Source organism: Lunatimonas lonarensis (assembly GCF_000390185.1).
GTDB classification, from domain to species: Bacteria; Bacteroidota; Bacteroidia; order Cytophagales; family Cyclobacteriaceae; genus Lunatimonas; species Lunatimonas lonarensis.
The window spans coordinates 1-57,671 of record NZ_AQHR01000040.1 but is presented as its reverse complement, the minus strand read 5'-3'; the positions used below and the strand labels follow the sequence as shown (position 1 = coordinate 57,671).

General features: G+C 47.1%; 42 protein-coding genes and 2 tRNA genes. 17 read left to right on the top strand and 27 right to left on the bottom strand.

Translation table 11 applies throughout. From position 1 onward, the window contains the following. Nucleotides 1-134: 134 nt before the first annotated feature. Complete coding sequence (locus ADIS_RS05200; RefSeq protein ID WP_162141556.1) at nucleotides 135-917, bottom strand: hypothetical protein; 783 nt, start codon at nucleotides 915-917, stop codon at nucleotides 135-137. Between the two features lie 42 nt (nucleotides 918-959). Then, nucleotides 960-2,342, bottom strand: a complete 1,383-nt coding sequence (locus ADIS_RS05195; RefSeq protein ID WP_010853310.1) for a TIGR00341 family protein — start codon at nucleotides 2,340-2,342, stop codon at nucleotides 960-962. 245 nt (nucleotides 2,343-2,587) lie between these two features. Between ADIS_RS05195 and ADIS_RS05190 the strand changes: the two genes are divergently transcribed. Together ADIS_RS05190 and pckA are read left to right on the top strand one after the other, a co-directional pair. Further along, the gene (locus ADIS_RS05190; RefSeq protein ID WP_010853309.1) at nucleotides 2,588-3,850 is read left to right on the top strand and encodes an NAD(P)/FAD-dependent oxidoreductase; all 1,263 of its coding nucleotides are present in this window, start codon (nucleotides 2,588-2,590) and stop codon (nucleotides 3,848-3,850) included. A 157-nt stretch (nucleotides 3,851-4,007) separates the two neighbouring features. Further along, nucleotides 4,008-5,591 carry a phosphoenolpyruvate carboxykinase (ATP) gene (gene pckA, locus ADIS_RS05185; protein ID WP_010853308.1) on the top strand — a complete coding sequence of 528 codons (1,584 nt, stop codon included), beginning with the start codon at nucleotides 4,008-4,010 and terminating at the stop codon, nucleotides 5,589-5,591. Nucleotides 5,592-5,631: 40 nt separating this feature from the next. Here pckA and ADIS_RS05180 read toward each other — a convergent pair whose 3' ends face one another. The 4 genes from ADIS_RS05180 to ADIS_RS05165 form a co-directional block, all read right to left on the bottom strand. Then, complete coding sequence (locus tag ADIS_RS05180) at nucleotides 5,632-6,036, bottom strand: hypothetical protein (RefSeq protein WP_155907133.1); 405 nt, start codon at nucleotides 6,034-6,036, stop codon at nucleotides 5,632-5,634. Nucleotides 6,037-6,207: 171 nt separating this feature from the next. Beyond that, nucleotides 6,208-7,203: an aldo/keto reductase gene (locus tag ADIS_RS05175; RefSeq protein ID WP_010853307.1), complete on the bottom strand. Its 996-nt coding sequence runs from the start codon at nucleotides 7,201-7,203 to the stop codon at nucleotides 6,208-6,210. Nucleotides 7,204-7,287: 84 nt separating this feature from the next. After that, nucleotides 7,288-8,490 (bottom strand): GAF domain-containing sensor histidine kinase, encoded by a 1,203-nt coding sequence (locus ADIS_RS05170; RefSeq protein ID WP_035804767.1) that lies wholly within the window; start codon nucleotides 8,488-8,490, stop codon nucleotides 7,288-7,290. A gap of 162 nt (nucleotides 8,491-8,652) precedes the next feature. Next, nucleotides 8,653-9,735, bottom strand: a complete 1,083-nt coding sequence (locus ADIS_RS05165) for a PAS domain-containing sensor histidine kinase (protein WP_238325387.1) — start codon at nucleotides 9,733-9,735, stop codon at nucleotides 8,653-8,655. 187 nt (nucleotides 9,736-9,922) lie between these two features. On the opposite strand from ADIS_RS05165, the gene ADIS_RS05160 reads away from it, so the two are divergent. Then, the gene (locus tag ADIS_RS05160; RefSeq protein ID WP_081634864.1) at nucleotides 9,923-12,223 is read left to right on the top strand and encodes a hypothetical protein; all 2,301 of its coding nucleotides are present in this window, start codon (nucleotides 9,923-9,925) and stop codon (nucleotides 12,221-12,223) included. A 129-nt stretch (nucleotides 12,224-12,352) separates the two neighbouring features. On the opposite strand, the gene ADIS_RS05155 is transcribed toward ADIS_RS05160, so the two are convergent. Further along, entirely contained in the window at nucleotides 12,353-13,657 is a 1,305-nt protein-coding gene (locus ADIS_RS05155) for an aminotransferase class V-fold PLP-dependent enzyme (protein ID WP_010853301.1), read from the bottom strand. A gap of 249 nt (nucleotides 13,658-13,906) precedes the next feature. Further along, nucleotides 13,907-15,421: a sulfatase-like hydrolase/transferase gene (locus ADIS_RS05150; protein ID WP_238325382.1), complete on the bottom strand. Its 1,515-nt coding sequence runs from the start codon at nucleotides 15,419-15,421 to the stop codon at nucleotides 13,907-13,909. Nucleotides 15,422-15,630: 209 nt separating this feature from the next. Here ADIS_RS05150 and ADIS_RS05145 point away from each other — a divergent pair, with 209 nt between their 5' ends. Beyond that, nucleotides 15,631-17,340, top strand: coding sequence for a sulfatase family protein (locus tag ADIS_RS05145; protein WP_035804798.1), 1,710 nt, complete (start codon nucleotides 15,631-15,633; stop codon nucleotides 17,338-17,340). A gap of 27 nt (nucleotides 17,341-17,367) precedes the next feature. Here ADIS_RS05145 and ADIS_RS05140 read toward each other — a convergent pair whose 3' ends face one another. From ADIS_RS05140 to ADIS_RS05120, 5 genes are all read right to left on the bottom strand, one after another. Continuing rightward, nucleotides 17,368-18,237 (bottom strand): SMP-30/gluconolactonase/LRE family protein, encoded by an 870-nt coding sequence (locus tag ADIS_RS05140; RefSeq protein ID WP_010853298.1) that lies wholly within the window; start codon nucleotides 18,235-18,237, stop codon nucleotides 17,368-17,370. A 182-nt stretch (nucleotides 18,238-18,419) separates the two neighbouring features. Further along, nucleotides 18,420-19,304 carry a sugar phosphate isomerase/epimerase family protein gene (locus ADIS_RS05135; protein WP_010853297.1) on the bottom strand — a complete coding sequence of 295 codons (885 nt, stop codon included), beginning with the start codon at nucleotides 19,302-19,304 and terminating at the stop codon, nucleotides 18,420-18,422. Nucleotides 19,305-19,346: 42 nt separating this feature from the next. Continuing rightward, on the bottom strand, nucleotides 19,347-20,138 hold the full coding sequence (locus ADIS_RS05130; protein ID WP_010853296.1) for an SDR family NAD(P)-dependent oxidoreductase: 792 nt from the start codon (nucleotides 20,136-20,138) through the stop codon (nucleotides 19,347-19,349). A 2-nt stretch (nucleotides 20,139-20,140) separates the two neighbouring features. Further along, on the bottom strand, nucleotides 20,141-21,178 hold the full coding sequence (locus ADIS_RS05125; protein WP_010853295.1) for a zinc-binding dehydrogenase: 1,038 nt from the start codon (nucleotides 21,176-21,178) through the stop codon (nucleotides 20,141-20,143). A 26-nt stretch (nucleotides 21,179-21,204) separates the two neighbouring features. Further along, nucleotides 21,205-21,909, bottom strand: coding sequence for an orotidine 5'-phosphate decarboxylase / HUMPS family protein (locus ADIS_RS05120; protein WP_010853294.1), 705 nt, complete (start codon nucleotides 21,907-21,909; stop codon nucleotides 21,205-21,207). A gap of 360 nt (nucleotides 21,910-22,269) precedes the next feature. Between ADIS_RS05120 and ADIS_RS05115 the strand changes: the two genes are divergently transcribed. The 4 genes from ADIS_RS05115 to ADIS_RS05100 all read left to right on the top strand — a co-directional run bounded on the left by ADIS_RS05115 (nucleotide 22,270) and on the right by ADIS_RS05100 (nucleotide 29,370). Then, nucleotides 22,270-22,902 carry an RNA polymerase sigma factor gene (locus ADIS_RS05115; protein ID WP_010853293.1) on the top strand — a complete coding sequence of 211 codons (633 nt, stop codon included), beginning with the start codon at nucleotides 22,270-22,272 and terminating at the stop codon, nucleotides 22,900-22,902. 90 nt (nucleotides 22,903-22,992) lie between these two features. After that, nucleotides 22,993-24,027 carry a FecR family protein gene (locus ADIS_RS05110; protein WP_035804764.1) on the top strand — a complete coding sequence of 345 codons (1,035 nt, stop codon included), beginning with the start codon at nucleotides 22,993-22,995 and terminating at the stop codon, nucleotides 24,025-24,027. 159 nt (nucleotides 24,028-24,186) lie between these two features. After that, on the top strand, nucleotides 24,187-27,540 hold the full coding sequence (locus ADIS_RS05105) for a SusC/RagA family TonB-linked outer membrane protein (RefSeq protein WP_238325381.1): 3,354 nt from the start codon (nucleotides 24,187-24,189) through the stop codon (nucleotides 27,538-27,540). Between the two features lie 186 nt (nucleotides 27,541-27,726). Beyond that, nucleotides 27,727-29,370, top strand: coding sequence for a RagB/SusD family nutrient uptake outer membrane protein (locus tag ADIS_RS05100; protein ID WP_010853290.1), 1,644 nt, complete (start codon nucleotides 27,727-27,729; stop codon nucleotides 29,368-29,370). Between the two features lie 75 nt (nucleotides 29,371-29,445). Here the strand turns inward: ADIS_RS05100 and moeB are convergent, their stop codons facing one another. From moeB to ADIS_RS05065, 8 genes are all read right to left on the bottom strand, one after another. Next, a complete protein-coding gene (gene moeB, locus ADIS_RS05095; protein ID WP_010853289.1) occupies nucleotides 29,446-30,861 on the bottom strand; it encodes a molybdopterin-synthase adenylyltransferase MoeB in 1,416 nt (471 codons plus the stop codon). Between the two features lie 186 nt (nucleotides 30,862-31,047). Beyond that, nucleotides 31,048-32,436, bottom strand: coding sequence for a polysaccharide biosynthesis protein (locus tag ADIS_RS05090; protein WP_162141555.1), 1,389 nt, complete (start codon nucleotides 32,434-32,436; stop codon nucleotides 31,048-31,050). A 197-nt stretch (nucleotides 32,437-32,633) separates the two neighbouring features. Further along, nucleotides 32,634-33,584: a hypothetical protein gene (locus tag ADIS_RS05085; protein ID WP_010853287.1), complete on the bottom strand. Its 951-nt coding sequence runs from the start codon at nucleotides 33,582-33,584 to the stop codon at nucleotides 32,634-32,636. A 4-nt stretch (nucleotides 33,585-33,588) separates the two neighbouring features. After that, nucleotides 33,589-34,971, bottom strand: coding sequence for an MBOAT family O-acyltransferase (locus tag ADIS_RS05080; protein WP_010853286.1), 1,383 nt, complete (start codon nucleotides 34,969-34,971; stop codon nucleotides 33,589-33,591). Nucleotides 34,972-35,203: 232 nt separating this feature from the next. Next, a complete protein-coding gene (locus tag ADIS_RS23125) occupies nucleotides 35,204-35,413 on the bottom strand; it encodes a hypothetical protein (protein ID WP_162141554.1) in 210 nt (69 codons plus the stop codon). 16 nt (nucleotides 35,414-35,429) lie between these two features. Then, nucleotides 35,430-38,852 (bottom strand): HEAT repeat domain-containing protein, encoded by a 3,423-nt coding sequence (locus ADIS_RS05075; protein ID WP_010853285.1) that lies wholly within the window; start codon nucleotides 38,850-38,852, stop codon nucleotides 35,430-35,432. A gap of 140 nt (nucleotides 38,853-38,992) precedes the next feature. Further along, entirely contained in the window at nucleotides 38,993-42,418 is a 3,426-nt protein-coding gene (locus ADIS_RS05070; protein WP_010853284.1) for a HEAT repeat domain-containing protein, read from the bottom strand. Between the two features lie 279 nt (nucleotides 42,419-42,697). Beyond that, nucleotides 42,698-44,056 (bottom strand): AGE family epimerase/isomerase, encoded by a 1,359-nt coding sequence (locus ADIS_RS05065; protein WP_010853281.1) that lies wholly within the window; start codon nucleotides 44,054-44,056, stop codon nucleotides 42,698-42,700. A gap of 582 nt (nucleotides 44,057-44,638) precedes the next feature. On the opposite strand from ADIS_RS05065, the gene ADIS_RS05050 reads away from it, so the two are divergent. Genes ADIS_RS05050 through ADIS_RS05040 form a run of 3 tightly spaced genes read left to right on the top strand, consistent with a single transcriptional unit; the run spans nucleotide 44,639 to nucleotide 47,443 of the window. Beyond that, a complete protein-coding gene (locus ADIS_RS05050; RefSeq protein WP_010853278.1) occupies nucleotides 44,639-45,751 on the top strand; it encodes a Re/Si-specific NAD(P)(+) transhydrogenase subunit alpha in 1,113 nt (370 codons plus the stop codon). A gap of 4 nt (nucleotides 45,752-45,755) precedes the next feature. Further along, nucleotides 45,756-46,073 (top strand): NAD(P) transhydrogenase subunit alpha, encoded by a 318-nt coding sequence (locus ADIS_RS05045; protein ID WP_010853277.1) that lies wholly within the window; start codon nucleotides 45,756-45,758, stop codon nucleotides 46,071-46,073. A gap of 5 nt (nucleotides 46,074-46,078) precedes the next feature. Further along, nucleotides 46,079-47,443, top strand: coding sequence for an NAD(P)(+) transhydrogenase (Re/Si-specific) subunit beta (locus tag ADIS_RS05040; RefSeq protein WP_010853276.1), 1,365 nt, complete (start codon nucleotides 46,079-46,081; stop codon nucleotides 47,441-47,443). A gap of 885 nt (nucleotides 47,444-48,328) precedes the next feature. Here the strand turns inward: ADIS_RS05040 and ADIS_RS05035 are convergent. The 4 genes from ADIS_RS05035 to ADIS_RS05020 all read right to left on the bottom strand — a co-directional run bounded on the left by ADIS_RS05035 (nucleotide 48,329) and on the right by ADIS_RS05020 (nucleotide 51,452). Next, nucleotides 48,329-48,667, bottom strand: coding sequence for an L-rhamnose mutarotase (locus tag ADIS_RS05035; protein ID WP_010853272.1), 339 nt, complete (start codon nucleotides 48,665-48,667; stop codon nucleotides 48,329-48,331). Nucleotides 48,668-48,742: 75 nt separating this feature from the next. Continuing rightward, nucleotides 48,743-49,573 carry an amidohydrolase family protein gene (locus ADIS_RS05030; RefSeq protein WP_238325380.1) on the bottom strand — a complete coding sequence of 277 codons (831 nt, stop codon included), beginning with the start codon at nucleotides 49,571-49,573 and terminating at the stop codon, nucleotides 48,743-48,745. Between the two features lie 19 nt (nucleotides 49,574-49,592). Further along, nucleotides 49,593-50,684: a 3-oxoacyl-ACP synthase III family protein gene (locus ADIS_RS05025; protein WP_035804760.1), complete on the bottom strand. Its 1,092-nt coding sequence runs from the start codon at nucleotides 50,682-50,684 to the stop codon at nucleotides 49,593-49,595. Nucleotides 50,685-50,816: 132 nt separating this feature from the next. Further along, on the bottom strand, nucleotides 50,817-51,452 hold the full coding sequence (locus tag ADIS_RS05020) for a peroxiredoxin (RefSeq protein WP_010853269.1): 636 nt from the start codon (nucleotides 51,450-51,452) through the stop codon (nucleotides 50,817-50,819). A 268-nt stretch (nucleotides 51,453-51,720) separates the two neighbouring features. On the opposite strand from ADIS_RS05020, the gene ADIS_RS05015 reads away from it, so the two are divergent. Next, nucleotides 51,721-51,792, top strand: a tRNA-Glu gene (locus tag ADIS_RS05015). Nucleotides 51,793-51,829: 37 nt separating this feature from the next. Continuing rightward, nucleotides 51,830-51,901 (top strand) — tRNA-Glu (locus ADIS_RS05010). 130 nt (nucleotides 51,902-52,031) lie between these two features. On the opposite strand, the gene ADIS_RS05005 is transcribed toward ADIS_RS05010, so the two are convergent. Continuing rightward, the gene (locus ADIS_RS05005; RefSeq protein WP_010853267.1) at nucleotides 52,032-53,342 is read right to left on the bottom strand and encodes a PQQ-dependent sugar dehydrogenase; all 1,311 of its coding nucleotides are present in this window, start codon (nucleotides 53,340-53,342) and stop codon (nucleotides 52,032-52,034) included. A gap of 223 nt (nucleotides 53,343-53,565) precedes the next feature. Between ADIS_RS05005 and ADIS_RS04995 the strand changes: the two genes are divergently transcribed. Continuing rightward, the gene (locus ADIS_RS04995; protein ID WP_010853265.1) at nucleotides 53,566-54,417 is read left to right on the top strand and encodes a CPBP family intramembrane glutamic endopeptidase; all 852 of its coding nucleotides are present in this window, start codon (nucleotides 53,566-53,568) and stop codon (nucleotides 54,415-54,417) included. A 239-nt stretch (nucleotides 54,418-54,656) separates the two neighbouring features. Then, nucleotides 54,657-55,175, top strand: coding sequence for a hypothetical protein (locus ADIS_RS04990; RefSeq protein ID WP_010853264.1), 519 nt, complete (start codon nucleotides 54,657-54,659; stop codon nucleotides 55,173-55,175). 320 nt (nucleotides 55,176-55,495) lie between these two features. Here ADIS_RS04990 and ADIS_RS04985 read toward each other — a convergent pair whose 3' ends face one another. Next, on the bottom strand, nucleotides 55,496-55,723 hold the full coding sequence (locus ADIS_RS04985) for a hypothetical protein (RefSeq protein ID WP_035804758.1): 228 nt from the start codon (nucleotides 55,721-55,723) through the stop codon (nucleotides 55,496-55,498). Nucleotides 55,724-55,882: 159 nt separating this feature from the next. Here ADIS_RS04985 and ADIS_RS04980 point away from each other — a divergent pair, with 159 nt between their 5' ends. Continuing rightward, nucleotides 55,883-56,380 (top strand): hypothetical protein, encoded by a 498-nt coding sequence (locus ADIS_RS04980; protein ID WP_010853262.1) that lies wholly within the window; start codon nucleotides 55,883-55,885, stop codon nucleotides 56,378-56,380. A 318-nt stretch (nucleotides 56,381-56,698) separates the two neighbouring features. Then, nucleotides 56,699-57,631 (top strand): DUF4011 domain-containing protein, encoded by a 933-nt coding sequence (locus tag ADIS_RS04975; RefSeq protein WP_010853260.1) that lies wholly within the window; start codon nucleotides 56,699-56,701, stop codon nucleotides 57,629-57,631. Nucleotides 57,632-57,671 lie beyond the last annotated feature (40 nt).

The window sequence follows — 57,671 nt, the reverse complement described above, 5'->3', positions numbered from 1 at the left end:
TATATTCTTATGGGATGCAAAATTAGTCAAAATAATCGATTAAGGGCCTGGCTTCCCGATATTAATTTTGGTAGGAATAATCCTGTCCAGCATTCAAAATCTTGAATGGGAATTGAAACCAAACTTCTTTCCCATCAATTCCGGTGGTAGATCCCCGCATTCTTTTGGCGGTCGCTCGGCAACAGTGCCCGTACATGTTCTTTGTACTTAAAATTCAACGGATGAAAAATATTGCCGAATAAGGTCCATGGAATCGGATAGCCTGGACTCCTTTTGGAAACAGAGAAATACGCCTTTTTGATTGCGCGAAGAATGGCATTTGATCCCTCCGCTTTTTTTTCCCTCGGATGTCGAGCAGGATTGGCTTTGAGAGTATCCAGGTTTTGATCCAGAAATAGGTGCATGCGCTCCATCATTTCCCGCGAAAAAGGTGTGTTTGGCCTACCTATCCAGGCAATAACCGAAACCAGGTCATGCCAGCAGTCCGGCATCCAGCGTCCACTATCATCGTAGAGGGTTGCCGCCCCTCCTCTAACCTCCGGTCTGCCCAAAAAATACACTAACTCATCCTCAAAATGATCCCAAAGCGGAAAATAGGAAACTTCAGTTGCCTTCACATCATGCCACGCACCCCCATAGTGATGCCAAAGGTAGGTACGGACGTAGTCTGACTGATGGACTGCACTTAGCCAGCGAAAGGCTGGATGAATCGGAAACTCAGGCTTCTCCAATCGAAAGAAGCTCTTTCGTGTGACCAAAAAAACCGGTACCCCTACATTTTTTACAAGATACGATAGACTGAGGCTTCTAACGGCACCCATGTCTCCCTCGGACCAAAAACACCACATCAGACGGGGCACGCCAAAGGGTGCATCCACTGATTGGACTCTTTCCAAGTCTGTTACTGAATCCAGCAAGTCCATTTTGGGTTTTTCTACGTTGATTTTTTTTTGAACCACCTACTCCATAACCAAAGCCACCGAGTCGGCTTTCGTCCTAACCTTTAGCCATTCCTTTAGTTTATTCTGTTCCGGTAAACCGGGCTTTACCGAAAATGTGGCGTAAGCAAAAAGGATCGTATCCACTTGATTCTGTTGCAGGTTCGCTATTATGGCTCGATTAATCGCAAAAGCGTTAAGGTGTTGGTGGTTTACTTTAGCCTCTTGGGCCAAATCCATGGTCATATTTGAGGTCTCGGTGTATTTTTCAATCTCACGTTCCAAAAACCGAATCTGTTGATCTTTATTCTGTAACAGTATTTCATTCCGCTCATAGAGGTCTTTTAGGATATCTGATCGCAGCAAATTCATATCTGCTCCGGAATCTCCACTCTGCTTGATCTGAATATGGGTATTCTTTAGGTTGGACGATTCGGTTCTTCTGCGAAGGGAGGCGATCATTTGCTCATCAATTCGCTCGCCTACCAAGGCTACCTCTATCACACTGCTATCGGGATTGTAAAAAAAAGACGAACTGATTACCTGAGTTCTGGGGAAATCAAATTCGGAGGAAACAAAAGAAGTGGCGGCCTTTTCCCAAATAGTCCTCCTTACAATATTGTAGGCCAGATAAATACTGGGTACGATGGTTAGGATGGTAAAAATGGTGATGTAGTTACGAACCGTTTTCTCCCGCTTTTCGTCCATAAACTCCTTTTTGGGAAAACCCATAAAACGGACGATCAAGTAAGTAGAGAGGCTGATGAATACTGAATTGATGAAAAAAAGATAAAATGCGCCCAAAAAGTAATAGAGGTTGCCGGTAGCGATTCCGTATCCAGCGGTACAAAGCGGCGGCATCAGCGCAGTTGCGATCGCAACCCCTGGAATGGCGTTGCTTTTTTCCTTTCTGGATCCGGCTACTATTCCTGCCAACCCGCCAAAAAGAGCAATGAGGACGTCCCATATAGTGGGTTCTGTCCTTGCCAGCAGTTCCGACTGTGCATCGGACAGCGGGGTAAATGAAAAATAGATCGTAGACGTAATGATACTTATGACAACGGCAATACCCAGGTTTTTAAATGATTTTTGAAGTAGCTCAAAATCGTTGATACCTGCGGCCATTCCTATCCCCATAATGGGGCCCATGAGGGGTGAAATCAACATGGCCCCTATGATGACCGCAGTGGAATTGACATTGAGGCCAACAGAGGCCACAAAAATCGCAAAGATCAGGATCCAAAGATTTGCTCCCTTAAACTCCACGCTCTTTCGAATGTAGTCTATGGTTTCCAGCTCGTCTTCTTTTCCCTCATGAAGATCGAACCTCTCCTTGATGAAAAACAATAAATCACTGATTTTTTGTGAAATCGATTTGATCTTCCTAGTATCCTCCTGTTTCATGCATCTTCACCTTGGGGTTGGAAAATCGAAATTAAGTAAATCTGCGGGTTAATACCTATTTCAAACCTAAAAACCAATCGGAAAGCTTTTACGCATCTATGTGACAAAAATTACAGGCTTTTCAATAGAAAGAAAATAGATTTGACTTGAAAAAAACTCAACAATGCCATGAAATCGAGCCTGCCTACCGGACCAAGTAGGCACGACGCGAGCGACAGTGGCCGCTAACAAACAATTATAGACAGATGAAACATTATCAAATAGTCGTCATAGGAGGAGGAACTGCGGGAATTATGGTCGCAGCGCAATTAAAGCGCTCCGAAAAAAACCTCTCCATTGGACTGATCGAGCCCTCCGAAAAACATTACTACCAGCCCGCATGGACTCTTGTCGGCGCAGGCACCTTTGACATGGAAAAAACCATCCGTCCGGAGGCTGACTACATTCCAAAAGGAGTGGATTGGATCCAAGACTACGCAGAGCAGATAGATCCTGACCGTCAAATAGTAGGCACTAGAAAATCGGGGGATTACTCGTACGACTACCTTGTGGTAGCCCCTGGATTGGTCATGGATTTAGATGGGCTACCAGGACTTCGGGAAAGCCTCGGAAAAGACGGGGTTTGCTCTAACTACACCGACCCTGAGTACACATTTGAAGTTTTGAAAAACTTTAAAGGCGGGAACGCGGTATTTACCCAACCGTCTACACCCATCAAATGTGGCGGTGCGCCGCAAAAAATTATGTACCTAGCGGAGGACTATTTTAGAAAGAACGGAATCCGGGACAAAACCAACGTCGTATTTGCCACCCCCGGTACCGTCATTTTTGGCGTTAAGGATTTCGCAAACACCCTGAATAAAATCATTCAGGAGCGTGATATCATTTTCAAACCATTTTACAGTCCTGTAAAAATCGATCCTATCAAAAAGGTCGTTCATTTTAAATACAACAAGTCCGGAATCAACAGTTGCGTGGGAACCGAGGACAAGCGGATTCTCGAGGAAGTCATCGGAGAAACCGAGATTATCATGCCCTATGACATGCTGCACCTGGCACCTCCCCAAAAAGCCCCCGACTTCATTTCGAATTCAAAAATTGTGCACCAAAGTGGCCCATCGAAGGGTTGGGTCAACGTAGACATATCCACTCTTCAGCACAACGAATACCCAACTATCTTCTCCTTGGGAGACGTGGCTGCACTTCCCACAGCAAAAACCGGTGCCGCTATTCGAAAACAAGCCCCAGTAGTCGTAGAAAACCTGCTCAAACTCATCAAAACCAATAGTCTATCCTCCAAAAAATACGAAGGTTACTCATCCTGTCCCCTCGTAACCGGCTACGGAAAAATGGTGTTGGCGGAGTTCAAGTACGACAATGTCAGAGACAGCGATCCCATTCTTTCCAAACTTATGGATACGAGCAAAGAACAGTATTCCATGTGGCTTCTGAAAAAATATGGACTCCCCTACCTGTACTGGAATCAAATGCTTCGAGGCAAAATGTAAAAATAAGCAACTCCATGCATCCATGTATATCCCTCTACGAATCTGGTCGAAGAGGGATTTTTTTTCAATTTAAGCGCATTTTACCGAATCCAACTAGTCATTGTCGCACAAATTTGATATTTTCATGCACAAAATAACCGAAAATTAAAAAAGACAAATGATGGGTTTTGAGCTAAAACAATATGGAATCGAAGTAGACAACATTCTTAGAAATGGCGAAAGGTCAGTGCTTTACGAATCCGCCATACGACTGGAAAAGGGCTCTGCCATATCCAATACAGGGGCGTTGATTTGCTATTCTGGCAAAAGGACCGGTCGAAGCCCAAAGGACAAACGCATTGTCCGCCACAAAAACTCCGAAATGAACATTGACTGGGGAGCAGTAAATTTCGAGATGGACGAGCATACCTTCATGGTAAACAGAGAGCGGGCTATTGATTATTTCAATACCAGAAACATCCTGTATGTGGTGGATGCATTTGCCGGGTGGGATCCGAATTTCCGGCTCAAAATACGGATAATCTGCACCCGGGCATACCATGCCCTGTTTATGGAAAACATGCTTATCATGCCTACGGCCGAGGAATTGGCCTCTTTTGGGGAACCAGATTACGTAGTCTTTAACGGTGGCAGCTTTCCTGCCAATTCCTTTACGACCACCATGACATCCAAAACAAGCATTGGATTGAGTTTGGAACGAAAGGAAATGGTCATTCTCGGCACCGAATATGCCGGAGAAATGAAAAAGGGCATTTTTTCCATCATGAATTACTTGATGCCTTTGGAAAAAGTATTGCCCATGCATTGCTCTGCCAATGTGGGAAAAGACGGCGATGTTACTGTCCTATTTGGACTTTCAGGAACCGGAAAAACAACGCTCAGTGCGGATCCAAAACGAAAATTGATAGGTGATGACGAACATTGTTGGACCGCAGATGGTATCTTTAACATAGAAGGGGGCTGTTATGCCAAGGCAATTGATCTCACCGAGGAACACGAACCCGATATATTCAATGCCATTCGGTACGGAACGGTATTGGAAAACGTGGTGTACGATCCAACCACCCGCGTAGTCGACTATGGTGATACTTCCATCACTCAAAACACCCGCGCATCTTATCCCATCGATTTCATCGCCAACACCCAAATACCTTGCGTGGCAGGACATCCCAAACACATCATCTTCCTGACCTGCGATGCATTCGGGGTACTTCCGCCGGTAAGTAAGCTTAGCCCCGAACAAGCCAGCTACCATTTTATTTCCGGGTACACTGCCAAAGTAGCGGGCACAGAAATGGGGGTTCAGGAACCCTCAGCAACCTTTAGTGCCTGTTTTGGTGCTGCTTTTATGATGTGGCACCCCAATAAATACGCCTCGCTGCTTGCTGAAAAAATGAAACAGCATCAAACACAGGCTTGGCTGGTAAATACAGGATGGATAGGCGGAGACTATGGAACCGGTTCTCGTATAAAACTGAAATACACAAGAGCCATTCTAGATGCGATCCACCATGGAAGCTTCAATGGAGTCAAAACCCATCAGGAAGAAAATTTTGGTCTATCCATCCCGATTTCATGTCCAGGCGTACCGGTGGAGATCCTAATTCCCGAAAATACATGGGCAGACAAGACACGGTTTTACCAAATCAAAAATAAACTGGTAAACCTATTCGTGGCTAATTTTGCCCAATTTGAAACAAAGGTTAGTCCCGAAATAAAAAATGCGGGTCCCGTATTGTAAACGAGAGAAGACTGGGCTGACCAACCTGTGGGCAGGCAGCTCAGTCTTTTAACTTTCTGTAGATAAACCAACAGCCTTCAATGCACTGCGGCTCTATAGGTGTCAATTTTAGCGTTCCCGCCTGAAAGTCCACTTGGTAAATAAGTGATTGTGTCATTACATCTGAACCGTCACAAAAGAGATCCATACTGAGTACATTTTCCTCCAAATGGAAAAATCCGCTACCACATGCTTCTAGTGGGTGTTTCACAAAGGTCTTATTGGGAAGAAACGTTATTTCCTGCCCGTTCTGAACGCTTGTCTCCACGGGTGCCCCACCTATGCTTGACGCCTGGCGAACCAGTCTCCAAGTCCCCTCTAATCCATCAGGATCCGATTGAAAGGGTGTGTCTTCAACCTGGCAACTAATACAAAGAAATAAAATTAAGACTATACATCTGTTCATAAGTCCGCTCATTTGGTAAAAAGGCACGCCATCCCCTGGATTTTAGCCAATGGAAAGCGAGTACGCTTTCATTCAAGGTACCTTACTGAAATGAAGCAACGACCTGAATTTATCCCAAGACGAAAAAAGGAATGCGAATGCTACAGGTATATGAGGACTTATTCAGAAAACTTATATTACACGGGAATCTGTCTGCCAAAGATCGGCATTGGAACCTAACTTCTCTTTAAGTTCTTCCGTCAGGCCGCTTAGTTCCTCGAAAAGCCCTCGGTTATTTGACACTTCGTAGGCCAAGGTGTTACGACGAGCCTGCTCAGCGTTCCTTCCACCGACTATTACGCCACCTACACCCGGTTGCCTCAAAAGCCAGGCTAAACTCAGTGACCCCATGTCCATCCCATTATCGGTAGAAAGTCGCCTAATAGCGGCTATGGTCTCAAAAGTAAGGCCCTCACAACCTTCCTCCTGATGCCGAGATTGGGGCCTTTTACTGGAAAAATGACGTGTTCTGGCTCTATCATCCGGAACCTGCTCCCAATCAGAAAACTTGCCTGTGAGCAATCCCTGCATAATGGGTGAGTAACAAAGCACCGGAATATCACTCTCTATGCATTTGGGAAGAATTTCGTATTCAATTGCCCGAAAAAGCAGGTTGTAGGCCATTTGGTTGCTACTGATGGCACCCGCAGATTCAGCGCAGGTAGTAAGGCTTTTAACCCCAAAATTGGATACGCCATAGGCTCTGATTTTTCCCTGATCCTTTAGCACCTGTAAGGCACCTAGTGTTTCATCCAACGGAATGGCCGGATTCGGCCAGTGCAACTGATACAAATCAATGTAGTCGGTCTGAAGATTTTTCAATCCCCGTTCGCAGGCCTGGATCAAATCTGCGTATGCAAAATCCTGCGGGCCCACCTTAGAGGCAATAACTATCCGGTGCCGCTCTCCCTTCAACGCTTTGGCCAACAGGTTTTCGGACTGCCCGCCTCCGTACGCCTCAGCGGTGTCAAAAGTACTGATCCCGCTGTCATAGGCCGCCTTTAAGGCCTCAATGGAATCACGTTCATCCTGCGGCCCCCAATTGAACCCGCCTACTATGGCCCAGCAGCCGAAGATAATTCTCGAAATTTCAAAATCAGAATGGGGTAATCTAAGGGTTGTTTCCATGAATTAGTGTAAAAATAGACTATCAATATACATAATTTGATTTCACTTACTTAGCAAACAGAAAGACCGAGCACCACCGAGTCCCTACAGCGGAACCCAAACGTTAAATTCAGAATATTCGTTTTCTTTGGAGTCAATCTTCATCGACCCTCCTTGTTCTGTCACCAGTTTCCTCACAACCGGTAGTCCAAACCCATATCCGGTTTCACCTGCTGTACCCTTTGTTGAGTCGCTTTGTCCACCTAGAATCTCCGTGATTTTTTCCGGCGTCATTCCCACTCCCTGATCTTTAACTGAAATCCGTATACCTTTTGAAGGGCTATCTGATTCCAACGACAAGGAAACGTGTACTTTCTTGCCCTCGGGTGTGAATTTAATGGCATTTGAGATCAAATTTCCGGCTATCTGCAAGAATTGCCGCTTTGCAAAAGGCCTGTCGCAATTATCCTCATTGGTGGATACTGTCAAAATTACGCCTTTTTGACTCGCCTGAACCCCATAAAGACTCTTAAGTTTCTCTCCAAAGATCGGAAGCGTGTATTCATCACTTGACAATTCCCTGTAAGCTTTACTGGGGCGTATGGATTCCAGCAGAATCTCATCGGTCAATTCCAATAAGGCCTGGCTACTGGAAAAAATAAAGCCTATAACCTCACTTGCCTCTCCCAAACTCGCCTTGTCTCCCTTATCATGTATCAATTGGGACAATCCCAAAATACCGCCCAAAGGGCCTCTTATATCATGCGCGATCTTTCTGGTCGCTTCTTTTGCCTGGCTAACGCTATCCTCAAGCTGCCGAATATTTTTAACCATGCCGAGCCTATTGACGACCTCGTTTGCAATCAATTTCAGCATTTCAGTTTTTTCTTCGTCTATAAGCTTCGGCTTGCTATCCAATACACATAGCGCACCAATATTAAACCCCTCCGGCGTACGTAAGGGGATTCCCCAGTAATACTTGAATGGACTTTCCTCCGTAGCAAAGGCTTGACCCGCAAATCGGTCATCTTCCAGAATATTTTGGACTTCCAGAGGATCTTCATCCAAAATCGTGTATTGGCAAATGGATTGATCTCTCGGTACCTGCCCGGGATCAATACCGGTAGCTGCCACACTCCACTGTGTATAGGTGTCGATGATATTGATCAGCGAAAACTTGGCTCCCGATATCTTGGCAGCCAGCGCTGTCAAATCCCTGAATTGTTCCTCGAGTTCCAAATAATCCAATCCGTACGCACTGAGGTCTAGGAGTCTATCCAGTTCGTTTGAAGGGAGGGGTGCCTGCATGATATGGTTGCGGGTTTTTAGCAGATTTGAACCCAAAAATACGACTTTATTCCCTCATTACCCAAACTATTAAAATGCTAAAAAAATGTTTATTTTATTATAAAAAAAGTAAAAATACCCAGCTGAGGAAAGGGCTCAGGTACTGCCAATAAGGTAACAGGATCAGAATGTCAGCAAAAAAGCCGAACCCTCCCCTTTTTTGCTGGTCAGTTGTATGTCGCCACCTAACGCTCTAATCTGACTGCTTACAAGGTACAAACCGATTCCGTTGCTATCAGGTAGATCTGTGAATTTTTTCCGAAACCCGAAAATGGCCCGATCTACCGCATCCATGTCAAAGCCTATTCCGTTGTCTCTTATCACCATTTGCTGACCTTTCCCGTCCCACATGGTCTCAATCTCGATCTTCAAACCAACTCCTTCTCTTCGATATTTGATAGCGTTGGTAATTAAATTCAGTAAAATACTATACATAAAGACGCGACTAAACCTTACCGTTTCCCAGGCTGAGAAATCGGTAGAAATACGGGCTTCAGATGAAACAATCAAGGTATCAATAGAAAAAACGACCTCCTTGAAAATCTCGGGAACGAACACAGATTCCATTGCCACAGCCGATACCTCTTCATTATCAACGCCGGTCAAATACCGATCAAAAATGACCTTTAACCTGCATAGGCTTACTCGAATCAAATCCAAAAATTCCTGGCTTTCGCTGCTTTGAGGATTCATTGGATCCAGCAAATCAATCAGGGCAAAAAGATTGTTTACCGGTGAACGCAGGTCATGGGAAACCGTATAGTTACTTTGCCTCATTTTTTCAATAGATCCACTCATTTGTCGAATAAGGGCGTTCCTATCTGCTTCCAGCTGCTTTTTGACGGTAATGTCCTTGGCAATCGCGTATATCAGACGTCTTTCCGGAACAGGAAAAGATGTCCATGAAAGCCAAATCACCTTGCCCTGCTTGGAAAGATACCTATTCTCATAGTTGAGCAACGAATTACCCTTCAAGATATAATTTCGGCGATTTAGGGTCTCCTGACTATCGTCCAAAAAAACAAAGGAATCTATTGGACTGGAAAGTAACTCAAGTTCAGAATACCCTAATAATCTCTGCCAAGAAGGATTGACTCGCTTAAAATAACCGTCATAACCGGCTATGCACAACAAATCAGGCGACTGTTGAAAAAAATAGATCAAGATTAAAATCCACCAGCTTGTCCTTCCGCTGCTCCATCTCACGAGTAAATAACCAGAAACAGCCTGAAATATATCCAAAAATTGGTGTATAACGGTAGTTTTTCACAAAAAAGTTACAAAAAAACTACCACCCACGAACCAAAACCTTTTTTTTGTATCGGTAGGGGTTTTGGTTACAATGGTAGTTTTCTTCCAAAGCACCGTATACTTAAGAAAATAAAATACATCCATGATAAAATTGAGAAGACCCTTACCGCTTTTATTGATCTTACATTTGGTCATTAGCAGTCTACAGGCCCAGGAAGTAAAGCTATGGAAACCGGTCAAAGATGAAGTTTTCCTGCAGGAGAGATCCCAGATTATACTCTCAAAGCTTCCAGTAAGCCAAATAGCGCTGCATGGGGAAAAAATCATCGCGCTGATTGATCACGAAATCTATGAGGTAAAAGGCAGCCACTTCGAAAAACAGCCAAATACACCTAACGGGATATCCCGATTGAATACGATAAAAAACCAACTATTCGCTTACGGATCAGGTGGACTCTTCATCGCTGCTGAAGATAGGTGGAAAAAAATAGAAAACGGTGAAATCACCTCCATTTGCTCCCATCTGGGAGATGTATATGCGTCATCTTCTGAAGATATTTTCAGATTGGAAGGCGATAGGCTGGTCAATATCATGCCAGCAGGGGGATACTTGTCGAGTGATATCACGATGGTCATGGAAGATGGCACCCAACTTCTGGCAGATCCGGTTAAACTCGGCCCTATCAGCTCCATTGAGAGTTACGCTGGCACGCTGCATATTCTACGAGAGGGCCAACTGGTACAGCTTGCCGGAAACGTCGTAAACGAACATCTGGTTGATTGGGGAAACCTACCCTCAAAAAATACCCGTGAAATGCTATCGGTAGGTAGTCGGCTATTTATCAGTACAGACAGAGGCCTTGGCGTATTACGTGGTGCATCCATGGGTGTAATTAAAGGTTCCGACGGCCTTCCGATTGAAAATACCAGACAACTTACAAGAGGCTTTGACAGAGATGTATGGATAGGCACCGATCGTGGGGCCATCCGAATGCTGGATGATGGCTGGCACTATTTCGGAGCCGACCATTGGCTGCCAGATAACCATGTAAATAGCATAGCCGTGGGCACAAATGCTGTATACATCGCCACCGACAAGGGGATCGGCGTGATTTCCTATGAGCCCTTTACGCTGCTAAAAAAGGCAGACCACTACGAGCAGTGGCTTGAAAAATGGGAACATAAGCGGCTGGGTTTTATCCACACCCTGTATGATTATCAAGGGGAATGGGTGCGGGAAATCAGCGACAACGATGGATCACACACCGCGTCCTACCTAACGGCCATGAGCTATAAATACGCCGTTACGGGAGATCAAGCCGCCCGGAAAGAAGCGGCAGAAGCTTTTCAGGCCATGCTTTGGCTGGAGCGGGTTACCCCTATCGACGGATTGATCGCCCGATCCATTTGGTCTAGGCAGGGAGACACCGGCAGAATGGGCCAACGGGGATCTGGTGGCCTTCCCGCAAAGTGGAATGCCACACCGGACAGCCTTTGGTACTGGAAAGGAGATGCCTCGAGTGATGAAGTGATAGCTCATTTTTATTCGGTCTCCCTTTTTCACGATTTGGCAGCAAATGAGTTGGAAAAAGAACTCGCCAAAGAACACATGCGAAGGATTACCGGATACATTATGGACAATAACTGGGTGCTGATCGATATGGATGGACAGCCTACCAGGTGGGGACGCTGGAACCCGGAATACCTTTTGAGGCCCTATGGGTGGGAGGACCGCGGCGTTAATGGCCTGGAGGCACTCGCTTTCTCCTATGCAACCTATGCATTAACAGGTGAAGAGAGGTTCAAGAAGGGCTACCACCAACTGATAGACTGGGGCTACGCGCAGAATACCATACGACAGAAGAAAACCTTTCCGCCTTCAGAAATCGCTCCATGGGACGACAATCTGGCATTTGAAGCCTATAATACCCTTTTGCGCTATGAAAAGGATCCCGCCCGTAGATCGGTATTCCTCCGAAGCTTGGAAAGAACCTTTGAAATCAAGCGCATGGAACAAATCCCCTGGTTTAACTTCAGCTATGCAGCTTTTACCGGCAATGACGCAGAACTCGAAGTAGCAGTTCAGCACCTTCGGGAATGGACATTGGACTGCATAGAGCACAACTACCAGAATTCCCACCGGGACGACCTGTTCGTTTCACCGGGTTATACCTCCTATGAAGGGGGATTAAAGGCCATCTCGCCGCGAGAAAAAAGTGTAAGCCGCGGTGCCCGACGGGCGATTGTTTTGGACGGAGGGGTAAACGGAAAACGGATCATGGAGCCGGTAGGATTCCTTCGAGACTACTGGATGGGTCGATACTATGGATTTATAGAAGAACCTGAGACGGCGGACAAAAGCCTGCGATCTGTAGACGCCTCCTGGATGACCAATAAAGGTGCAAAACCTTACACAGGACCGGGACGTCCTTCGTTTAAGTAGCACCACCAAAATAAGCCCCATCGAAAACATGATTCGATGGGGTATTTTTATTGGGTACAGGCTCCTCTAGGACGAAGCAGAACCCAACAAAAAGCTGGATTAGGGATTGGATTTACTCAATCCCGGCGCCTAAACCCTATGGGAAATCTTTTCCAACGCATACACTAACCGATCCAAATCTGCTAAGCTGGTATATACATGGGGCGAAACCCGAACACAATCGATGTTGTGGTAAACCATTGAGGTGGTATGAATCTTGAATTCGTTTAAAAGTGTGTTTCCCAACTCAGGGGTTGACATACCGGCGAGAGATACTCCGGCAATTGCACAGCTGAATTCACTTTTTAAAGAGGTATGAAGTTTGATACCGGGAATTTCCAACGCCTTTTGGGCCCAATAATTCTTCAGAAACCGGACACGCTCCTCCTTTCGTTTCGTTCCGATGGCATTATGAAAATTGATCGCCTCGCCTATGCCTTGCTCTATGGGGAAGGAACGGGTTCCAATAGTTTCAAACTTACGAATATTTCCGCTTTTGGGCTCGCTGTTGCATAAAAGAGGCCATATTTTGGCAATTTTATCCCGCTTGATCCACATCATCCCACTCCCGATGGGTGCGGAAAGATACTTGTGAAGACTGGTACCAAAATAGTCTGCCTCCAGATCCGGAATTTTATAGTCCAACAACCCAAATGAATGTGCACCATCTACAACGACCTCGATTCCCCGTTCATGGGCCATTTGGCAAATCTTTCGTACGGGCATAATCTGCCCAACCCAATTGATCACATGGGTAACATGTATGATTTTGGTCTTCGGGGTAATCGCACGGCGATAGGCATCCACAATACTTTCCTCATCCTCGATCGGAAAATCAAAACTTAATTGCTTATATACTATCCCTTCTCTCTCAGCCCGCTGGGACCAAGCCTGCATCATATTCGGGTAATCCTGGAAACTGCCGATCACCTCATCGCCCCGTCGAAGATCAAGCCCAAAAATCACCGTATTTAACGCCTCAGTGGCATTTCTGTTGATGGCAATCTCCTCCGGGTCGCAACCACCCAGCAACGCCAGCTTATCCCTCAGTGGTTCTCGGCCCTGATCCAAAATACGCCACATGTAATAGGAAGGGGCTTGGTTGGACAGCTGATTGTAGCGCTCTACCGCCTGCAAAACAACCAACGGCGACGGTGATACGCCGCCATTGTTCAAATTCATAACAGGAGAAGAACTTGCGGAGTAGGCCCTCTGTATAGGGCTCCAAAAATCCTCATTGTCTGCAAGTGCCGTTGCCGAAGAAGGAGCAAACCTTTTCTGAATTATACGAAAGTCCTCTGCATGCAATTCACTAAACAAGCTGGCAGAAGAAAAGGCACCGGTAAGAGCCAATGCTTTTTTGACAAACGAACGTCTATTTTTAGTTTTAATCATCGTCCAATAATGGAATATACAGTTGAACTACTCCTTGTGAGCTATAAAATAATGGACTTTGGGTTCATGTCGGAATAAATGTACAGCAAAGGCCCCTAGTACACAAACCCGAGTTGTGATAACCACACGGGTTTCCAGCACCTGTAAAAAGAAGGGATAAACGGATAATTGGGATGTTGAACGATACTCTTCCAAGCAACCCCTCCTACTACAAACCAACCTTTATAATACCTTCTATTTAACGCGATGTCAAAAATACCTTTTCAGGACGTACTCGGGCTGCCATCGGTCGGGCTTCCTCACCAAGGTATCGGGGTCATAGGCTTTAGGCTTTATCAGGCTAGCGGTCCATGCCTGATCGTCGCCATAGGCTTCCTGCCATTCCCCCAGCAAACCTCGAAGCCTTTCCACCGTAGCGCGGTGGGCCGGTTTCTCTGCAAGGTTGTTTAGCTCATAGGGGTCACTTTCCAGATTAAATAGCTGAGTGTAGTCACGTTCCGGATAGCGGATAAGCTTCCACTGCCCATCCCTTACCGCCCGAATCGTGTGTCGGTAGGCTGAAAACAATGAAGATCTCACCATAGGCTTGGCGCCTTGGATCACCGGAACGAGGCTTTCCCCATCCAAACTCCCTGAGGTAGGTACACCTGAAAGCTCTGCCAAGGTTGGGAATAGGTCGTGGATATAGGCCAGCGCATCAAAGGTCTCTTTGGCCGGCACCCCAGGTCCTGCAATTATAAGGGGGATTTTCGTTGAGTGTTCGTATAGGTTCTGCTTTCCCAACAGTCCATGGCTTCCAACAGCAAGCCCATTATCGGCTGTGTACACGATAATCGTATTCTCATACTGACCGGAAGCCTTTAACTGCTCGATGATCCTTCCTATCTGTTGATCCAAATGGGTGACCAGCGCATAGTAATCTGATAAGATCATCTGGATTACCTCAGGACGTCGGGGCCATCCCGTCAGGTTTTCGTCCCTAACCATAAGGTCATCAAACTCGAATGGATGAAAGGGCATGTAATTTCCTGGCAATGGTAATGACCCGTCCGGGTAATGCCCAATAAAAGGTCCTTCGGGCGAATAGGGATCATGGGGTACGGTAAACGAAACATAGCAAAAAAAGGGCTTGCCGTTACCCTTTGATGTGTGATCCTTTATAAACCCAATCGCTGTCTCTGCGAAAACCTCTGTCGAATACGACTTAACCGTGGGTTCACCCAACTTTCCATCCTCATCATAATCCCGGAGATTAATGCCAAAATGATCCGCCATTCCACCCAAAAAAACATTCTTTCCGTGGTGGAATCCGGATTCGAAAGCTTCCCGCTCGTTGTGCCATTTACCCGTTCCATAGGTCTCATATCCCGCCTCGGCGAAGGCCATCGGCATAGTGTGCACATCCTTCAGGCGGTCATATACCCTGAACAGGTTCATCCCGCTCATGAGCATGGCTCTACTCGCCATACAAACCGCTCCATGGTTCCCTCCCATCACATAGGCGTTTGTAAACCGACTTCCCTCCCTTGCCAACTGGTCAATATGTGGGGTCAAAATGTACGGATTGCCTGCAATCCCAAGCGCGTCGGCGCGTTGGTCATCGGCAAACAAAAACAGTACATTGGGCTTTTTGGGCTGTTGGACCGGTGAAAAACCCAAAAATTGAATCCATATCAAGAAAAAAAGATAGAAAGATGTGAACATAGGATGGCTGAAATGACGGAAGATAATAGAAGGGATAACCCAGGTGGATGATGACTTCACAGCTAAACTACAAATGATTTACCCGTAAATCCAAACCAGCCATGGAATTAATCTAAAGGCCCGGATTTACCGATCATTTTTAACTGTTATAGCCAAAAAATCAGTTTATTTGCCTTTGAATTACGCCGACTTCACCGATTTCTGGTTTGAAGATATTCACCAACCTGTGTAGCGCAGGTCTTACCTTAGAAAACATGCCTTATCCTACCATGCGAAAACTACCTTTTTTACTTCTCATCCCTTCTCTTATTCTCCAACTATCCTGTAGCGAAACAGACGAAAGAAGGAGCTCCTCCAGGCCGAATATTGTCTTTATCATGTCAGATGACCACGCCTATCAAGCTATCTCTGCCTATGATGACCGGCTGATAGAGACACCCAACATAGACCGCATTGCGAAAATGGGCATTCTCTTTACCAATGCTTCGGTCACCAATTCCATTTGCGCACCCTCCAGGGCAACGATCCTTACGGGCAAACACAGCCATATAAACGGGAAGGTAGACAACCATTTCCCCTTTGATACAACGAACATAACCTTCCCCCAGCTCCTGCAACAAGCGGGCTACCAAACCGCCATGTTTGGGAAACTCCACTTTGGCAACAACCCAAAAGGATTTGACCAATTCAAAATACTACCTGGGCAGGGGGCCTACTACAACCCTGACTTTATCACCAAATACGATGGCAACGTACGAATAGAGGGGTATGTCACCGACATCATTACCGATATGACCTTGGATTGGTTGGAAAATGACAGAAAAGCAGATGATCCATTTCTTTTGATGTACCTCCATAAGGCACCGCACCGCGAGTGGCTGATGGCCGAACGGCATTTTGAGGAGTTTACCCAACGCACCTTCCCGGAACCTGCCACGCTTTTTGACGATTACTCCGGCAGGGGTAGGCATGCCAGAGAAGCCGAAATGAACCTTCTTACCGATATGCATTGGGCAGGAGATTCAAAAATCTACCCGGACCTCATGGACGAGTTGGGCATTGCGGGTACCTCCAGCTGGGACAAAGCAGCGTTTGAAAGTGAAGTAGGACGCATGAACGAAGCTCAACGCGCCAATTGGGATACGTATTACCGCGAGGTGAATGAGGCATTTAAAAAGGCCTACCCTACCATGACCGAAGAAGACCAAATGCGATGGCGCTACCAGCGCTATATGCAGGACTATCTCGGAACGATAAAATCGGTAGACGAAAATGTGGGCAGGGTTTTGGATTATCTGGAGGAAAACGGACTAATGGAAAACACCATCATCGTATATACCTCGGATCAGGGATTTTACCTGGGAGAGCATGGTTGGTTCGATAAGCGCTTTGTCTACAACGAGTCGTTCAAAACACCCCTGTTGATGGCGTGGCCGGGAAAAACCCCGGCTGGACAGAAATCGGATGCACTCGTGCAGAACCTGGATTTCGCACAGACATTCTTGGAAGCCGCGGGCATCGCATCGCCAGAAGACATGCAAGGTGAAAGCCTAATGCCTTTCCTTACCGGCAACAACGACGTATGGCAACGGGATGCCGTCTATTACCACTATTACGAATACCCCTCTATCCATATGGTAAAACGGCACTACGCGATCATCACCAAGGACTATAAATTGGTACACTACTACTTTGACACGGATGAATGGGAACTTATAGACAGGCATGAGGATCCTCACGAACTCACAAATGTATACGACGACCCCACGTACGCAGAGATACGGGCAAAGCTGCATGCAGACTTAAATGGTCTAAGGGATAAATACGGAGACAATTCGGAAATCAGCCAACGGTATATCGATGAATACCTTGATTACCTAAAAAAGCAAGGATCATTTGCCGGTGCAAAGGATCTCACGCTTATCGAAAAAATTTTTGAAAAACGCGACCAATCAATCCGGCTGAAACAGCCGAATTGATTGGAATACGTCGTGGATTGATAGCAGTTAGATGCTTACCGCAAAAACGTTGGCGCCCCCCATGGGCATTTCTGCGAGGAAAACTCCACCGCTGTGGGGAAATTGATCCAGTTGATCCTGTGTCATATTTTCCCTCGCGGTGGTAATGAGGAGCCGTTTTCCGTCGGGTCCACCAAAAGCACAAGAAGTAACATGGGGGGCATCCACCGAAATCTTGTCCAAGAGTTCCCCATTTTCTGGATTCCAGCGATACACCCCGGAACCACCGTAATGGGCCACCCAGAGCATGCCCTCTTCGTCCATACACATCCCGTCCGGAGTACCTAAGCTCTCAGGCACCACAACAGCATCTTTTCGGTAGGCAATTTGTCCTGTGTCCGGATTAAAATCAAACGTCCGCACAATTCGGGTAGGGCTATCAATGTAGTACAAGGATCTTCCATCCCGTGACCACGCCAACCCATTGGAAATGGTGATATTTTCCAGCTTTTTCTCGAGCTTCCATCCCCTATCTACACAATACAAGGAACCCGCACCCGCGCGAAAATCGAGTCCCATTGTACCTATCCAAATTCTGCCAGCAGGGTCACAGGCCCCATCGTTGCAGCGTAAGGTCGGGTCAGATTCCACCTCCAAGAGCCAATCCAGTTTCTCTGTGGCTGGGTCAAAACGTGCCAGTTTTCTATCCAAGGCCAACACAAAGTGATTCCCTTCCTCCAATACCACGGTTAGTCGATGGGGAAAATGCCAGGTCTGCAGGTGCTTGTCCGTAAACGAATAGGAAAACAACGTTCCGTGCTCGATGTCCACCCATAGAAAGGCGTTCCAATCGGCCTTCCAATACGGGCCTTCGGCCAACATGCATTTAGAATCGAATAGCAGCGTCGCTTTTTGCATCTGTTTATAGTTGTTTATTACAAGGCCTCTTCCTCGCTTTCATCGGGTGTCTGCGTAAGGATCAAAGAAAAACGCGTAGGGTAACTGAAACCATTTAGCGCCATATTTCCAACCACTAAAGAGTCAACGCGTGGTTTCATATGGCTGCATGGCATTGCCTATCCATAAGACAGAAAGAACTGTTAAGGCCAGTAGACCGCTATTTTCTTTTTCAAAAAAGCGACACTTCGCTCCAGTTGGTCCATGCCGTCTACGCCGTCTTCAATGCTGATCCAAGAATCAAATCCAACCCGCTTCAACTCAGCAAATATGGCGTCGTAGTCGTTTAGTCCCTTTCCAATTTCACCATGCGACAGCCTTTTGGCGTAGCCAACAGCACCACCTTCTTCTTTTCGTAGGTCTTCGATGGTCCCTGATTTCAAATACCGGTCACTGGCATGCATGGTTACCACCCTGTGGGAAACCTTTCTTAGCAGCTCAATTGGATCTTCTCCCGCAAGGAACGTGTTGCTGGGGTCATAGTTCACGCCGAAGTTTGGATGATCGATCTGATCCACCAGCTTAGTGAACACGTCCATTTGTTGGGCAAATTCCGGATACTCCCAGAAATCATCCTTGTAGTGATTCTCAAGGATCAGGGTAATTCCCCTTTCCGCCGCGTAAGGAATACACGCCATGATGGAATCGGCCGCCAATTTTACCCCCTCATCAATGGATAGTTCCGGTCTTTTTTGACCGGAAAGCACCCTGCAATAGCTGCCGCCCAATACGTGGGTCATGTCGACCCAATGCTTTTGTTTGGCAATTTCTTTTTCCCTAAATCCTGCATCCGGGTGGGTAAAATCGGGCGAACAACACATCATTGGGATGGTTTTGCCTTTGTCTTCTACCATTTTTCGGAAATCAGGCCACTTGGATCGGTCTTCCATTTCCAAAAACCCGGCATACCATTCCAATCCTTCTATCTCCAGCTTACTGGCTAACTCAATCCATTCCTCCAACTTCATCGATCCATCTTTGCATAAAGCTTGCATGAAGGCTTTGGGAAACGCAGCTAATTTTGGCATACTGTTACTATCGTTCAGTTCGTTATCGTTAAATTCAACTCGTTAATGGATGGTACTGGAATCCTTCGGTGCATTCCGTCCGATCATGGGGTATTGCTCCAGTTCCATCACCTGCCCGCTGACCGGGCCCGACTCATCAGACAACCAGAAAACAGCAGCGGCGGCAATTTCTCTTGGCAGGAGTATACGCTTGGCCGGTGCATACATAGCAGGAAGGTCTTCGTACCAATTATCGGATAGGCCATGCTCTTTTTTTCGCTGTATTTCAGTCTCCGTCAACACCCAGCCGGGATTGATTTGATTTACCTTCACGCCATGATCCCGAAAAAGAGCATCGCCAAGGTTTCGGGTCATCGTCATCAGTCCTCCTTTGGAAATACTGTATGCCAACAGGTTGGGCTCTCCGCTCCAGGCATTTACCGACCCGATATTCAAAACACAACCCCTCGCTTCTCCCAAGTAAGGAAGAGCTGCCTTGATCAGCAGAAAAGGGGCAATGGTATTCACTCGTAAAAGCTTCTCCAAAAATACCGTATCCGTACTTTCGAGGTTTGACGAGGCCACTATCGCCGCATTGTTTACCACAGCATCCAGCCTTCCAAAGCGGCTGACGGCCAGATCTACTAATCGAGCCGCCGTAGCTTCGTCAGCCAGGTCACCGATCAAGCTGACGGCATTTTCTTCTCCCAATTCACCCAGCAAATCCACTGCCCAATCGGGCTCAAGCCCATGTACAACCACCTTGGCTCCCTCGGCCACGGCCCTTTCAGCAATGGCTTTCCCTATTCCTGTGGTGCTTCCCGTGACGATAATGACCTTATTGTTCAATCGCATGATTAGGATGGTTTCAGTACACTTTTGACAACCTCACCATGATGCATTTTCTCAAACGCTTCATGCCAGGATTCGATTTCCCAAACGCCGCCAATAATCGGTTTTACATCCAGCGTTCCAGACGCCATCAAAGCGATCACCTTTTCCCAAATGGGCCAGTTATGACTAAAACTGCCCTGAAGGCGGACGTTTTTCTGAACAATTGGATCTAGCGAAAAATTACATGGCTGCTTTCCCCAGCCCACTTTGGTGATTTGACCATTTGGACGCACCAAATTCATGGCAACCTGTAACGTGCTGCTATGACCGGCAGCGTCCACAATCAGGTCGGCACCGAGTCCGTCCGACGACCTTGCCCACTCCGTGGCATCTCCCACGATTCCTGTACAGCCATATTGCTCGGCGATCTTGAGGCGGCCACGGTCTGCTTCCAGCCCTACAATCGCTACCTCTGCACCGTTGATTTTTGCCATCGCCGCACACAGGATACCAATGGTACCCGGACCGATTACCAAAACGCGGTCTCCAGGTTTTACATTTGAATTAGTTACCACGGCACTATATGCCACACAGCTTGGCTCGGTAAGGCAGGCCTGCTCAAAGGGTACGTGATCGGGCACAGTATGAAGGCAACGCGCCGGAACACGAACATACCGCGTCATGGCTCCATTGACTCCATACCCAAATCCCTTTCGGGTAGGATCCAAATTATACAACCCTATACGGCTCATGGGGTTGGTAGGATCAATCACGGCCGCCGTCTCACTGACCACCCGGTCCCCTACCTTCCATCCACTTACCTGAGAGCCTAGTTCGGCTATTCTACCACCAAACTCATGGCCCAACACTACCGGATAATTGACCGGCCAGCTATGGTCTGAGGTCCACTGATGGAGATCGCTACCGCATACCCCCACATTGGCCACCTCCAGCAATACGTCTGTTGCACCAATTTCAGGTGTTTCAATTTCCCTGATTTCAACGGAGCCCTTTGCTTCCGCATAGTTTACTACTGCCTTGGATTTCGTTCCGATTGACATGGAAAAGGATATTTTAGGTTTGGTTTTTATTTCTTCATTTTGACGTCACCATAGGCATGCACCGCCTCGCAGATCATACGCAAAGATGCTTCCAGATTACCATCCGCGGTCTTAAACGCATCTGCATCGATGGTAAGGGGAGCACCCAGGACAACAAGAGGAGCACCGTATTTCGGACAGGCTATTGCTTGCTCCAGCGTAAGTCCGCCTACAGCCTGTACAGGAATACGCACTGCATCCACCACTTCCTTGAGTTGATCCATCGGACTCGGCATCCGTCTGCCTTGTGCCGCAATTCCTCTCCTTTCGTCGTACCCGATATGATGGATCACGAAATCACAGCCCAAGTCCTCCAGCATTTTGGCCCCGGCCACCATATCCGGGCAACCCAGGTTATCGCCCATGACCTTGGCACCAAAATCTCTGCCGGCCTGCACGACGCATTTTATGGTCTCCTCATGGGCACGTGCCATCACGACCACGTAGTCTGCACCTGCCTTGGCCATCATCTCCGCCTCCAGGTATCCTCCGTCCATGGTTTTTAGGTCAGCCACGATCGGCGTAGATGGAAAGGCTTCCCGAAGCTTGCGCACGCCATGCAGACCTTCTGCCAGGATCAAAGGTGTACCGGCTTCAAGCCAGTCGACACCAGCCCGGAGGGCCATTGCCGCCGTCTCCAGCGCTTCGTCAATATTCGTAAGGTCTAGGGAAATTTGAACGATTGGTTTCATGTGTCTATAATTGATTTTTGATCCTTTAGCGTGTTAAAATACGGTATTTAGTACCACAAAGCGAGTGGAAAGGCTATCCATTCGTCAAATTTTTAATTGCCGGAACTAGTGACTGTCATCACCGAGAGGATTCGGCCAACCCTACCAAACTTACAACAAGTCAAATAAAGCTTGCTGAATGTGGTATTCAAACATAAGAAGAAACGAAATTGCGCTGGCAGCTTTTTCAACCTACAACACAAAAATTTCTTCTTGGAGCGTATCAATGGTCATAATTAGGTATTAATTCAATAATATTCTGATAAACGGGTATCAAATATATTTTTTTTACCTTTATTGCGGAAAAAACGTAATCTATAGGTGATAAGGACAAAACCTGCCCAAAAGTTGGAAAAAAGCAGTCAACGTACACGTGTGCCCAGTCCAATGCCTGAAAGTGGAGCTGAGTCGGATTCCTTACCAGAAAAGGAGCTTTGGCTGCTTTTCAAAAGAGGAAATGAATCTGCGTTTATTACGATTTATACGAGGTATTTTGATGGCTTGTTCAGCTACGGAAGGAAACTGACCAGCAACGAGGAGTTGTTGAAGGATCTTATCCAGGATTTGTTCATTTACCTAAGAGCCAACCGGTCGACCGTAGGTAATGTGGAGTCAATAAAGTTTTATCTTTTTAAATCGTTGAAAAACAGAATTATAAAAGAGCAGAGTAGATGGTACAGCAAATTCACCTATTTGAAAGCCGACTTTGATTTTGAATTTCACCCCTCTCCCGAACAAATTCTGATTTCAAGGCAATTGGACGATGCGAAAGCCCTAAAATTGAACCGCGCATTGCAGCAGCTGAGTCCCCGAAAGAAAGAAGCCATTTACTACCTGTATTTTGAAGGGATGGATTACCCTCAGATACAGCAACTTATGAATATTGGAAATATCAAATCGGTACGAAATCTGGTTTATAAAGCACTGACCCACCTGAGAGATGCGATGCAATAGCGCCTTTTTTTTAACTCAGACAAATTTTTTAGAATAAAGTAGGTGTCATCTGAAGCATTTTTGACTCTTGTCTCTGAAAGCAAGAATTACATGAACCAACGAGTAACTTTTCTGTCCAATCCTGAATTTGTACGCTGGGTCAAATCCCCTGATGCCGAGCTGGATGCGTTTTGGCAAAACTGGATGATGGCTCACCCCGAGGATATAGCCGAGATAATGCTGGCTAGAGAATTGCTCCTGGGACTGAGCTCCAAAAGTAATCCAGTGAAGTCCGGTACAAAGGAAGAACTTTTGTTAAAAATACTCCAAGGGAAACAGCCTATCCCTAAAAGAGACAAACCAAACCGCAACCTGCCCTTTTGGTTCCGGATTGACCAATTTCGCCGAATTGCGGCAATCCTTGCCTTTGGTTTCTTAACGGCGCAACTCGCTGGTTGGTTAGTTAAAAAACCAGAGATTGATGAAGTAAATGAGCCTGAAATTGTATGGATAACCAAGACGACGAATGCAGGAGAAAAGCTAAAACTAGGGCTTCCCGACCAGTCTGAAGTCTGGCTTAACTCATCAAGTACACTTTCCTATCCAGAGAGTTTTGGTCAGGTAGACAGACGGGTCAAACTCACAGGAGAGGCCTTTTTTAAAGTCGAATCCGATAGCCTACGTGCCTTCTATGTAGAGACCTCCAATCTTATAACAAAGGTTCTTGGTACTTCTTTCAATGTAAAAGAAGATAAGGGCGGTACGACTACAAAAGTAGCGTTGGAAACAGGGAGTATACAGGTCAATGCCAGGGGAGATTCATCTGACGCGGTTCTTTGGCCCGGACAGGAAATGATGTATGATGCCACAACCACCAAAAAAGTGATCCGAACTTTTGACCCAAAAAACACCTCAGGTTGGACGGACGGCTGGTTGGTTTTTGACAACAACCATCTCAGTGAAGTAATCGGTCGTCTGGAGGACTGGTATGGGGTAACCATTTCCATTGAGGGATCACCCTCCCGTACGTGGAATTTTTCGGGGGAATTTCGCCATGAAACATTGCAAAATATTCTCGAAAGTATAGCCTACACGGAAAGCTTTACATTCAGAATTGACAATAAAAAAGTAACCATCAAATTTTAATCCTATGAAAAAAGCCCTAGATAACACCAGTTAAAAATGGCCAACTGACATAAGAGTCAGCCGGCCACAGAAATTGATCTTTGCCTGTCAAATCATTGGGGAATGGGATGCAGGCAAGGATGCCGTTTATAGAAATAATCCAATAAACACTTCAAAATTATGAAATTAAAATTACAAAAGACAATTTATATGTTGTCCCGTTACTTCCTTTCCGGATTTGTAGTACAAATGTTGATTTTCAACTTTGTATTAGCGGTAAACGTTAATGGCCAGTTCAAATCCATTAACGAGGTGAGGGTAAAAATCGACAAAGAGGTTCTTACCCTACAGCAGTTTTTTTCGCTGGTTCAAAAACAAACCCCTTTTCAGTTTTCATATGACCAAAAGGACGTAGACCGAAGCACCCTGGTCTATCTGGAAAAAACCGATGGAACGGTCGAAGATTACCTAACAGATGTTTCGCGACAAACCGCGATTGGATTCAGGCAGTTGAACCATAGCATCAATGCCAAGAAACTTGAAAAACCCAACCTAACCGAAGCTTTTGAAATAGCAGATATCGCAGTTAGGGGAATCGTCAGGGATGACCGTGGTGAAGCACTTCCAGGAGCTACCGTTACGGTGGAGGGAACCACGCGTGGAACGGTAACTGACATAGACGGAAGGTATAGTTTGGAGGTACCGGAGGGCTCCGTACTGGTTGTTTCTTTCATTGGATACAAACCATTGAGGGTGCCCATTGGTAACCGCAGTGAGATCAACATCACCTTGGAACCCGACGAATCCTCCCTGCAGGAGGTAGTGGTGGTTGGCTATGGGCTACAGAAAAAAGCAGACCTTACCGGCTCTATTGGCTCCCTAAAGGAGGAAGCATTTAACAAAGGGGTGATCGTATCGCCTGAACAGCTACTTCAGGGCAAGATCGCAGGGGTTAATGTAACAGCCTCAAGCGGCGAACCGGGAGCTGCTTCCCGTATGACAATTCGGGGACCCGGCTCGGTTCGAACCGGGAGTGGACCTTTGTTCGTAGTAGACGGTGTGGCCTTGGACAATGCCGCTACCACCATCGGTGCCCCGGATCTGGGTGTGTCTGGCTCAGCACCTGCGAACCCGTTGAACTTTCTCAATCCGTCGGATATTCTTTCAATCGATGTATTAAAAGACGCCTCAGCGACCGCCATCTACGGATCAAGGGGTGCAAATGGCGTAGTGCTCATCACAACCAAAAAAGGGGATGCCTCTGATCCCAAATTAAATTATTCCAGCGGATTCGCCGTTTCAAACGTTACCAAAACCATTGACGTACTGAATGCCCAACAGTTTAGGGACTTTACCAATCAATATGGCGATACAAAAAATATAGGACCTACAGATACCTTCTGGCAAGACCAAATTTTCCGAACCGGATTTACCCAAGACCACAATATTTCCTACGGCGGAGGAACAAAGAACGGCAACTTCTTTGCGTCCCTAAGCGCATTGGATCAAGAAGGAATCGTACTGAACAGCTCCATGAAAAGGTATACCGCAAGGATGAACATGGCACAGCGGTTTGTCAATGACCGGTTGAGCTTTGGCATTAACCTAACCACCAGCCATACCCGAAATGACTCTCCGCCAATTGGCGATAACGCCGGCGTGGGGGGAGATGCCCTTTCAAACGCACTGACTGCAAACCCTACCTACCCCACCAGGAATCCCGATGGTTCGGCCTACCTATTCCCCGAGGGGATCAATCCCCTGATGATGATGGACTTGTTTACGGATTTCTCAAAGGTCAACCGGGTGTTGGGAAACATCGAAGTAGGATTCGAAATTCTGAAAGGACTTGAATACCGCTTAAACGTGGCAGTGGATAACTCCACAGGAACCCGCATCAGTCAAATCGGACGCCACAGCGTACAACGGCTCCCCCACCCCGGAGGTAGATTGCAGGACGCAACCACGGAAAATGGCAATTTCCTTACAGAAAGTTTCCTAAACTATGGATTTACTTTGGGAGAAGGAAAGCATAGTTTTTCAATTTTGGGAGGCTATTCGTATCAAAAATTCAACAATGCGTTTCGGTTTTGGAGCATAAATAATTTTGCAACCACCGAAATAGAAGCCTATCGAAATCCCGGAATCGGATCTGATCTCTCCATTGGTATCAACAGGCCGGGTGGAGGGGCTTCGGTAAACGAACTCCAGTCCTATTTCAGCCGTATCAACTATAATTTCGTGGAGAAGTACTATTTGACTGCGACCATGCGGGCAGACGGGTCTTCCAGGTTTGGGGGAAACAATCGATATGGCTACTTCCCTTCCTTTTCAGCCGCCTGGCAGCTCTCCAGCGAAGGTTTTCTTTCCGGTTCTAGTACTCTCAGTAATCTGCGACTGCGGGCAGGATGGGGACGGACAGGAAACCAGGACATTCCTTCGTATATTACCCAGCAGCAACTAACCGTCAATACAGGTCCCGGTTCCGGATACGCCTTGACTCCCGGGGCAAACTCCCCGGTTTCTCCAGGTATCAATTTTGTGAGACTCCAAAACCCAGACATCAAATGGGAGGTATCCACTCAGACCAATATCGGCTTTGATTTTGGGTTTTTCGGAGAAGAACTGTATGGTACAGTGGATGTATTCCGGAAGGTTTCCAGCGACATCCTATGGGAGACACAAACCGGGGTAGATCCAATAGTCGCTACCTCATCGTTTTGGAGCAACTACCCGATGGAAATAGAGAACTCAGGAATTGAACTGGCCTTAGGGTACCGAAAAAACATAAGCAATGAACTTCGTTTGGATGTTGGAGGCAATATCAGCTTCCTTAGGAACAATGTTACCAACCTACCGGTCACCATTCTCCGAACAGGCGGAATCAGTGGGCCTGGACTCTCTGGTGTGCAGGTAAACGGTTTTCTGAACAACTATCCGGTGGGCACCTTTTGGGTACATGAGTGGATAGGATTGAATGAAGCCGGACTCAACCGGTTCAGAGATGTAGACGGCGACGGGTTGATCACCGATGCCGACTTTGTAAACGGTGGATCCGGCTTGCCACGAACGATCTTTGGTTTCTACACAAGCGCCAACTACAAACGCTTTGACCTAACGGTAAATTTCAACGGGGTTTCTGGAAACCGCATCTATTGGAATGACGAAAACGCCTATTTCAACCTCCCTCGGTTGGTAGCCGGAAACAACGTGGCAACCAGGGTATTGGATTTTCCGGAAGAAGCTCGGACAAACTCGGCCTCCCCTTCCACCCGGTTTATTCATGATGGAAGCTTTCTGAGGCTCAACAATGCCAGCTTGGGGTACAACTTCAAAACGACCGGAATTGACTGGCTAAAAAACCTTCGATTGACGGTAACGGGCCAGAACCTATTGACCTTTACCAACTATCCCGGATTTGATCCGGAGGTGGATACCCCTAGGTCACAGGGTGGCTTTGTATCCACAGGCATTGACGGAACCCGGTACCCTACCGCAAGGGGCATTGTATTTGGGTTAAACGTAACCTTTTGAGCCTGATCAATCATGAAATCGAGAACCCCGTACGCGGACGGGCTTGACGTAGCCCTTACACACCAAGATGCCTATCAACCCTGCGACTTGCGGGTAGGTAGGTAGCGACCTCCTTTAATGGATCCGGGTAGGCAATCCCGATAGATCTGGACGCGTTAGGATCATTTAAAGAAAATTCAAAGAAATATGAAAAACATACCAATATTACTATTTACCCTCTTCCTGTTGGCAGGCTGTACAGACCTGACGGAAGAAATACTGGACACCGCGGTAGGACGCGGAGTACTGGAGTCGCCCGAAGCGGCCGATCAGATTCTTGCGCCTGTATATGCCCGGATGAACGACATGTACGGCAGCCACAACTGGCTTTTCAACCTACAATCCGTCGCATCAGACGAATCCATTGTGCCTTTTAGAGGCGGTACGGATTGGTTTGATGGTGGCATTTTCATCGAAATGCACCAGCATAGCTGGACTCCCTTTCATGCCACGGTACGGAATGTCTGGTCCCACGTCACGCAGGGAATTGCCCGTGCAGCTGGGGCCCAGCAGGTAATTGCGGAAATAAACGGACCGGAAAGGTACATCGCCGAAGCCCGCGCCATGGGTGCATATTATAATTACCTCCTTCTTGACCACTACGGCATTTCCTTTCGAAAATTGCCAGAGGAGGTCGGCACGCCTATTTTATCTACAGTGCTTCGTGGAGCAGAAGCCTTCGATTTCATCATCGGCGAAATAGATGCGGTAGAAACCCAACTTGGTACAAAAACGGAAGTAGGTTCGACCCGCTTTTCGAAAGCGGCCGCGTGGGGATTGAAGGCCCGTATGCTTTTGAATAAAGCAGTATATGTGAATAGATATGCTCCGAGCTTTAGTTTCGACAATGCAGACATGGCACTGGTCGTACAATACACAACCCAAATCATAAACTCCGGACAATATGCATTGGAAACCGAGGATTATTTTTCGATATGGAATATCAACAACCATGATCACCGAGAGCATATCTTTGCATTTGACCAGCGGCTGGAAACCAACGGATCTAATCGGCACGCTTGGTTCGGCACGTCCAGAAGCCGTCATGGATCACTTACAAATATCCTGGCAGTAGGCAGTGATGGCGTGTCGCTGACGACCGATTTCTACAACAAATGGGAAGGAAACCGGGATGACCCCAGGTATTTCCAGCGAAACCTCCCCGATGGTGGATCAATACCAGACACCCAGTTCCGCTGGAACCGGGGCATTCAGGTTGGTCAACAATACGGGATCGTGCTCGACCAAAACAATCGGTTCAAGCGAACCCCCAACGGAGAATTGGTAATTGAAAAACTGGTAAACCGTACCCGTACCGGTGAGGATGTGGTGTACACCGTAGAGGTAGACCTAAACAATAACCGTGGCCACAGCAATGGGCCGCGGGCATTTAAAATCGCATTTGACCCCATGGCCCAAACCGGCCAGTGCTGTAGTCGGGTAAATATACCACTCATCCGCATGGGAGACGTGTACTTGATGAGAGCCGAAGCCGAGTTTAGAAGAGGCAACACACAAGCTGCTCTTGACGATGTAAATGCATTGAGGGCTGCCCGGGGCGCTCGGTTATTGGAATCAATTGACTTGGAAAGGCTTTACCTAGAGCGTACCTATGAGCTTTACGTAGAATTTCTGGCCCGTACCGACGCCATCCGTTTCGGAAAATGGGAAAACCAATGGATCGATAAAACAAGCTCGAACCCCATCCGACGTGTCTTCCCCATCCCGCAAAACGTAATCGACGCAGCAAGCGGATCCCCCGGCTACCTACAACAAAACCAGGGATATTAATTCACACTATTGGACAAAAAAGGAACCGCCACCTATCAGTAATAGGGCGGTTCCCTTTGCTTTTTTGTCTATTGGCTAGTAGCCCTCCTCATACTGTAAAAAATCCTCAATTCCTCCTTTTAAGTTGTACAAGTTCGTAAATCCGAATTTGTCCTCTAACTGGCGAATTGCTTTCGCACTTCTGCCTCCCATTTTACAATGAACCAAAACCCTTTTTTCCTTGGCTATTTTATGTGCATTCTCTAGGATAGAACCTAATGGAATAAGTTCTCCCCCCATGTTTTCCTCCTCGTATTCATGGGGCTCTCTGACGTCGATAAGTTGAAAATCAACCCCTGTGTTTCTCCAATCAAAAAAATCCTCCACATCTATTTCTTTGATTTTGTTCTCAACTACCTTCATTCCACAGAATTGTTCGTAATCAATGAGGGTAAACTGGGAAGGATTGCTCCCGTTTAATGGGTTGGCGTCATTTCGCTTAATGTTGAAGGTATTTGCCCGAAAGGATAACGCATCGAAGGTAAAAAGTTTTCCGCTCAAGGGCTCACCGACTCCAGTGATCACTTTGATCACCTCAAGTGCCTGCAGACTTCCAATGATTCCCGGCAATACGCCCAGAACCCCACCCTCAGCACAGTTCGGAACAAGCCCGGCTGGGGGAGGGGTAAGGTATAGATCCCTATAGTTTGGCCCCACCGTTCCATATCTATCAGTGTAATTAAAAACAGTCACTTGACCTTCAAACTGAAATATAGAAGCGTATACGTTCGTCTTTCCGGACAGAACGCACGCATCGTTAACCAAATACCTCGTGGGAAAATTATCGGTTCCATCAGCCACGACATCATAGTCACGTATGATATCCATCGCGTTTTTTGACGAAAAGGCTTCATTAAAGGTCTTTATTTCTATATACGGGTTTATTCCCAACAGCCTTTCCCTAGCCGCCTCCACCTTCGGTTTGCCCACTTCCGATACACCAAAAAGCACCTGCCTATGCAAATTACTGTCGTCAACCGTATCGAAATCAACTATCCCAATATGCCCAACCCCGGCAGCCGCAAGGTAGAGCAACAGCGGGCTACCAAGCCCCCCCGACCCAATGACCAGCACTTTGCTGTTCTTTAGCTTCTTTTGTCCCTCTAAGCCAAATTCAGGTATGATAATATGCCTGTTGTACCTTGCCAACTCTTCCCTCGAGAAAGAAATGTCGTCCAGTCCGCCACCTGCGATGGCAGGAACAATACTGATAATAGACCCTTCTTTAATTGCCGTATTTCCGCCCTCCAAATTGCGAATGTCATCTGAATCAACAAAGATGTTGATAAACGAAGGAATTTTTCCCTCAGACGTATTCAGGTAATTTTTTAAGCCCGGAAATTTGACGATCAAGTTTCCCAATAATTCTTCGATTGATTGTCCTTCTACCTTAACAGAGGAAGACCCTTCCGTGAATTTCCGAAGGGGCGTAGGAACTAATACTGTTGCCATGATAAGTTAAAACGTTAAATGCTGTTGCTTTTTTCAAACAAATAAAAACCACTATCAATAATTCAACACCTCTTTCCGAAACACACCTAAAAGACTATTCAAAAAAAGCGGTATACCAAAAGACGTATAATCACTTGCCGCTCCACCAAACAACAATGGGACGGAGGAAATGCATTTTAAACACGATCAAAGCCCTTGAATCTTTTTCAAATCCGAGGAAATCTCTAAAGAATCCAACATCATAGGCACCATCTCTCCAAAATCACCGATCTTTACACCATCTGCATGCATGAATTTGGGATCTATCCCCCACTTTAAGATATCGAGGGTTATCTTTTTGTCCACAAGCTTCAATGAATGCCTAAAGATCGCCCTAAGAGAACTTACAAGTACATCCATCAGGCTTTCATCTGAATAAGCTGTATCCTGCAAATCTCCAACCAATTTAAGTAAAACTACCTCATCAAACGGCATCAAATTACTTATTATGATGTCATTTTCAGGATTCGTTCTCCTAATTCGATTTTCGTACACGTTGATCAGTAGGTTAAGGTCCCAGGATTGACTCCAATCCAGTTGACCCCTAAAAAATTTCTCTCCGTACCCTTTTGGGTTACCTACAAACAGAATCGGAACTTCCCGTTTAGACTGCTTGATATAGTATAGCGCTACCTCCAGACTCTCTACAGGCCATTCCAAATTTTTCACCAACAAAAAAGAAGATCTTCCAGCTTCAGCAAAAACAAGCGCATTCAGCATCAAATAGGCAGCCTCACCAACATTCTGTGCCGTAACAAACTTTCCTGGCGAATGAATCTGGATCCGATCGTCCTGCATTGCGGCCCGCTTCAGTTCAGCATCCATCAGGCTGTTGTCGACAATGTGCGTAAATCGAACCATGGAAAACAGCTTGTTTGGAAACCTAACGGCAAAATAATCCATCAGCATTTCACAAACCTTTTTTGATGCCGCATAGACCTCTTCCGTATAATACCGGCTAGCTTTTCCAGTAGATGAAAAAACAACCCTTTGAACAGCGTCACTTTCAGAACTGGCAAGAAGCACATTCCATGTGCCCAAAATATTCGTCCTAAGGGTATCGCCAATTGTCTTTTCCGCCAGTCCAGGGTTGCGCTGGGCAGCTGTATGAAAAACGATAGTGGGTAAATAATCCCGATAGACCCGCTTCAAAAACGCGGTATCCAGAATCGAGCCCCTTTCAACTACAACATCTTCCCTCCGTAATTCCGAAAACAGCTCTTCGTCTGCCTCTTTGACGTCGATAACGATGACTTTCTTTGGAGAAAAAACCAAAAGCTCCTTAACCAATCTAGAACCTACGCATCCCAAGCCTCCGGTTACCAAGCAAACCTTTCCCCCAACGATCTCCGAAACATCCTCTGTCGGCAAACTCAATTCCCTACGCTTCGATGGAGCAAGGGGATCCTCACTAAGCCTACCCTGTGACTCATAAGTCTCCATAAGTGACTTAGTAAGTTGTTTCAGCTGCCCCAATTCACCCGTACACTTTGCATCATTCGATGCTTCCCACATTAAGCTGAATACATCACCCATACTTTTTTTCTTAAAATTAAAAACAACAAAAAACATTTACAAGTATTCAAAGTACATTTTTTTTACATCAAAAAAAATATACCACCCAAACTTATTAAGTTACATCCCCAGAAGCCATCCAAGGCAGACCCAAAATCCCTATAACGCTCGATCCGATAGGCTATCGGATCGTAACCGAAACATTCAGCGTTTCCAAGCTACCTCAGTCGACAGATCTTCGATTTCAAATCCGATAGAAATATCGCCTGCCCAACAGGGCTGAAGTGCCAATGGTCTATGTAATTGGCATAATCTGAGGTAAAACCTGAATACGCTTCATTGTTATAATTGAAAAGGGTTAGACCTGTCCGGCCGGAATCGATGATCCTTGCCATTTCTTCGTAGAATTTATCATAGGACTCACGATGGGCTTCATATATGGGTGCCGGCATCGGATGGTTGTAGAAAACAACCTCACCTTCCTCCGTTGCAAGCTGCTCCACAAAACCAATCAAATCCTTCATTGCATTTTCGTTGATATCAAACTGCTCGCTGCCCATTGAGGATGCATGGTTAAGTACATGCTGTTCCACATTGGAAACAAGGAAATCCTTTTCGAAATTATTCTTTCCGTTTACCTCAAATGCATCGTAGGGAAACCGATTGGGGGCGATCCCTGAAATCCTTACGGCAGCATACATATAATATACCAGAAGATTGTAGGAGCCAAAAACACTTCTATACGTTTGGTCCCAAACTACACTCTCTTCAGAATCATCCGCATTGAGAAGGTAGGGGTTCAAACAAACCAAAACCACATCAAATTTTGCTCCGCTGGCTTTCATGGTTGAGTAAAGTCGTTGGAGAATGGCTATTCGTCCACCTCGAATACTGCCATTATAAACTTGCAGGGGTTGAAGTTCGTTGGGATCCAAGTTCCCCGAAAGCGAAGGGCCTAAAATCAGGCCATTGAAGTTCTCGGGGACAAACCGTTTGCTAAGCAGGAATTTGGCTCGCCTCTCGACTCCAAAAACCCGTTTTTCGAAGACATCTGAGTAGCCAAAAACACCAAAAATATCTATGTACATATTTATTCCTACGAACAGCACGACCAAGGAAGTCGAAAAGGCAACGAACAAAACGAAGAAACGCTTTGGCTTGATTTCCATATCGTCAAAAATTAAAGTACAGAAACTCCCGCTGAACAACCGAATTAAGAAACATCAAATTGATGACGAAAAGTAGCACCAAAAGCAAAAGATGCAGCCAGTCGGTACGAAACCAAGAGGCAAACCGATTTGTGTTTGGTACGAACAACAACACAAATCCAATAAGCCAAAGAGGTGCGTTTTGCCAATTATCAATAACCTTGAGCTTACCAATAGAACCAAATTGAACCATTTTTGAAACCATCGTTATCGCCGCCTCCATACTTTCCGCCCTAAAAAAAACCCATGCGAAATTTACGAAGAAAAACGTAATTAACACGGACAAGAAAACAGGAAGCTTGATGCCAAGCCTGTCCCAAAGACGGAATGCTACGATACCAAAGCCATGAAGAAGACCCCAGACAACAAATGTCCAACCAGCACCGTGCCAAATCCCCCCCAGTAAAAATGTCAAAACGAGATTTACACTTGTAATCAATGGCCCCTTACGACTACCTCCCAAAGGGATGTACAGATAATCTCTCAAAAAACGACTTAACGTCATGTGCCATCGCCTCCAGAACTCCTGAATATTGGCTGATTTGTAGGGAGAGTCAAAGTTTAGCGGTATGTTAACATTAAACAACAAGGCCAGGCCTATGGCCATGTCGGAGTAACCACTGAAATCGAAATAAAGCTGCATAGCGTAAAAAAGTGTGGCAACCCAAGCGTCCAAGAAAGAAAGCGTATCGACCGATGAATACCCGGCCGCCACAACCGGCGCAAGATTATCGGCAACTACGGTTTTCTTTGCCAACCCAAGCATAAAGACATACGCCCCCTTCGAAAGATTAAAAAAACTGGCTCGATAGGTGCCGGCAGAATCAAACTGAGGCATCATTTCCTTGTGATGTACAATCGGCCCAGCTATCAACTGCGGGAAAAAGGAAACAAATACGCCGTAAGAAATCGGATTTAATTCCTTGGTTAAACCTCGATAGCTATCAACAAGATAGGCAATCTGTTGAAAAGTGAAAAACGATATGCCCAAAGGCAAAACTACATTCAGGTAAGTGAAAGAGACACCGGGAATCAGGTTGATATTCTCAATAAAAAAATCAACAAACTTATAATAGCCCAAAAGCAGCAGATTGAACGTAACGCCAACCACCAATACGCCTTTTGATCCATTACTTTTTGAGAGAAACGTTCCCAATACATAGTTCACGAACATCGATCCCAAAATCAACACAACGTATAGCGGATTCCACCACCCATAAAAAAACAACGAGGAGAAAAAAAGCCAGATCCTACCACCCTGTCCGGTAGAGAACCTTGACACCACATAAAACCCGAATACTACAAGCGGCAAAAAGCCGAAAATAAACTCAAACGAATTGAATAACATAAGTGTTCAAAAACAGCGGGACAATCTATTTTTCCGCTCCCATCTACAAAACCATAACCACCGCCTACTCCGCTTTTAGCTACCTCAAATAAAATTGGATAAAATAAAAATGAATTTCTTCACTTTGTATGCGAAATATTAAGGCGAAATATAAGAAAGCGTGGTCAAAAAACATACAGGATGCAAAAATATAAGCCAACCTTTCAGTTGGTAACGCTACCATAATAATCCCCTATGGATCAATGCCTTCCAATACCAATCCAATCGTAGGTATCCACTGCCTTGTGCCAGCCCCGTCTGACGTGTCGTTCCCATCCCGCAGTACGTTATCGACGCAGCAAGCTGCTCCCCAGCTACCAACAATAAAACCAGGGATATTAACCAAACCCAAAAAAAGGCAGGAAGTAACTTTTGCTTCCTGCCTTTTTGGGTTCCTTTGCATAACTTATCACTCTTCCCTACTCCTTCAGTGTCGCCAAAAAGCTGACCAGATCCCTAATCTCCCTCCGGCTGAGGTATTGCTTCATATCCGGCATACTGGACGGTGCATCCCTCCTCTCAACTACGTGCTCCTTTAGAACGACGGTATCAGGCTTGTTTCCCATCTTTACGGTAATGCTAAGGTCATTCTCAGCTCCCTTGATTCCCGCAAGTTTTTTATCGTCTTTTAGATCAAGCAATACAACGCCAAATCCGGGTGCCAAGCGCTTACTTGGATCAATCAGTGCCTCCAATAATTCCTTGCGATCCAAAAGTTTTCCAATACCGTTCAGCTTCGGACCGGCGTTGCCGCCGAAGTCATCGTAGGCATGGCACTTGATACACTGCCCCGTGGAATGTTGGAAAAAAATCCTACGCCCCTTGGACACATCCCCCCCGTACATGCTGCCATAATAGGTCGCCAATACCTGATCCTCTGAATAATTGGCCACAATCCGTTGGTAGCGAGTAGTAAGGGAAGGGTCATCCAACGCCTCCAGTGCTTCGTGCAGTTCGAGCTGAATTTCTGCCAACAAGGTTCCCTTTTCCAGCTTTTCCAACAGGCCCTCTAGGATGGGTCTTACCACATCAACCTGGACTTTGGCGAGGGACAGCAAGGCGGCCTGTCGTTCTTCAACGGTTTGTTTTTCCACTACATCTGCCAGCAGATCTGCCTTAAGCTGCTCCGAAATTTCCAATTTCTCGATCAGCCCAAGTCCGGCTACACGTACATTCTTAACGTTGTCTTTCAGCGCTATTTCGATTCCCTTTGCTATTTCGGTCGCATTCATTTCTGCCAATGCCAAAAGACTTGCCTCCCGGACAACTGGAGAGGGATCGGATCTCAAAGTGGCCAGTATCCGCTCTTCTGCCGAGGCCATCCGAAGCTTCGCAGCCGCGCGCATTGCCCCGATTTTAAGGGATTGGTCTGTACCTGCAATCAACTCCAAGAAGAGGCCCTCCGCTGCCAATTTTAGCGACAAGGGATCACGTTGAACCTCGCCCCGGTACCTACCATCCACACGATCGAGCACGGACGGCTTTTCCCAGGTGCCCAGTGCCTCCAAAGCTTCTACACGCATGGCAACGGGTGCGCTTGAATTGGTCGCATAGGCAAGCAGGCTCTTCATTGCATCATTTGTTCCCAACCGCAGATTGGCACTGATGGCACGCCGAATGATTGGCTCTCCTGAGAAAGTAGGTTCGTTCAGAAAGGCTCCCAATGCGGGCAAAGCATCTGGAATGGAAAAATCATCGTTGATCGCGCGTGCAGCCTCCGCTACCACGTACTCTTCGGTGTCCTGGAGAAATACCGCAACGCCCGCATCTTCCATTCTTCTCAGGGCAACCACGGCGGCTGTCCTCACGGCTCTTGACGGGTGGTCATTCAAGGCAGTCAGCGCCTTTGAATCCCCGATTCGTGCCAACGCCAAACTTGCTGCATGCCGAAGGTAAACATCCTCATCATTGTTCTCTTCCAACATACGGATAATCGGTGCCACGGCGGCCTTGTGGGCGATTCTACCCAATGCCTCAGCGGCAAAAAACCTCACGCGGGCATTAGGGTCAGCCAATAGGGAAACCAATTGCCCCCCTGCTTCTTGATAGCGAACATCCCCCAACCAACGGGCCGTCTGTGCCCGGATTTCAGGATCATCGTCTTTCAAAAAATCAAGCAAAACAGCAGCCGATGTCAAATCCCTCGACGCAAGCTGCCGAACCCCCCAAACCGCATGAATTCTGGCCAGTTGGTTATCCCGCTGTGCCAGCTGCCGTTTAAAAACATCCAATCCCTTGGCTCCCTTCTTGGCCAATTCAAACTGCGCCTTTCTTCGGACGCGCTGATCATCAAAGGAAAGGAGGCTTTCCAACTCTTCCAGGTTCTTTTTGGAAAAATCACTGCGCATCAGTTCCTCGGTACGTTTACGTAGCTCCCAAGCAGCTCCCTCTTTATCATCCAGTTTCCATACCCGACCATATCCCTTGTTTACCCATCCATCGATCCAGTCGGAAAAATACAGTGCTCCGTCCGGACCAAAATCCATTCCCGTTGCCAATATGCCTCCCATAATCTGCTCGGATTGCTGCAGTTCAAAGCCGGCACCTTTGGGTGCCAACTTAAACGCGTGTATGCCAGACCTAGCGGGATTACCGGCAAATTCAGCGATAAAAAAAGTGTTTTTCCACTTTGGCCCCAAGGCGGTACCTGGATTGTAGAGCATGCCTGTTGGGCCATTTACGTAATTGGCAATCGTCGGAATAAAATAGGCAGCCTGCTCCGGCGTTCTGGCGATGTGCATATCCTCATCCATCCAGACCTTGTAAGCGTTGTTAGCAGGATCCCGGTATTTGCCAAATTGCCAGTTAATCCTCCAGCCGGTGTCCGAACCGTCCACCAGGTAAACGATTCGCTCCCGCTCTCCCCGGTGATCACCATCGTTGTCAACACTGATAAGGTTTCCATACTCATCGAAAACAAACTCATGGGTATTTCGCACGCCCATCGCAAAAACTTCGAACTCGCTTCCGTCCGTATTGCACCTAACGACCACGCCCCTATTGGGAAAATGCCACTTTTTGCCGGAGGCATCTACACCACTGAACCCAATGTCGCCGATTCCCCAATACAGTTTGCCCTCTGGACCAATGGTAAGGCCGGACATGTTGTGCCCGCCAAAGCCAATATGTACACCGAATCCATGCATCAACGATACCTTGGTATCCATGAGGCCATCACCATTTGTATCGGTAAGCTTCCATAGATCGGGTGCCACGCCCACAAACAGCTCGCCATCGTGATAAAGTACCGCGCCGGCTACATCCGTTACTTCCTCGTGAAAATCCTCTACTACCAATTGGGCCAGATCAGCCAGACCGGATCCATCCGTATCCTCCAGTCTATAGACGTTTTCCCGTTCAACGGTAAGATCCCTCCAATCGTGGGAACCATCTTGGTTAATATCGGGCAGCCACTGGTTCTTACCGGAATTTTCCGGCCTTAGCTCCTCTTTTAAAAAGGCCCTTCTGTCCTCAACAGACTGCATCTTGATCGATGCAATCTCCCAATCGGGATGACTTCGTATATCGAACTCAGAAATCTTACGTCGGTTTGTCCGGGAATAAAAAAGCCTACCCTGCCCATCAAATCGGATGGAAATCGGATCTGCTACAAGTGAATCAACCGCCCAAACGCGTAAGGATAAGTCTTCGTGCAACTCCGGCTTTACGGCTTCCTCCACCAGTGCTGCCATCGCACGGGCATCCTCCTCCGAGACTGTCCGTATCTTCAAGTTAATTGGTTCGGTCTTTTTGCAAGCGGAAACCCCCAATCCCAAAAACAGCACTAGAAATGCAACGAATCGGTTAATTTGGTTTAATGTCAATCTTTGCGGGCAATTCATTTTTCTACAATTGTTTTTTCATTGACCACGGCTTCTATTTATACCGCATCCTATTAGACGATCCCAGCTGGTTATTTCTGGTTTCCGAATCGTCCTGTTTAACCCATGGTACTGGATTTATGTTAGATAGGCTATTTCAATTAGCTGTCAGCATCGGTCAGCGTTGCCAGAAAACTCACCACATCTCTGATCTCCCTCCTAGTTAGTAAACCCTTCATATCGGGCATGCTTGACGGCGCGTCCTTTCGTTCCTTGACATCGCTTTTCTTAACCTCCCGATCCGGGTTATTGCCCATCTTCACAAACAGGCTGGAAGAGGTCTCTTTCTCCAATACACCAGAAACCGTTTCTCCGTTGGCCAACGTCAAGGTAACCACGCCATACCCCGGCGCTAGACGCTTGCTAGGATCAACCAATGCTTCCAGAAGCTGCTCTCGGCTAAGCAGTTTGCCGATACCATTTACCTTGGGACCCGCATTGCCACCTAAATCGTTGTAGGCGTGGCAACGGATGCACTGGGCGGTTTGATGTTGGAAGAAAATACTTCTTCCCCTTCGTTCATCCCCACCATACATACTGCCTCTGTAGGATACAAGTACCTGATCGGGGCTAAGTTTTTCCTGGATCGCGGCATACCGGGCTTTCAACTCAGCTGATCCGCCTGTCTCCAATGCCTCCGCAAGTTCCAACTCTATCTCGGGAGACAGGTTGTTTCGTTCCAACCGATCCAAAAGCCGTTTAAATACAGGCCCTGAATAATCTACCTCGACTTTACCGAGTGATATCAACGCTGCCTGACGCTCCTCTATTGTCTGCTTTTCGATCACATCGGAAAGCAAGGCCGCAATCAGGCTTGGATTTACCTGTAGGTTTTCAAGCAATCCCAAACCGGCTACCCGCACGTTCTTTGCCCGGTCGGTAAGAGCCTTTTCAATCGCTCTGTCATTCCCTTCCCAATTCAGTGTGGCCAAGGCACGTAGTGAGGCTTCCCTTACCTCCTCCTGTGGATCCCTTTCCAGCAACGCATATAATTTTTCAGCTGCTTCGGTGATTTCCAACTTGCCAATAGCCTTTACGGCCGAAATACGAATTGCCTCATTCTTATTGGCCAGCAAATCCATGAGCATGGACGAGGAAGCCAATCGCACTTCCCGGGAATCCCGCGTCACTGCACCCCGGTTTCTCCCGTCTACACGATCCAGAACGGACGGCTTTGACCAAGTGCTGAGAGCGGCCAAGGCCTCTACCCGCATCTCTGTGGGAGCCGATTCCCGGTTTGCGTAGTCGATCAGATTCCTCATCGATTCCGCAGTTCCTACCCGTAGGTTGGCATTGATCGCCCTTCGGATCAAGGGCTCGGAAGTAAAGCGCGGGTCGCGCAATACGTTACCCAAATCCGGCAGTGCCGCCGGGATAGAAAAATCATCGTTGATAGCCCTAGCTGCCTCGGCAACCACGTATTCTTCCGAGTCGTTGAGAAATGCGCTAATACCTGGGTGCTCCATTCTGCGCAGGGCTACCACCGCCGCAGTACGAACGGCTTTGGAAGAGTGGGCGGCAAGTGCCACCACGGGCTCTACTTTGCCTATCCGTGCCAACGCCAAACTACCAGCATGCCGCAAATACACGTCCTCCCCATTGTTGGCCTCCAACAAATTTACGATCGGCTGTATAGCCGGCTCATAACCAATGCGTCCCAGTGCTTCCGCGGCAAAAAACCGAGCTCTTGGAAACGAGTCCGACAATAACGGCAACAGTGGTTCGCCAGCAGCCGAAAACCGCAAGTCCCCCAACCAACGGGCTGCCTGCGCGCGTATCTCCTCGTCAGAATCCCTAAGCAGCGGGATCAGTACCGAGGCATCTGCCTGGTTGGCACGGGCCATTTGGGCGATTCCCCATATTCCATGCACCCGCGCCATTCGGTTATCTGTCTGCTGTAGTTGCTCCTCAAATACGTTCGACCCCTTTTTGCCCATCTTCGCCAGCGCAAACTGGGCCTTTCTCCTGATTCGCTGATCCTCGTGTCCCAACAATGACCCCAATCTTTCCGAGTCAAATTTGGAGAAATCCTGCCCGATCAATTGGGCCGTTTCCTTTTTGGCCTGCCAATTTTGGCCATCTTTGTCATCCAGTTTCCAGACCCTTCCGGCATCTTTGGTACCCCAACCATCAATCCAATCGGAGAAATAAAGGGAACCATCCGGACCAAAATCCATTCCGGTTGCCAAAATACCCCCCATTATTTTCTTGGTTTCAGCTAGCTCAAATCCGGCTCCCTTGGGTGCCAGCTTAAAGGCATGGATACCGGAACGGGCTGGATTGCCCACGAATTCAGCCACGAAAAAGGTATTTTTCCAATCCGGCCCCAAAGCCGTACCGGGGTTATACACCATGCCGGTAGGGCCATTGACATAATTGACAATAGGAGGAATAAAATAGGCAGCCTTGTCATCGGACTGCGGCGTATGCATATTCTCGTCCATCCAAACCTTATAGGTATTATTGTCCGGATCCCGGTATTTACCAAACTGCCAACTAGTACGCCATCCGGTATCGGAACCATCCACCAAATAAACCAACCGCTCCCGCTCACCCCGGTGGTCTCCGTCATTGTCCACACTGATGAGATTACCAAATTCATCGAACACAAACTCATGGGTATTTCTAACCCCCATGGCAAAGATCTCAAAGTCGCTTCCGTCGGGATTTGACCGCGCGATCACCCCCCTATTGGGGTACTTCCATTCTTTACCGTCAGGGCCCTTTCCGTTAAATCCAATGTCCCCGATGCCCCAATACACGCGACCATCCGGGCCCATTTCCAAACCGGACATACCATGGCCGCTGAATCCAACATGTATACCGTATCCGTGGGAAATCGATTCTTTGCTCTGAATCAAGCCGTACTTGGGATGCTCCTTAATACGCCACATATCGGGGCCTACACCCACAAAAAGATCATCGCCAAACTTCATGACGGCACCCGCAACGTCGGTTACCTCGTCGTTAAAGTCCTCAACCACCAACTGGTATTTGTCTGCAAGTCCGTCTCCATCGGTGTCTTCCAATCGGTAGATGCGCTCCTTCTCCACGGTCATGTCACGCCAGTCGTGCGATCCGTCCCCATTCACATCTTTGAGCCATTGATTCTTGTCGCTGAGCTCCGGGGCCAATACCTTGTGCAAAAAAGCACGCTTCTCCTCGATGGATTCCAGACTGATCGACTCAATCTCCCAATCTTGGTGTCTTCTGATATCAAACTCCGAATTTTTTTGCCGAATGGTACGGCTGTAGTAGAGCCTCCCGTGCTCATCAAAATCGATGGAAATGGGGTCATAGACCAACGAGTCAGAAGCCCACAGCTTCAGTACCAAGCGATCATCCAACTCAGGGTTCACCAACGCCTCCACCTCTGTAGCCAGTCTTCTGACTGACTCGGCATCCAGCTGTTTGATCCTTAGGTCCTCCGGCGGAGATTTACAGGAAAAAAGGACCGAAGCAGGCAACATAAACGCCAAACATCTTTTGGCATCGAAATAGGTGGACAGGCGTGTATTCAATATCATAGGTTTAATTTATGTAGTTCAATGGTTTGGAAACAAGTTATCAGCAACAAACCCTTTCCTGTCTTTTTGAAAGGGTTTTGTTGATGTACATCGATCGGGACCTAGCTGTACCGAGAAATTCCTTCGTTTTGGATTTGAGTTTAAAAGTAAATGCGTAAATCTGTCGATTTCGGCACGTAATATAATGAAAAGCGAGTGGCCGGAAAATTGTTTTTTTTACAATGGCGTCGATTTGGCCACAAACCTCCAACTTCGTGTATCAATGGCCAAAAAACGCTTTCAGTTTTCTCGTAGACGCTTGATGCAGTTGGCAAGCGACCGGTAATTATGGTAGGCAGTTTTCCAAATATGGCCTTTTTGCGAGGTCTTGAAATGTGGCTGCATATCGATTCCACCTGCATACCATTCCCCGTGTTCATGGTCGATTAGGTACTTGTCTATGTAGTCCCATTGAAGCTCAAACTTGGAAAAATAACCCCAGTCGTCATCGGGATACAAATCAGCCATGATCAATAGGGTATTCAGCCCCTCGGCTTGTGCCCACCAGTTTTTGGTATCCTTTACCACCCGGGGTATCTCCTCTCCTTTGAAGTAATACCCACCGTCGTAAAAACCGCCCTTCTCGTTGTCCCAACCGAATTTCAACGCATGATCAACCATCTTTTTGCCCACCGCCCAGGTCTTTTCGTCATGGGGTCTCCCCAAGGCCTCCGATGCTTCCATCATAAGGTAGGCTGTTTCTACGTCGTGGCCATAAGAAACGTGATCGATCGCGTGATGCTTTTCTATCACAGCCGCAGACGAATCCCTGAAACTGACCGGTGTGAAATCCGGGTACAAAAACAGCTGCAGGTATCCCTCGGGTTGCACAATTTTATCCCTGATGATTTCCAGCAGCTCCTCCAGCCTGGTCTTCAGAAGCGGATCCTTCCAAACATGGTACAATTCGGTGAACGCCTCAAGCAAATGGATGGAGCTGTTTTGGTCTTTATAGCCTATCGTTGAAGTAGAGGGTGTCTCGTCGGTACGACGCAACGGGGTACCGTCTACCCCTAAATTTTGGAAATAGCCCCCAAACTCGGGGTCATAGCTGTTTTTCTCCAGCCACATAAAGGCTTTTTGTGCCAGCGAAAGTACCTCTTCATTGTTGCTCATGGCATAATAGGCCGCTAGCCCGTAGATGGCAAAGGCATTCCCATAGGCTGTCTTCGCATCCGGCCCCGATGTGATCACTTCTCCTTCCTTAGACAATAGGGTATGAAACCCGCCATGTTCCTTATCCCAGAATCTATCCCTGAGAAACCGAAAGCCAAGCTCCGCACCCTCGCGGTAATGATCGACCTCCGGATAATCCAGTGCTGCCTTGGAAGTCGTCCATAAATGCCTGGCTTGGGACACGATCATTTTGTTCTGCCTTTCCGAAGGGGAAAAATCAAATTCAAAAGAACTGATATAGCCTCCATCTTGGTAATCATAGGCGGCCGGGTACCATTTCGTCAATATATTGTCTAGAACTACCGCCTCCAACGTGTCGGCATAGCGCAGTCTAACCGATTCAGATTCACTATTACGGCAGGAAACCAATGCTGCCAATCCACACAAGCAGGAAAACAATACAATGATGATAGGTTTATTCATGGCTGATTGGGTTTTTGCTATCAGGGCTTTAGAACCAGCGGTTATTTAGAACGGCGCGACGATCGCTTCCAGAAGCGATACACGATTATCCCGAAAACGGGAAGCAGTAAAACGGGCCAATAATCCAAAAAAGGAAACCCATCCATCTCCTGGTTTTCAGACTGTGCGGAAAGCGAGGTACCTATAAGTAGGAAATAAACGCTATAGGGAATTTTCTTTGTCATCCTGAAAATATTATCATTCACACCTAAATATAGAGGCTTTTTTTGATCGATTTCCGATTAGGCCAAAAAATATCAGCCCAAAAAACCGAGATGCCGCCTACCCAAAACCAAAGATAAAAAAATGGATGGAGAACCCCTACAGGGATAAATCTCCTGGAGTGAATGGGTTGGCAGGGCCGATAAAACGACAAACTTTTGGTGAAGATACCTAATAAATCCGTAAAAAAGTGTTTTTTTTGCACTGTTAAAAAAGACGTCTAAATCCGATAAATACGTAGCTATTTACTGGTTCCACAAAAAATTTAAGAAGTCATTTACAAGCCTATAAAATTTTAATTTTCTTCAATAAACATCCAATATGATTTTAGGAGTATTAAAAGAACCCGGCAACGAAACGAGGGTTTCGCTTCACCCCGAAGCTGTAAAAGCCTTGGTCGGGTCGGGTAATCAGGTCCTCATTGAAAAAAGTGCCGGTCTGGAGGCTTTTTTGGCAGATGAGCTTTACGAGGAGGCAGGAGCTAAGGTAGCAGAAAGAGATGCACTCCTTTCCACAGCCCAAATGGTGTTTCAAATTCAACCACTGGCCCACGAGGACAGGGCCAAGTTAAGCCCAGGCTCCTTGCTGGTCGGCGTATATCAGCCCTTGGTAGCCCAAGACCTGGTAAAGGAAATCGCCGGTCAGGGCATTACCCTTTTGAGCATGGATGCCATCCCACGCATCACCCGTGCGCAGAGTATGGACGTACTCTCGAGCATGAGTACCGTATCGGGATACAAAGCCGTGCTTGTGGCAGCCAGCCACCTGCCCAGGTTCTTTCCCATGCTGATGACCGCCGCGGGAACCATTGCGCCCGCCAAAGTACTGATCATCGGTGCAGGTGTGGCCGGCTTGCAGGCCATCGCAACCGCCAAACGGCTGGGTGCCGTAGTGGAGGCGTTTGACACCCGCCCGTCCGTAAAAGAGCAGGTGGAAAGTCTAGGTGGCAAATTTGTGGAAGTGCCGGGTGCCGTGGAAGATAAATCTGCCGGTGGTTATGCGGTGGAACAATCGGAAGAGTACAAGCAAAAACAACGGGAGATGCTGGAAAAATCGATCATCAAATCAGATGTGATCATTACCACAGCGTTGATTCCGGGACGCAAAGCCCCGGTGCTGGTCACCAAAGAGATGCTCGTGAAAATGAAACCGGGTGCCGTGATCGTAGACCTGGCCTCCATAAACGGAGGTAACTGCGAAGGCACGATAGACAACCAAACCGTGGTGGTAGAAGGTGTTACCATTATTGGAAACTCCGCCCTACCTGCCACTATGCCGGAAGACGCGACCAAAATGTACAGCAAAAACGTGCACAACCTGCTAAAACTCCTTCTCAAGGAAGACCAGCTAAACCTCAACTTTAACGACGAGATCATCAAAGGTACCTGCATCACCCATGAAGGCTCGATAGTGTACCCTCCTCTAACCAAGTAAACCAATGGAACAATTAATTCAATACTTATCCGATAACCAGCAGGAGTTCTATGTGTTTATCCTGGCGGTTTTTGTCGGTATAGAAGTGATATCGAAGGTGCCTACGGTACTGCATACCCCGCTCATGTCCGGCTCCAATGCTTTGTCCGGAGTGGTTATCGTGGGTTCCATTCTCGTGCTCGGAAAAACGAGCCCCGAAAACTACGTGGCCCTGTCATTGGGCTTTCTTGCCGTACTGCTGGCCACGTTGAACGTAGTGGGAGGATTTGCCGTCACCAACCGTATGTTGGAAATGTTTAAGAAAAAACCAGCCAAAAAATAAGGGAAATGATTTTACAAATTATCGATATCTGCTACATGGTGGCAGTGGTGCTGTTCATTTTGGGAATTAAACTGATGAGTCACCCGGATTCTGCCAGACGGGGAAATGCCCTGGCCCTTTCCGGTATGCTACTAGCCATTATCGCCTCTTTTTTGACACCGGGCCTAAACAACATCGCACTTATTCTGGTAGCCATGGCACTGGGAACAGGCGGTGGCCTGTATTTTGCCAAATCCGTGCAAATGACCGCTATGCCCCAGCTGGTCTCGTTCTTTAATGGAATGGGCGGTGCTGCCGCTGCGTTGATCGGATTGGTGGAGTACGGGGATTTGCCCGTGGATGAGGTGGGAAAAGGAGCCGTATTGATGGCTTCTTTGGTGATCGGATCCATCTCTTTCTCCGGATCCCTGGTGGCAATGGGAAAACTGCAAGGCGTCATCAAAGACATCAATATCAACAAGATACTGGCGTTCCTGGTTCTTGGACTGGCGGTTGCCCTGGCCATTTACGTTATCCTATCCGGCGAACCGCAGCCAGTACTTGTGTATGTCATTGTCCTGATTTCGTTGATCTACGGACTCGCGTTTGTGTATCCAATCGGTGGAGCGGATATGCCTGTGGTCATATCGCTGCTTAACTCCCTGACAGGGGTAACCGCCGCCACCACCGGCCTCCTCTACAATAACATGGTGATGCTGATGGGTGGAATCCTCGTGGGCTCTGCAGGGCTTTTGCTCACGCTGCTGATGGCAAAGGCGATGAATCGATCCGTTGCCAATATCCTGTTCACTTCCTTTGGAGGAAGCTCCGCAGGCGGAAGCGCAGACGCCGGGGATCAGATCGTCAGGGAAATAAACCTCACCGACTCTTCCATATTGCTTTCCTACGCAAAGCGGGTCGTGGTCGTGCCTGGCTATGGACTTGCGGTGGCACAGGCCCAACATGCCGTGCATGATTTGGAAAAAGCACTGGAGGAAAAAGGCGTGGAAGTGCTTTATGGAATCCACCCCGTAGCGGGCAGGATGCCCGGACATATGAATGTCCTGCTCGCTGAGTCCGATGTACCCTACGACAAACTCATCGATATGGATGATATCAATGAGAAATTCCCAAGTACCGATGTGGTGATGGTAATCGGGGCGAATGACGTCGTAAACCCGGCAGCCAACGATGACCCCAGCAGTCCCATCTACGGTATGCCGATCTTGGAGGTAAACAGGGCAACCAATGTGATCGTCATCAAACGAAGCATGAGCTCTGGATACGCAGGTATTGAAAATGCGCTCTTCTTTGATCCTAAAACGCGGATGCTCTTTGGCGATGCGAAAAAAGTGCTTACCGGGTTGGTTTCTGAAGTAAAAAGCATGTAGTAATTCTTTCAGCCCCCTACTATACAAAAGCCGCTACCCGCTTCGGGCCAGTGGCTTTTTTGGTTAAAATAAAGACATCTGGCCAAGAATAGACCCTCTTATCGTTCCGTCAATAAAATCTCTGCATGCAGATTCTTCAGCTTGATCTCCCATTTCTGCGGCAATGACGATTTCAGGGCTACGCCCCTCTGTTTGCAAACTTCGATTTCAATCTACTAAGATTACAGGGCTGACGGCCCTACCCCTGGGATACTGAGTTCACGTTCCGAAGATTCAATACCCACGCTTCTCTTGATTATCAAACACCAAACCGGTAAGCTACATTCCTGATTTTAAAAGGCGATAGGGTGCTAGGGTGATGACCAAGGCGGTTGATTCCGCGCCTTTGGCACTTGGTTGGCGTTTTCTCATACCTCCTTGGGCCTTGCCCAAGGCTATTGATGTGGCACCTTTGGTGCTGATAGTTAATTAAGAACAAACGATGCGACAAAAACTGATATTCCCTATACGGCAATGGAATCATCCGCCCATTCCACCAAAGCACCAACGGTGCGGTAATCATTCGCAGGGCCTGACAGGGATATGCAAACATGCCATCCCAATCCCCGCAGCAATCATTCCTACAAATATCCACCGGTTTATTAGTATAACCAGCGATCCTTGCGGTACCTCCCAGTAGAATAACCGCGGACCGGACAGCCCAACACTGTCTTTATCCGGATATTTTTGCGGTTACTCGATTTTCCCGGTGGTTCTTTTCGTAATCAATACGTATCAAAAAGCATTGCAAAAAGGGTAGCGTACAACCGCTCATTGAAATCAATAATTTGTGAATGTAGTAGTAGTTGGCTTTCATTTTCTTTCTATGAAGTCAATCTACCCTACCTATAGATGAAATATCTTATCCATGAGCACCCATTTTTCGCCGGGCTTCGCCCAGGGAAGGGATTGCTGTAGCGTCCCCATTAAGGATTCCCATGCCTGTACAGCCGGATTTTCACGATCCATTTTAGCCTTCCGGTCAAAGGAAAAACCCTCTCCCACCTCCATAATCATAAAAAGTCTGTTTCCGGTCAGATAGATATCCATCACTTCGATACCGGCGTCCGTGATACTTTTGATAATGTCGGCAGGTACCGCACGGTGGTGTGCAATGTACCTTTCAATCACCTCCGGATCTTCTTTGAGATCCAGCGCAAAACAATACCTGGTTTGGTTTCCCATCGGTTTATAAAATTAAGTTAGTCAACATTAAGAGCAGCCGACCGGTAAAGCAGACTCTCAAGCACCTTCACACCCTTACAAGCTGTAAAAACGCACCGCATTATCCGCCCACACCTTTCGCCTTACCTCTGGGGAAAAGCCTTCCAAAAAAAGCTCCACCACACCTTTTACCTCCTCGTAGGTGCCGGCAAGCAGACACACAGGCCAGTCGGATCCAAACATCAACCGATCTTCGCCAAAAACCTCCATCATGGTTTCGAGGTAAGGCAAAAAATCGGCAGGCTTCCAGCTATCCCAGGTATGTTCTGTTACCATGCCGGAAAGCTTGCCATACACATGGGGAAACTCCCCAAAGGACTGCATCTTTTCCTTCCATGAATGAATCTCCCCTTTTGCGATTCCCGGCTTGGCCAAATGGTCGATGACCATAGGTGCTTCGGGAAAGTTGCGGACCGTCTGAAGGGCCCCATCCAGCTGATGGGGAAATACCAGCAAATCGTAGGTATAGCCTCTTTCGAAAATCACGTCCAAGCCCTTTTGAAACCCGGGCCGGAGGATATACGAGGGATCCTCCTCGTCTTGAAGAATATGCCGAAACCCTTTCAATTTGGAAAAGGGCAGGTAGGCGTGCAGCTTTTCCGATAGATTGAAAGCCTCCAGGTCTATCCAGCCCACCACCCCGCGAATAAAGGGATTGGCATCTGCCAAATCCAACAGAAAATGGGTTTCTTTGTCGTGTTGGGCCGCCTGCACCGCCACACACCCTGACACACCGTTTCTCTCCAATATCCTTCCCAGCTCTTCGGGAAGAAAATCCCTTTTTAATACCTGCAACTTATCGGTAATCCACGGAAAATCGGCCGACCGGTAATGCCAAAAATGCTGGTGTGCGTCTATCATCTTCATGGTGTACTATCTATGCGGGTCAATCCAGGGGTATCCTGTAAATAAACACATTGGTATTCATTCCGGCCCCTACCGAAGCGAACATCAGGTAGTCGCCGGCGGACAGGCGATGATCGCCCAATTCCCCCTTGGCCACCAAATCATACAACACGGGGATGGTGGCCACCGAGTTGTTGCCCAAAAACGAAATGGACATGGGCATCAGGCCTTCCGGAGGCGCTTGGTCGCCATACAGCTGAAACAAACGATCCAGTATATTCTGGTCCATCTTCTCGTTTGCCTGGTGTATAAAAACCTTTTTGATTTGGGACAAGCCCAAGCCGGATCGATCCAGGCACTCCTTGAGCGCTTGGGGCACCGTCTTCACCGCATACTCATACAGCTTCCTCCCCTTCATCTTCAGGAAAAGGGCGTCACTTCCAAAATCAGGCCTATAGGAAACCTGCATCTCCAACAAATGGGCGTGGTGAAGGGTATCCGATCGGGTGAGGTGCTTGAGGATTCCCGAGGGCTGTTCCGTCGTGCGGGCCTCCAACACCACGGCTCCTGCGCCATCGGAAAAGATCATACTGTCAACGTCGTGGGGATCCGAAATCCGGGAAAGGGTCTCCGCCCCTATGACCAAAACAGCCTTGGCATCTCCCGACTTGATGAAATAATCGGCCTGAATAATGCCCTGCACCCATCCCGGACAGCCAAACGGCAGGTCATAGGCCACTGTATAGGGATTTTCTATGCCCAACGTATGTTTGATACGTGCAGCCAGCGTCGGGCACATATCTACCCGGATGTTGTCCTTTCGGATATCTCCAAAATTGTGTGCTACGATCACGTAATCCAAGGACTCCCGATCGATCCCGGCATCGGCCAATGCGGCCTCTGCCGCCAAATACCCCATATCCGAGGTGACCTGATCGTCGGCCAGGTACCGGCGTTCTTTGATCCCGGTTATTTTTTGGAGTGTCTTCACGACCTCGGCAGTCTCCTTTTGGATGGGCACCCCCGATTCGCTATAAAACTCTGCTCCCAGAAAATCATCGTTTGAAACCACTCGCTCGGGTATATATCTTCCTGACCCGGTAATCACAGCACTCACCCTCTTCTCTTGCATCCTGGCAAATCTACGTTTCAACAATTACGGTATATCTTTTGCCTAAAATTAACTAAAATACCCATTCAAGTCTGAGAAATACGCGACAAATAAAAAAAGGCTGCCCTTTTCGGACAGCCTTTTTCGAATGATTTACAGATTGGGTTGGGGAGTGGTCCGCAGATACGCCTTAATACGTTTGTGTCCCTTGGGAAACTTGGCGGGGATATCCTCGTCTTTTATGGCCGGCGCGATCACCACATCCTCTCCATGTTTCCAGTTGGCAGGTGTGGCCACCGAGTAATTTGCGGTCAGCTGGAGGGAGTCGATTACCCGCAGCAACTCATCGAAGTTCCTACCGGTACTGGCCGGATACGTGATGATCAATTTTATCTTTTTGTCATTTCCGATCACAAATACCGATCTGACGGTAAAGTTCTCGCTGGCGTTTGGATGGATCATATCGTACAGCAGCGATACCTTTTTGTCTTCATCTGCCAGGATGGGAAAATTAACCTCGGTTTCCTGCGTCTCATTGATATCTGTTACCCAACCCTTGTGGCTATCCAATCCGTCCACACTAAGGGCCAACACTTTTACATTTCGCTTTTCAAACTCACCCTTCAGCTTGGCTACGGTGCCAAGTTCGGTGGTGCAGACCGGTGTATAGTCCGCCGGGTGGGAAAACAAAATCCCCCAACTGTCTCCCAGGTACTCATGAAAATGGATGGTACCTGCTGTACTCTCTGCCGTAAAATCGGGAGCTATATCCCCAAGTCGTAGTGTCATAGTAGTTGATATTTAAATATAATCTATAGGATTTATAGGGAAACAGTATGTGGAATCATTTGGTTCTTTTATTGATCATAAAATTGAAAAACCCTTACAGCGCATCAAACCACTTTTTGGGGCGTTTTTCAGGGGCCACCAATATTTTTATCTAATTTTCAACGTATTGAATAAGCCTACCAAATATTTTTTGGGGCTTTTTTGCTTTATGACTGAAACCACCTATATTTGCATGACATTTCGCGGAGGTGGCTTTCTATGCACTTTTGGTCCGTTCGTCTAGGGGTTAGGACGTATCCCTTTCACGGATAAAACACGGGTTCGATTCCCGTACGGACTACTTGGAAAGCGAAAAATCAGGCTTCCGGAAATGCCCCGGTCCGTTCGTCTAGGGGTTAGGACGTATCCCTTTCACGGATAAAACACGGGTTCGATTCCCGTACGGACTACAACAAATAATGTTTGTCATCACTTGATTCGCGTCATTTGATCGATAAATTTTGTTTGTGGTTGTTAGTGGTTAAAGTGAATAAAAAAGCCCGGTCTATTGATCGGGCTTTTTTTTTGGCTTTCGCGTGGTCAGGATTCCCCCTGATAAAAAACGCGCCATACTTTACCGGATACCGAATCAGAGATCAGGATCGTCCCATCAGGCGCTTCCGCGATGCCCGTGGGTCGGTGCAGTGCGTCAGAGGGGCTATCAATCGTCTCCACCCCTGCAAAGCCTTCCGCCAAGGCTTCGTATTCCCCGGTAGGCTGTCCATTACGAAACGGAACAAAGGCCACAAAGTATCCCTTCTGCTCCAATGGGGCCCGGTTCCAGGATCCGTGAAACGCCACCAACGCGCTGCCTTTGTATTCGGATGGGAACTGATTGCCCTGATAAAACGTGAGGTCATTGGGCGCCCAGTGCGCTGGGAATGTCATCACCGGCTGTTCGGTACCTTCGCACCTACCAACTGTCCTACCATCTCCCCCGTATTCCGGTGACATCACCCTCATTTCCTTCGCGGGGTCAAAATAGCAATAAGGCCATCCAAAGTCCGCCCCGTCACTCAACCTGAACATTTCTTCGGCGGGTATCTCCGCGTTGTCATTTTCGTCAAATGAATCCGGGAAAAGGCTGTTGAGCAGGTCCCTACCATGCTGAACGGCGTACACTTGCTTGTCGCCCGGGTTATAGCCTAATGCGACGGCATTCCGAATACCCGTGGAAAACCGGTAACCGTGCTCCAACTGACTCTGACCGATCTTGTTTGCGTCAAAGCGCCAAACACCGCCGGTACGCTCCAGAAGCGGACAGGGATCCCCCATGGGTGGCGAACCCTTGACCCGGTCTTCCTGCTGACAGGAGTTGGAGGGAGCGCCCACATTTACATACAAAAAACCCTGCTCGTCAAACGCCAGCGACTTGGCGGCATGGGCCGTCTGTTTTGGCATTCCGTACACGATGGTGTCCGGACTTGCTGCATTGTCGGGAAGGAGATTGCCTGATGAAAAAGAAAACCGAAAAACCGTACTGTCGTTGGAAGCGTAGAGGTATCCGTTGTAAAATGCCATTCCAGTGCCACCAAAATCGCCGAAATACTCAATTTCATCGGCCCTACCATCTCCATCAAGATCCCTTAGGGCGACGATTCCCCCTTTTTCATGCGGCTCGCGAAGATTCATGTAAATATCTCCGCTTTCGTTGACTGCCAAATGGCGGCCACGCCCCAAATTTTCCGCTACCACATAGGCCTTCATGCCCGGGGCCAGGTTCAGCCCACCGTTGTCGTCGTCTGCCAGAAAATAAGGATTGGTTTCCCCGGACTTTCCACAGGCCATCGCCAAAGCCAGTAGGGGGGTCAACATCAAAGATCGGAATATCGTACTGTACGTTTTGCTCATCAGAATGAAAGTTTGGTTCGCTAAGCCGAAATTTAACCGTAAATAACCAAACATCAAATGGTCATCGGCACTAATCACCGAATTTTTGCCTTTGGCATCCATTCATTTATCCACCTAATCCATCCGTACACCGGCTATTTTCCAACAAAAATCCCGGAAACCAGCCTGCTTGTTTTCCGGGAATCCCTTATTTTTGGAACAACAATCAACCCGAACCTGGCCGATGAACCGCTCCAAAACGATTCGTAACCTTTGGATTTTTTCATTTGTTGCCCTTGGTATCGGCTGGCTGGGTGTATGGCTGGACGGCAGGTTGCCAGATCAGGCAGCGGAAGAAACCCTCGGCATGGCCGTGTGGTTGATTACTCCCCTCTTACTTGTCGTGGTTCTTAGGACTTTTTTTGGTGATGGCTGGAAGGATGCAGGCCTCCGTCCGCGTCTGGTCAGCCAATGGAAGTGGTATTTGGTTGCTTTTTTGGTTTTTCCGGTCGTGACACTCCTCTCCCTGGCGGTGGGTGCCCTTACCGGGTGGGTTGATTTTTCGCCGTTTGATGCGGGAGCCTATTTTAGCACTTTCGCCATGCTTTTGGGTATCAACCTCCTGAAAAACGTCTTTGAGGAGTCGGTATGGAGGGGGTACCTCACAGCCAAGTTGATCGGTCTGAAGATCGGGGACGGGGGCATATACCTGCTGGCCGGGATGGTATGGGGCTTGTGGCACTTGCCCTATTACCTGGAGTTCCTGCCGGAGGAGGCCATGTATACCGTTCTGCCGGTTCAAAAGGGCTGGTTTGCGGCCATTGCTGTGGTCAATATGTTGGTTTGGACGGTCCTGTTTACCGAGCTATTCCGGCTTACCGAATCGGTATGGTCGGTGGTGCTACTGCACGCGGTAGAGGATGCCGTCATCAACCATTTGGTCATTGATGGCTTTGTGGTGCTGCAATCCGGCACGGAAATCCTGCTATCCCCTATCTGCGGTATCCTGCCCACACTCCTTTACCTATCGATTGGACTTTGGCTGCGCCGGATGCGTAGAAGGCTTCCCGCGCCCGATAGTACCCCTTTCCAATAGCAATTGGTAGCTTATCTCGATCGCTTTAAACATACCTTTGCCGGCAGGTAGGGTCTGCTTGGCGGCCGTTCATCACAGAATGTACAAGATGCAGCGCATAATAATCTGCATCTGTCGAAGGCGGGAAGACACCTCCTTAACTTCCTACAAAATACCCTACTTTAGATTTAGTTATTTATTGACAATAAAATTTGTTTTTGTGTCATTTTCAAATTATTTTTCTAATAAAATACAGCACTATGAAATCAATCCTTATTTTCTGTTTCTGTGTGCTTATCGCCCCAGCCATCGCCCAAACCCAGCAAAGCGCATTACCCAAAAACATCGTGGAGCTGACAGGATCGAAAGGCAGCTTCAAGGGAACCTTGCTTGCCGTAATGGATTCTTCGGTTACCATTCTTAACCATTCAGCACCCTATGCCCCGCCTGTGACGATCCATTTCAGCGAAATCACCCACCTCAAAATCCGCAAACGGGACAGCGTGACAAAGGGTCTATTGATCGGGATGGCGGCCGGAGGTATCGCCTCGTATACCATTATCCAAGCAACCTACGAACCGCAACCATATATTATACAAATATTTTTACCGGAGGGAGAATTTCAGACGAAAGTATTCACAACAATTCTCGGATCACTCGGAGGTGGACTGTTGGGAGCCTTGATCGGTTCCTCTACCGTTCATGTACCCATTAATGGCCACTACCCCTCCTATGCCGCAGCGTCGGAAAAACTAAAAAGGTATACACGAACCCACTAGTGTAGCGTCTATTCAGTTATTCCGGAAGGATTTTTTTAATTCTCAGGAATGGATGGAATTATAAACTCCGCGATCTTATGTCCCACATCCTCGAAAAATGCCTCTAGCTGTCGGTAGACAGGTTTGGCGATATTAAAATGATATTTGCTTCGCGATATAGGTGGATATATGCCTTCGGCGATATATTTGGTTACGTTTGGGAGGGTAGGATCGCTTCGGATTCGTGGTTTTGGAAAGGATGTTGGGTGGTAGATTTTGCGATTCATATCTTATGTCTAACGTCTAACGTCTCCGAAAAAAGCCTTCGGAGATATATATGGTTACGTTTGGGAGGGTAGGATCGCTTCGGATTCGTGGTTATGGAAAGGATGTTGGATGGTAGATTTTGCGATCTCATATCTCATATCTAACGTCTTATGTCTTACGTCTTTCGTCTTACGTCTCACGTCTCCAATACCGAAAATTACCCCGATCAGGGTATTTTTTGGGCGGGAAATAAGCCCTATCTTTATCGGTAGCGGATCCGTCGCCACTTGGTTCAGATCCATGGGGGAGATAGGCATTACCTTGTAAGCGGAGACGAGATAGAAGGTAACCAAACCAGACCAATTCAACAGTAAAAAGCGAGAAGGGTCTGGCCAAACCAGACCAATAAGAAGTTGGCAGCAAGCTTAAAAACAGATAATCCCTAAATAAAACGACAAAAAATGGGTGAAGACTTTATCTTAAAGTTTGAATTTGAACGACAAAACGAATGGAGAATTCTTAAAAAGTCGATTTTATTCCACTTAATAGGTGTTTCAGGTTTTTTATATTACTTATTGACAAAAGAAACTGTTGGACTTTTCATTGGCTTTGGTTTTTTAATCATCATCGTTCCACAAATATTATTACACATACAGTATAGACAAGCAGACAAAAACAAAACAATTAAAGTAAATCATTCAAAGCGGATAATTAGAATTGAAAATAAAGGAGAAATAAGAGATATTCAGTTTTCTGACATTGAAAAAATCGTAAGAAATAAAGGCCAGAGAGATGAAGACAATTTGACTTATGCCTTACCGACCTTCTTTTACAACTATACTGTGCTTTTATTGAGAAACAAAGAAAAAATATATTTCACCGATTTTATTTCAAAAGACCTCGGGTTAAAAGGAATTGACAAAAGTGACAAATTATCATTGCTTAACTTTATACTCTAGAATGAAATGATGAACCGTGAAAAAAGAAAGCCAGCTGCCAACAGCACCTACCCAAAAGTGGCGGTTCAGTGGTTCAATCAAGCTTTGTGCTTCTATCAAAGTTTCTGCTTGGTTGACAGTTTTGTGCTCCGAAATCGCCACCTTCGGGTAGCTGCAAAACGTTACCGCCAATGCTAAAAGACAACGACAGTGAATAAATTGAATGACAGAGATAAAATGCCAACAGCACATTCAGGCACACTTGCTTGCCCCTACACACAGGCGACCGCTTCGCAAGCAAAAGAGCCTGAATTTTTGCCAACGCACTAAGGAACAAGAATGGAACTGACAGAAAAATTATTAAATGAACTTCAAAGACGACTGAAGATAGGAAACCGCAGGGGCGTGCACCTAAACGCTATTCCTGCAAATTCGAGATATAAGTTTGACTTAAACAGACTTTCTCATATAGACAAAAAACTTCCTGACAACTTCATAAAGAGTTTACTATCTGAACAACCGTTAAAATTTAGAATAAGTTGGAAGGATAATGTTCCAGACTTAAACACACTTTTTGAAGAAGACCAAACACAATTAGTTAGAATTACAAAATCCTTTGAAAATTTAATCAATCAGACAGAAGCGATTGAATCAGAAAAAGGAATTAACACATTCGGATTCGGTTTCCCAATTCTTATCAGACGAGACCAATCAGATAACAAACTCACAGTTGCTCCTATTCTCATTTGGTCATTGAGAATTAAACGAACTAAAGAATTCAACACTTGGGAAATTAATAGAAATGAAGACGACCCGATTTATTTGAATGAAGTTCTAATCAATCATCTACAATCAGATTCAAACATAGAGATTGAGCAGATTCCAAGTGAAATGTTAGATGATGGACTAATCACAAAGGATGAATTAATTGAAATCTGCGTAAAGCTCATCAAAGAAATTAATACTTCCGTTCCTTCCGATATCAAAGATGCTTTTATCAAGAAAATTGACAATGTAATTTCAATAGGCGATAAAAATCATTACGAAAAACTTCCGATTAATTCCACTAATGCACTTATTGACTTTGGTGGTCTGTTTTCAATTTTTGAAGTTCAGAAGCAAAACATAATTAACGACTATGGTAATTTAATGGACTTGGAAGGTCTGTCTATTGACCTTGATGACCTAGAAAATCATACTTTTCAACCTATATCATCAGTCGAAACTGACCCATCACAACAAGGAATTTTACATTCTTTGGAAGCAACGTAAGCAGTCGGTTATCCCCCTTGTTGGTTTAGGCAGATGTTGA

Bases quoted from the DNA above. Each gene is read 5' to 3' on its own strand.
- ADIS_RS05100 (WP_010853290.1), top strand. From the start codon at position 27,727: ATGAAAAACATACCAATATTACTATTTACCCTCTTCCTGTTGGCAGGC.
- ADIS_RS05070 (WP_010853284.1), bottom strand. From the start codon at position 42,418: ATGATATTGAATACACGCCTGTCCACCTATTTCGATGCCAAAAGATGT.
- ADIS_RS23125 (WP_162141554.1), bottom strand. From the start codon at position 35,413: ATGCAAAGGAACCCAAAAAGGCAGGAAGCAAAAGTTACTTCCTGCCTT.
- ADIS_RS05125 (WP_010853295.1), bottom strand. From the start codon at position 21,178: ATGTCAATCGGAACGAAATCCAAGGCAGTAGTAAACTATGCGGAAGCA.
- ADIS_RS05030 (WP_238325380.1), bottom strand. From the start codon at position 49,573: ATGAAGATGATAGACGCACACCAGCATTTTTGGCATTACCGGTCGGCC.
- ADIS_RS05105 (WP_238325381.1), top strand. From the start codon at position 24,187: ATGAAATTAAAATTACAAAAGACAATTTATATGTTGTCCCGTTACTTC.
- ADIS_RS05050 (WP_010853278.1), top strand. From the start codon at position 44,639: ATGATTTTAGGAGTATTAAAAGAACCCGGCAACGAAACGAGGGTTTCG.
- ADIS_RS05020 (WP_010853269.1), bottom strand. From the start codon at position 51,452: ATGACACTACGACTTGGGGATATAGCTCCCGATTTTACGGCAGAGAGT.
- moeB (WP_010853289.1), bottom strand. From the start codon at position 30,861: ATGGCAACAGTATTAGTTCCTACGCCCCTTCGGAAATTCACGGAAGGG.
- ADIS_RS05140 (WP_010853298.1), bottom strand. From the start codon at position 18,237: ATGCAAAAAGCGACGCTGCTATTCGATTCTAAATGCATGTTGGCCGAA.
- ADIS_RS05135 (WP_010853297.1), bottom strand. From the start codon at position 19,304: ATGCCAAAATTAGCTGCGTTTCCCAAAGCCTTCATGCAAGCTTTATGC.
- ADIS_RS04990 (WP_010853264.1), top strand. From the start codon at position 54,657: ATGAAATCAATCCTTATTTTCTGTTTCTGTGTGCTTATCGCCCCAGCC.
- ADIS_RS04995 (WP_010853265.1), top strand. From the start codon at position 53,566: ATGAACCGCTCCAAAACGATTCGTAACCTTTGGATTTTTTCATTTGTT.
- ADIS_RS05005 (WP_010853267.1), bottom strand. From the start codon at position 53,342: ATGAGCAAAACGTACAGTACGATATTCCGATCTTTGATGTTGACCCCC.
- ADIS_RS05040 (WP_010853276.1), top strand. From the start codon at position 46,079: ATGATTTTACAAATTATCGATATCTGCTACATGGTGGCAGTGGTGCTG.
- ADIS_RS04985 (WP_035804758.1), bottom strand. From the start codon at position 55,723: ATGGATCTGAACCAAGTGGCGACGGATCCGCTACCGATAAAGATAGGG.
- ADIS_RS05025 (WP_035804760.1), bottom strand. From the start codon at position 50,684: ATGCAAGAGAAGAGGGTGAGTGCTGTGATTACCGGGTCAGGAAGATAT.
- ADIS_RS05145 (WP_035804798.1), top strand. From the start codon at position 15,631: ATGCGAAAACTACCTTTTTTACTTCTCATCCCTTCTCTTATTCTCCAA.
- ADIS_RS05160 (WP_081634864.1), top strand. From the start codon at position 9,923: ATGATAAAATTGAGAAGACCCTTACCGCTTTTATTGATCTTACATTTG.
- ADIS_RS05170 (WP_035804767.1), bottom strand. From the start codon at position 8,490: ATGCAGGCACCCCTCCCTTCAAACGAACTGGATAGACTCCTAGACCTC.
- ADIS_RS05180 (WP_155907133.1), bottom strand. From the start codon at position 6,036: ATGAACAGATGTATAGTCTTAATTTTATTTCTTTGTATTAGTTGCCAG.
- ADIS_RS05085 (WP_010853287.1), bottom strand. From the start codon at position 33,584: ATGGAAATCAAGCCAAAGCGTTTCTTCGTTTTGTTCGTTGCCTTTTCG.
- ADIS_RS05195 (WP_010853310.1), bottom strand. From the start codon at position 2,342: ATGAAACAGGAGGATACTAGGAAGATCAAATCGATTTCACAAAAAATC.
- ADIS_RS05035 (WP_010853272.1), bottom strand. From the start codon at position 48,667: ATGGGAAACCAAACCAGGTATTGTTTTGCGCTGGATCTCAAAGAAGAT.
- ADIS_RS05045 (WP_010853277.1), top strand. From the start codon at position 45,756: ATGGAACAATTAATTCAATACTTATCCGATAACCAGCAGGAGTTCTAT.
- ADIS_RS05190 (WP_010853309.1), top strand. From the start codon at position 2,588: ATGAAACATTATCAAATAGTCGTCATAGGAGGAGGAACTGCGGGAATT.
- ADIS_RS05175 (WP_010853307.1), bottom strand. From the start codon at position 7,203: ATGGAAACAACCCTTAGATTACCCCATTCTGATTTTGAAATTTCGAGA.
- ADIS_RS05130 (WP_010853296.1), bottom strand. From the start codon at position 20,138: ATGCGATTGAACAATAAGGTCATTATCGTCACGGGAAGCACCACAGGA.
- ADIS_RS05110 (WP_035804764.1), top strand. From the start codon at position 22,993: ATGAACCAACGAGTAACTTTTCTGTCCAATCCTGAATTTGTACGCTGG.
- ADIS_RS04980 (WP_010853262.1), top strand. From the start codon at position 55,883: ATGGGTGAAGACTTTATCTTAAAGTTTGAATTTGAACGACAAAACGAA.
- ADIS_RS05075 (WP_010853285.1), bottom strand. From the start codon at position 38,852: ATGAATTGCCCGCAAAGATTGACATTAAACCAAATTAACCGATTCGTT.
- ADIS_RS05080 (WP_010853286.1), bottom strand. From the start codon at position 34,971: ATGTTATTCAATTCGTTTGAGTTTATTTTCGGCTTTTTGCCGCTTGTA.
- ADIS_RS05120 (WP_010853294.1), bottom strand. From the start codon at position 21,909: ATGAAACCAATCGTTCAAATTTCCCTAGACCTTACGAATATTGACGAA.
- pckA (WP_010853308.1), top strand. From the start codon at position 4,008: ATGATGGGTTTTGAGCTAAAACAATATGGAATCGAAGTAGACAACATT.
- ADIS_RS04975 (WP_010853260.1), top strand. From the start codon at position 56,699: ATGGAACTGACAGAAAAATTATTAAATGAACTTCAAAGACGACTGAAG.
- ADIS_RS05155 (WP_010853301.1), bottom strand. From the start codon at position 13,657: ATGATTAAAACTAAAAATAGACGTTCGTTTGTCAAAAAAGCATTGGCT.
- ADIS_RS05065 (WP_010853281.1), bottom strand. From the start codon at position 44,056: ATGAATAAACCTATCATCATTGTATTGTTTTCCTGCTTGTGTGGATTG.
- ADIS_RS05090 (WP_162141555.1), bottom strand. From the start codon at position 32,436: ATGGGTGATGTATTCAGCTTAATGTGGGAAGCATCGAATGATGCAAAG.